Origin of the sequence: Scytonema hankhaensis NUACC26 (assembly GCF_045865695.1) — a bacterium.
Taxonomy (GTDB): domain Bacteria; phylum Cyanobacteriota; class Cyanobacteriia; order Cyanobacteriales; family Nostocaceae; genus Scytonema.
This window is the reverse complement of sequence record NZ_BAACAP010000162.1, coordinates 1-41,451: the sequence shown is the minus strand read 5'-3', so window position 1 is coordinate 41,451 and position 41,451 is coordinate 1. Positions and strand designations below refer to the sequence as shown.

34 protein-coding genes and 1 pseudogene are annotated in these 41,451 nt (G+C 41.5%); 25 read left to right on the top strand and 10 right to left on the bottom strand.

What is annotated here, in order from left to right; all coding sequences use genetic code 11:
• The first annotated feature begins 177 nt into the window (after positions 1 to 177).
• From ACKTT2_RS13110 to ACKTT2_RS13100, 3 genes are all read left to right on the top strand, one after another.
• On the top strand, positions 178 to 1,218 hold the full coding sequence (locus ACKTT2_RS13110; protein WP_407887444.1) for a protein kinase domain-containing protein: 1,041 nt from the start codon (positions 178 to 180) through the stop codon (positions 1,216 to 1,218).
• Between the two features lie 164 nt (positions 1,219 to 1,382).
• Positions 1,383 to 3,485 carry a protein kinase domain-containing protein gene (locus tag ACKTT2_RS13105; RefSeq protein ID WP_407887446.1) on the top strand — a complete coding sequence of 701 codons (2,103 nt, stop codon included), beginning with the start codon at positions 1,383 to 1,385 and terminating at the stop codon, positions 3,483 to 3,485.
• Positions 3,486 to 3,640: 155 nt separating this feature from the next.
• On the top strand, positions 3,641 to 4,684 hold the full coding sequence (locus ACKTT2_RS13100) for a WD40 repeat domain-containing protein (protein ID WP_407887442.1): 1,044 nt from the start codon (positions 3,641 to 3,643) through the stop codon (positions 4,682 to 4,684).
• A 78-nt stretch (positions 4,685 to 4,762) separates the two neighbouring features.
• Here ACKTT2_RS13100 and ACKTT2_RS13095 read toward each other — a convergent pair.
• Positions 4,763 to 4,927: pseudogene (locus ACKTT2_RS13095) on the bottom strand (peptidase); the annotation flags it as partial.
• An 83-nt stretch (positions 4,928 to 5,010) separates the two neighbouring features.
• On the opposite strand from ACKTT2_RS13095, the gene ACKTT2_RS13090 reads away from it, so the two are divergent.
• From ACKTT2_RS13090 to ACKTT2_RS13080, 3 genes are all read left to right on the top strand, one after another.
• Positions 5,011 to 7,083, top strand: a complete 2,073-nt coding sequence (locus ACKTT2_RS13090) for a protein kinase domain-containing protein (protein WP_407887440.1) — start codon at positions 5,011 to 5,013, stop codon at positions 7,081 to 7,083.
• Positions 7,084 to 7,283: 200 nt separating this feature from the next.
• On the top strand, positions 7,284 to 7,520 hold the full coding sequence (locus ACKTT2_RS13085; RefSeq protein WP_407887438.1) for a hypothetical protein: 237 nt from the start codon (positions 7,284 to 7,286) through the stop codon (positions 7,518 to 7,520).
• A 16-nt stretch (positions 7,521 to 7,536) separates the two neighbouring features.
• Positions 7,537 to 7,788: a type II toxin-antitoxin system VapC family toxin gene (locus ACKTT2_RS13080; protein ID WP_407887436.1), complete on the top strand. Its 252-nt coding sequence runs from the start codon at positions 7,537 to 7,539 to the stop codon at positions 7,786 to 7,788.
• A gap of 281 nt (positions 7,789 to 8,069) precedes the next feature.
• Here ACKTT2_RS13080 and ACKTT2_RS13075 read toward each other — a convergent pair whose 3' ends face one another.
• A complete protein-coding gene (locus tag ACKTT2_RS13075; RefSeq protein ID WP_407887434.1) occupies positions 8,070 to 11,234 on the bottom strand; it encodes a two-partner secretion domain-containing protein in 3,165 nt (1,054 codons plus the stop codon).
• 107 nt (positions 11,235 to 11,341) lie between these two features.
• Complete coding sequence (locus ACKTT2_RS13070; RefSeq protein ID WP_407887432.1) at positions 11,342 to 11,479, bottom strand: hypothetical protein; 138 nt, start codon at positions 11,477 to 11,479, stop codon at positions 11,342 to 11,344.
• Positions 11,480 to 11,621: 142 nt separating this feature from the next.
• Here ACKTT2_RS13070 and ACKTT2_RS13065 point away from each other — a divergent pair, with 142 nt between their 5' ends.
• The 4 genes from ACKTT2_RS13065 to ACKTT2_RS13050 all read left to right on the top strand — a co-directional run bounded on the left by ACKTT2_RS13065 (position 11,622) and on the right by ACKTT2_RS13050 (position 18,758).
• Entirely contained in the window at positions 11,622 to 12,626 is a 1,005-nt protein-coding gene (locus tag ACKTT2_RS13065) for a tetratricopeptide repeat protein (protein WP_407887430.1), read from the top strand.
• Between the two features lie 118 nt (positions 12,627 to 12,744).
• Positions 12,745 to 13,335, top strand: coding sequence for a GNAT family N-acetyltransferase (locus ACKTT2_RS13060; RefSeq protein ID WP_407887428.1), 591 nt, complete (start codon positions 12,745 to 12,747; stop codon positions 13,333 to 13,335).
• 380 nt (positions 13,336 to 13,715) lie between these two features.
• A complete protein-coding gene (locus tag ACKTT2_RS13055; RefSeq protein ID WP_407887425.1) occupies positions 13,716 to 17,594 on the top strand; it encodes an ATP-binding protein in 3,879 nt (1,292 codons plus the stop codon).
• 264 nt (positions 17,595 to 17,858) lie between these two features.
• A complete protein-coding gene (locus ACKTT2_RS13050) occupies positions 17,859 to 18,758 on the top strand; it encodes an alpha/beta fold hydrolase (protein WP_407887423.1) in 900 nt (299 codons plus the stop codon).
• 83 nt (positions 18,759 to 18,841) lie between these two features.
• Here the strand turns inward: ACKTT2_RS13050 and ACKTT2_RS13045 are convergent, their stop codons facing one another.
• Positions 18,842 to 19,054: a hypothetical protein gene (locus ACKTT2_RS13045; protein WP_407887420.1), complete on the bottom strand. Its 213-nt coding sequence runs from the start codon at positions 19,052 to 19,054 to the stop codon at positions 18,842 to 18,844.
• A 202-nt stretch (positions 19,055 to 19,256) separates the two neighbouring features.
• Here ACKTT2_RS13045 and uvrA point away from each other — a divergent pair, with 202 nt between their 5' ends.
• Positions 19,257 to 22,157 carry an excinuclease ABC subunit UvrA gene (gene uvrA / locus ACKTT2_RS13040; RefSeq protein WP_407887418.1) on the top strand — a complete coding sequence of 967 codons (2,901 nt, stop codon included), beginning with the start codon at positions 19,257 to 19,259 and terminating at the stop codon, positions 22,155 to 22,157.
• A gap of 110 nt (positions 22,158 to 22,267) precedes the next feature.
• Here the strand turns inward: uvrA and ACKTT2_RS13035 are convergent, their stop codons facing one another.
• Positions 22,268 to 24,460, bottom strand: coding sequence for an ATP-binding protein (locus ACKTT2_RS13035; RefSeq protein WP_407887416.1), 2,193 nt, complete (start codon positions 24,458 to 24,460; stop codon positions 22,268 to 22,270).
• A gap of 148 nt (positions 24,461 to 24,608) precedes the next feature.
• Between ACKTT2_RS13035 and ACKTT2_RS13030 the strand changes: the two genes are divergently transcribed.
• The 4 genes from ACKTT2_RS13030 to ACKTT2_RS13015 all read left to right on the top strand — a co-directional run bounded on the left by ACKTT2_RS13030 (position 24,609) and on the right by ACKTT2_RS13015 (position 28,239).
• Entirely contained in the window at positions 24,609 to 24,863 is a 255-nt protein-coding gene (locus ACKTT2_RS13030; protein ID WP_407887414.1) for a MoaD/ThiS family protein, read from the top strand.
• Positions 24,864 to 24,944: 81 nt separating this feature from the next.
• Positions 24,945 to 25,997 (top strand): hypothetical protein, encoded by a 1,053-nt coding sequence (locus tag ACKTT2_RS13025; RefSeq protein ID WP_407887412.1) that lies wholly within the window; start codon positions 24,945 to 24,947, stop codon positions 25,995 to 25,997.
• Between the two features lie 140 nt (positions 25,998 to 26,137).
• On the top strand, positions 26,138 to 26,293 hold the full coding sequence (locus ACKTT2_RS13020) for a hypothetical protein (protein WP_407887410.1): 156 nt from the start codon (positions 26,138 to 26,140) through the stop codon (positions 26,291 to 26,293).
• Between the two features lie 230 nt (positions 26,294 to 26,523).
• Complete coding sequence (locus ACKTT2_RS13015; RefSeq protein ID WP_407887408.1) at positions 26,524 to 28,239, top strand: ATP-binding protein; 1,716 nt, start codon at positions 26,524 to 26,526, stop codon at positions 28,237 to 28,239.
• A gap of 98 nt (positions 28,240 to 28,337) precedes the next feature.
• Here the strand turns inward: ACKTT2_RS13015 and ACKTT2_RS13010 are convergent, their stop codons facing one another.
• Positions 28,338 to 28,589 (bottom strand): hypothetical protein, encoded by a 252-nt coding sequence (locus ACKTT2_RS13010; RefSeq protein WP_407887406.1) that lies wholly within the window; start codon positions 28,587 to 28,589, stop codon positions 28,338 to 28,340.
• A 293-nt stretch (positions 28,590 to 28,882) separates the two neighbouring features.
• Positions 28,883 to 29,677, bottom strand: coding sequence for an ergothioneine biosynthesis protein EgtC (egtC, locus tag ACKTT2_RS13005; RefSeq protein ID WP_407887404.1), 795 nt, complete (start codon positions 29,675 to 29,677; stop codon positions 28,883 to 28,885).
• Between the two features lie 228 nt (positions 29,678 to 29,905).
• Here egtC and ACKTT2_RS13000 point away from each other — a divergent pair, with 228 nt between their 5' ends.
• On the top strand, positions 29,906 to 30,166 hold the full coding sequence (locus ACKTT2_RS13000) for a hypothetical protein (RefSeq protein WP_407887402.1): 261 nt from the start codon (positions 29,906 to 29,908) through the stop codon (positions 30,164 to 30,166).
• Between the two features lie 11 nt (positions 30,167 to 30,177).
• Positions 30,178 to 30,582: a type II toxin-antitoxin system VapC family toxin gene (locus tag ACKTT2_RS12995; RefSeq protein WP_407887400.1), complete on the top strand. Its 405-nt coding sequence runs from the start codon at positions 30,178 to 30,180 to the stop codon at positions 30,580 to 30,582.
• Positions 30,583 to 30,782: 200 nt separating this feature from the next.
• On the opposite strand, the gene ACKTT2_RS12990 is transcribed toward ACKTT2_RS12995, so the two are convergent.
• Positions 30,783 to 31,103, bottom strand: coding sequence for a hypothetical protein (locus ACKTT2_RS12990; RefSeq protein WP_407887398.1), 321 nt, complete (start codon positions 31,101 to 31,103; stop codon positions 30,783 to 30,785).
• A gap of 237 nt (positions 31,104 to 31,340) precedes the next feature.
• On the opposite strand from ACKTT2_RS12990, the gene ACKTT2_RS12985 reads away from it, so the two are divergent.
• Positions 31,341 to 31,592 (top strand): UPF0175 family protein, encoded by a 252-nt coding sequence (locus ACKTT2_RS12985; RefSeq protein WP_407887396.1) that lies wholly within the window; start codon positions 31,341 to 31,343, stop codon positions 31,590 to 31,592.
• A 35-nt stretch (positions 31,593 to 31,627) separates the two neighbouring features.
• Here ACKTT2_RS12985 and ACKTT2_RS12980 read toward each other — a convergent pair whose 3' ends face one another.
• Positions 31,628 to 32,311 (bottom strand): Uma2 family endonuclease, encoded by a 684-nt coding sequence (locus ACKTT2_RS12980; RefSeq protein ID WP_407887394.1) that lies wholly within the window; start codon positions 32,309 to 32,311, stop codon positions 31,628 to 31,630.
• A 414-nt stretch (positions 32,312 to 32,725) separates the two neighbouring features.
• Here ACKTT2_RS12980 and ACKTT2_RS12975 point away from each other — a divergent pair, with 414 nt between their 5' ends.
• The 7 genes from ACKTT2_RS12975 to ACKTT2_RS12945 all read left to right on the top strand — a co-directional run bounded on the left by ACKTT2_RS12975 (position 32,726) and on the right by ACKTT2_RS12945 (position 38,584).
• Positions 32,726 to 32,992, top strand: coding sequence for an AbrB/MazE/SpoVT family DNA-binding domain-containing protein (locus ACKTT2_RS12975; protein ID WP_407887392.1), 267 nt, complete (start codon positions 32,726 to 32,728; stop codon positions 32,990 to 32,992).
• On the top strand, positions 32,989 to 33,381 hold the full coding sequence (locus ACKTT2_RS12970) for a type II toxin-antitoxin system VapC family toxin (protein ID WP_407887390.1): 393 nt from the start codon (positions 32,989 to 32,991) through the stop codon (positions 33,379 to 33,381). The genes ACKTT2_RS12975 and ACKTT2_RS12970 overlap by 4 nt, the downstream gene beginning before the upstream one ends.
• Before the next feature lie 236 nt (positions 33,382 to 33,617).
• The gene (locus tag ACKTT2_RS12965; RefSeq protein ID WP_407887388.1) at positions 33,618 to 34,520 is read left to right on the top strand and encodes a sigma-70 RNA polymerase sigma factor region 4 domain-containing protein; all 903 of its coding nucleotides are present in this window, start codon (positions 33,618 to 33,620) and stop codon (positions 34,518 to 34,520) included.
• Positions 34,521 to 34,596: 76 nt separating this feature from the next.
• Positions 34,597 to 35,259 (top strand): hypothetical protein, encoded by a 663-nt coding sequence (locus tag ACKTT2_RS12960; protein WP_407887386.1) that lies wholly within the window; start codon positions 34,597 to 34,599, stop codon positions 35,257 to 35,259.
• A 247-nt stretch (positions 35,260 to 35,506) separates the two neighbouring features.
• Positions 35,507 to 35,821 carry a CU044_2847 family protein gene (locus ACKTT2_RS12955; protein ID WP_407887384.1) on the top strand — a complete coding sequence of 105 codons (315 nt, stop codon included), beginning with the start codon at positions 35,507 to 35,509 and terminating at the stop codon, positions 35,819 to 35,821.
• A 7-nt stretch (positions 35,822 to 35,828) separates the two neighbouring features.
• Positions 35,829 to 37,994 (top strand): trypsin-like peptidase domain-containing protein, encoded by a 2,166-nt coding sequence (locus tag ACKTT2_RS12950; protein ID WP_407887382.1) that lies wholly within the window; start codon positions 35,829 to 35,831, stop codon positions 37,992 to 37,994.
• The gene (locus ACKTT2_RS12945; RefSeq protein WP_407887380.1) at positions 37,991 to 38,584 is read left to right on the top strand and encodes a hypothetical protein; all 594 of its coding nucleotides are present in this window, start codon (positions 37,991 to 37,993) and stop codon (positions 38,582 to 38,584) included. The genes ACKTT2_RS12950 and ACKTT2_RS12945 overlap by 4 nt, the downstream gene beginning before the upstream one ends.
• On the opposite strand, the gene ACKTT2_RS12940 is transcribed toward ACKTT2_RS12945, so the two are convergent.
• Positions 38,577 to 41,451, bottom strand: a 2,875-nt coding sequence (locus tag ACKTT2_RS12940) for a WD40 repeat domain-containing protein (protein ID WP_407887377.1), incomplete at its 5' end; no start/stop codon positions are given. The two genes, ACKTT2_RS12945 and ACKTT2_RS12940, sit on opposite strands and share 8 nt — an antisense overlap.

Sequence of the window (41,451 nt, the reverse complement as noted above, 5' to 3'; positions counted from 1 at the left end):
CGCTGGCTCACCGTGCGGGGGTTTCCCCCCAACCCCAGAGGGGACCCCAAAGCCCCCCGTTGAGGCGACTGCGGGGCATCTTGCCCGCCTAGAACGGGCGAGACGCCCGTACCACAAGACCATGAACTGCTACATATCATATAATGGTTGTTTTATCTTAACTAGGCTTTTTGTCCGATGAACGGCTCTTCATCAGAAGTACTTAAGTCCCATGCTGAGATTTTACAGCGGACTCAGCTCGGTCAATTGTGCGGTTCTAAACAGCTCTTTCGCGATCGCTATACAATACTCAGGATTCTGGGGAGAGGTGGTTTTGGAGTCACGTTTTTAGCCAGGAATGCAGTGTTACCTGGAAAACCGCTTTGCGTAATAAAACAACTTTGTCCGAAAGTAGACAATATCAACAGCTGGAAACGTGCTTGCCAACGCTTTGAAAAAGAAGCAAAAACATTGGCTCAATTAGGAAGTCACTCTCAAGTCCCTATGCTTTTAGACTACTTTGAAGTCAATGGAGAGTTTTACTTAATTCAAGAATACGTTAAGGGTTTTAACTTAGCACAGGAAGTTCAACGGACTGGTTTATACAGTGAAGAAGCAGTGAAAAAACTTTTGCGAGAATTGCTGCCAGTATTACAGTACGTACACAAAAATTATGTCATTCATAGAGACATTAAACCTCATAACTTACTACGATGCGAAGATGATGGACGGTTAGTGCTCATTGATTTTGGTGCTGTTAAAGAAGAGTTGGTGTTAAAAAATGAAACATCAATGGACGCACCAGTTAATACAAATTTTATTGGTACGATGGGATTTGCTCCTCCAGAACAGCTTTCCTTGCGTCCAGTTTATGCCAGTGATATTTATGCACTAGGTGTAACTTGTCTGTACCTGTTGACTGAAAAACTCCCTTTGGAATTTGAGTATGATGTCAAAACAGGTGAGATCTGTTGGCAAAAAGAGGTCACCATCAGTGCTAATTTTGCACAAATCCTAGATCGAATGCTCAAACTTTCTTTAGAAGAGCGTTTTAGATCGGTCGATGATGTCATTTGGGCTTTGGAAATGGAAAACCATTTGCCTACCTTGAGTGACTGTTTGACAACTCAAAGATTGGGAGTCAGCGATCGCACTGTCAGTGAAGAACCAGAATACTTGACGCCTACACAAAGAACTGCAAGAGCGATTCGCGATTGGCAAACAAGGAAAAAACAGTGACCAGTGACCAGTTACCAGTGACCAGTTACCACTAACAACTAACCACTAACCACTAACCACTAACATTTATTAGAGATCTCGTATAAGATAGAGGATAATTAATCCTTATAAAAAACTCAGGGATAATTTAGCATAATTTATTACGCAATCGCGTCCTTTTGGTGATGATCTGCTGTCTCAATCCTGATTGCCCAAATCCCCTGAACAAAAGTGGAAGGACGTTTTGTCAAACGTGCAATACCCCACTGGTTCATTTGTTACGAAATCGCTTCCATGTTACAGGTGTACTGTCTGATGAAGGAGGATTTGGTAGAACATATTTAGCAGAAGATATAGATAAGTTAGACGAACTGTGTGTTATCAAGCAACTTGCTCCCAAAGTCCAAGGAAATTGGGCATTAAAGAAGGCGATGGAGTTGTTTCAAAAAGAGGCTGAAAGATTGCAGGAACTAGGAGAACATTCCCAAATTCCTACTTTGTTAGCTTACTTTGAACAAGATAACTATTTATATTTGGTTCAGCAATTTATAGACGGGCAAAACCTGTTAAAAGAGTTACAACAAGGGAGAGCATATAACTCTCAAGAAATTAAAGAAATTTTGTTAGATTTACTACCCGTTCTAAAATATATACACGAGCGAGGAGTGATTCATCGAGATATAAAACCTCAAAATATTATCCGTCGTCGAACTTCTCAAACAAGAGCAGGAAAAGTGTTTCATCACACTTCTCCTAAAGTTAAAAAAGGTGAAAATCTAGTTTTAATTGACTTTGGTTCAGCAAAGCAGTTCACAGCAAAAGTACAAATGAAAATGGGTACTTCTATTGGTTCGCAAGGTTATTCTCCTATCGAACAAATTAGAGATGGTGATGCTTATCCGGCTAGCGATCTGTTTAGTTTGGGTGCAACTTGCTTTCATTTACTAACTGGAATTTCTCCTTTTAAGTTATGGACTGAATATGGGTATGCTTGGGTAAAAAATTGGCGAGAATATGTCAAAACCCCAATGAGTCAGGATTTGGAGAGGGTTTTAGATAAGCTGTTACAAAAAGATATTCAGCAGCGCTATCAATCGGCTGATGAAGCGCTCGTAGATTTAACATTACAGCAGCAAATACCACCACCACTCCCAACAGCAGGTGTTCCCACTCCTTCTGCGATTGTGCCTCCTACTCAAGCACCATCGCTACCTAAAACCTACATTTTTATCAGAAATTCTATCCTTGCAGGCATTGCTGTATTAATGTTAGGTTCGGGACAGTTTTGGTACAAGCAATTTCGCCGTCTTGAAATCAAAATATCTTCTAGTATCAGTCAACCCGATCGCACCATAGAGAAGCGAGATGTTGCTCTTCATACGCGATCGCTTTCTCCACTCGGTCGTTTTTCTTTAGTCTCAACTGTCAGAGGATATTCTAACCCCATTTTAGCTGTTGCTATTAGCCCAGATGGAAAAACGATTGCCAGTAACAGCGATGGTGAAATTAAACTATTAAGTTTAATAACAGGACAGGAAATTTCTTCCTTGAACGGTCACGCTAGCACGGTAAACTCCATCAGTATTAGTTCGGATGGACAAACTCTTGCTAGTGGAAGTGAGGACAAAACTGTTAAAATTTGGAACCTGGCAACAGGTCAGGAAGTCCGTACATTTATAGGGCATTCTAACTCAGTTCATGCCCTTGCCTTCAGTCATGATGCCCAAATTCTTGCTGATGGGAGTGACGATGGCACTATCAAACTGTGGAGTATAGTAACGGGAGAAGAAATCAGCACGCTAGCAGGACACACTAACTCGGTTCGGTCTGTCATTTTTAGTCCCGATGGTAGAACTCTGATTAGCGGCAGTTATGACAAAACGATTAAGTTATGGAATATAGTAACGGGAGAGCAAATTCGTACTTTAGAAGGGCATTTGGGTAAGGTGACTTCCATTGCGATTAGCCCAAATGGCAAAATTCTTGCCAGTGGAAGTTCTGACAAAACAATTAAAGTATGGAATCCAGATACGGGAGAGCAAATTCGTACTTTATCTGGTCATTCCGATACAGTGACCTCTATTGCGATCGCCCCAAATGGCAAACTCCTTGCCAGTAGCAGTTTGGATAGAACTATCAAACTGTGGAATTTAGATACGGGACAGCAAATTCGCGTTCTGCTAGGTCACTCCGATAGTGTCCGTTCCATTGCCTTTAGTTCAGATGGAAAAACTCTTGTCAGTGGAAGTGACGATCGCACTATTAAGATTTGGCGAGTTTCTCGTTAATTTTTTGACTACGTAACTCTTACTCATGTGGATCTGTGTTAAGTAATCCGGAATTCTACTGGCTCAATCGGTAACTACATTTATTCCCAAACAAAGTAAGATGCCTCTGAGTTTACATCAGAGCAATGTAAAAGCAGCGTAACGTGGAATTTGCAATGTCTGTAACAACAACTGACACAAAAATTAAAGTTATGACGGGCGCAGCGATCGCGCTGTTGGGATTTGCAGGAATGTGGTTTTGGCCATCACCTCCTGTAGCTACCAGTGCGTCATACCAACCAAGTCAAGCTCAAACAAAACCCTTATTAAAGTTTACTGAAGCTTTCACTCTTAAAGGTCACTCTAATTCAATTTTGGCTGTTGCTATTAGCCCTGACGGACGCATTCTTGCCAGCGTTAGTGCCGACAAAACCATCAAGTTATGGAATTTAAAGACAGGAGTTGAGATTGGCATTCTCAAAGGTCATTCCGATTGGGTTAATTCTGTCGCCTTTAGTCCCGATAGCAGAGTGCTAGTTAGTGGAAGCACTGATAAAACCGTTAAACTTTGGAGCGTCATTACTCAAAAAGAGATACGTACTCTCAGGGGACATTTAGCTGCAGTACAGTCTGTTGCTATCAGCCCAGATGGTTTAACCATTGCTAGTGGAAGCTGGGATCAGAGTATCAACTTGTGGAACTTGTCTACTGGTGCAAAAGTTCGTACTCTTAAAGGGAGCGGTGATGTTGTTAACTCTGTTACTTTTAGCCCTGATAGTAAACTTTTAGCTAGTGGTAATTATTTTAACAATACCATAAGTTTATGGGATACGTCAACCGGAAAAGAAATTTATACTCTTTCGGGACATTCCGATGCTGTTTACTCCCTTGCATTCAGTGCCGATAATCAAAAACTTGTTAGTGGTAGTTGGGATCAAACCATCAAGATTTGGGATCTCAATACGAGAAGAGAAATGCATACTCTTACAGGACACACTAATAGAGTTTGGTCTGTAGCTATAAGCCCTGATGGCAAGACTCTTGCTAGCAGTAGCTGGGACAAAACAATCAAAGTTTGGGATTTAACTACCGGACAACTTGTGAATACACTAACAGGGCATACAGATAGAGTTTGGTCTGTTGCTTTTAGTCCAGATGGTAAGACTCTTGCAAGTGGAAGTTTTGATAGAACGGTGAAGATATGGCGGGTGGTGCAGTGAAAAGGAATTGGCGATTGGCGATTGGGAGAAGTAGCAAATTTCCTAGTCCCCAGTCCCCAATCCCCAGTTAAAACACCTTTGGGAATTTAACAAGACGATGTAAGGTGAAAATTGTTCAAATATACTGTCAGCACGGATGCTCACGAGCTGGTCTTTTTTACCCTGAAACTTCGATACGTTATAGGAACTGCCGCTTTTTTTCTGGATTGGGCTATTTTGGGTTAATTCATCCGAGCGATCGAGACAGATGAAGATGTTAACATGAAAATGTAGAAAAACAATGTAGAAACGTAATATAGCGCCAAACCATTTACTTATGGATTTCCATGCTCTGCTGCCTGAATCCTGACTGTTTGAGTCCCCTAAATCCTGACGATCGCGTCATTTGCTCTAGCTGCGGTACACCATTGATACCGTTGTTAAGGAATCGTTATCGCGTTGTCAAAGTCTTGTCCGATGAAGGCGGATTTGGCAGAACATATCTTGCTGAGGACATAGATAAGTTAAAAGAATTGTGCGTAGTCAAGCAGTTGGCACCAAAAATCCAAGGAACAAGTGCGCTTAAAAAAGCAGTTCAGCTATTTCAAGAAGAAGCACAGCGATTGCAACAACTTGGAGAACACAATCAAATTCCCCATCTTTTGGCTTATTTTGAGGAGAATAATTATCTATTTTTAGTACAGCAATATATCGATGGTCAGAATTTATTAAAAGAATTACAACAAGTGGGAACTTATAGTGAAAGTAACATTCACGAACTTTTACTAGATTTATTACCCGTGCTCCAGTTTATCCACAAACAGGGAGTCATCCACCGAGATATTAAACCGCAAAATATTATTCGCCGATATGGTGATGGGCGATTGGTATTGATTGATTTTGGAGCATCAAAACAGCTATCAGTCACAGTACAAACTAAAATTGGGACAACTATTGGCTCCCATGGTTACACGCCAATCGAACAAATGGATGCTGGAAAAGCTTACCCATCAAGCGATTTATTTAGTTTAGGTGCAACTTGCTTCCATTTACTAACAGGGGTTTCTCCATCTAAACTTTGGCTGCAACATGGTTTTAGTTGGGTGAATGATTGGCAGCGATATTTGAAAAAACCAGGTGGCAGAGAACCAACACTAAGTTCCAAGTTAAGCAGGATTCTCGATAAACTTTTGAAAGTAGAATTTCAAGAGCGATACCAGGAAGCAGAGGAAGTCCTCAAAGATTTGTCAAAACTTTCACCGCCACCATCTTTAACCCTACTGACTCTTAACTCGTCACAATCTCAATTGCTTCCTTTACCGCAATCGACTCTCAAGCTAAGATATCCAATTTTTACAGGTGCTAGTATTGTTGTCTTGGGATTGGTAGGAATTGGTTTCTATCTCTTTTACCCACCTACAGTTACTCAGTCTTCTGGAGTTAGTGAGTCTCCTAAAGTGACGGAATCTTCTACTATAAGTCAGCCAAGCGATAAAACTGTTCAAAGTTCTAACCTCCCAGAGACACTGAGAGGTCACTCCAGTGATGTTAACTCTGTTGCCTTTTCTCCAGATGGACAATCTCTTGCAAGTGCAAGCGACGATCGCACAATTAATATCTGGAACTTAGCAACCAGACAGAAAACCCTTACCCTCAAAGGTCACTCCCAATGGGTTTGGACTGTAGTCTTCAGCCCAGATGGTAAAACTCTTGCCAGTGGTAGTGCAGACAGTACTATCAAATTATGGAATTTAGAAACAGGACAAGAAATAGCTACTCTTAAGGGAAGTTCTGGAGGAGTTTCTTCAGTTGCTTTTAGCCCAGATGGCACAACTCTTGCCAGTGGAGGTTTAGATAAAACTATAAAATTGTGGGATTTGACAACGAGAAAAGAAATTCGCACCTTTAAAGGTCATCCAAGAGCAATTGCTTCTGTTAGCTTCAGTCCCGATGGAATGACTCTTGCCAGTGGGAGTTGGGATAAGACAATTAAACTATGGGATGTATTAACAGGTAAAGAAATTCGGACTCTAAAGGGACATACTGATTATGTTCTTTCAGTTACTTTTAGTCCAGATGGTGGTACTCTTGCTAGTGGTAGTAAAGATAAAACAATTAAACTTTGGAACGTAGCAACGGGAGAACTGACGCATACATTAATCAAACATTCTGATAGAGTCAATTCAGTTGCGTTTTTGCCAAATGCAGGTTACGGCAAAAGCTTGAACGGAGCGGTTCTTGTAAGTGGTAGTAATGATAATACGATTAAACTTTGGAATTCTGTAACTGGAGAAGAAATTAAAACTTTAAAGAAAGATTCTGGTTATATTTATTCTGTTACTATTAACCCAGATGGACAAACTATTGCTAGTGGTGGTAGTGCTGACAATATTATTAAAATTTGGCAACTGCCATTGTGACAGAGTTGTCTTGAAGTGTATCTTAATGGCAGATACAGGGATGTAGAATGAGCAAGTCTAATGCAAAAGTTGTATACAAAGGCTAAATGGATTAAAATATAGGACTCTTATTTGATTCTTGAAATACACGTAGGGTGGGCATTGCCCACCAAAAGCTTTATGTGGTGGGTAATACTACAATTATACTATGGAGAAAAGTCATGAAAATCAAAGGTATTAAGCGAGGAAAAACGATAGAAATTTTAGAAGATATTGATATTCCTGATGGTGCTCAAGTTGTTATTGAAATTGAGAATTCTCATTCCAATTTTAAAGAACAACACCAAAAGCTTAAGGAGTTATTTGCTATTCCTGTTGAAGATAGAGAAGAATGGATTAAGATAGGAGAAGAACTACAAAAAGACCGCCAAGCTGATTTTGAAAAACAACAAACGTGACAAATACTAAAAACTTGTGTATTTATTAGATAGCAACATTTGCATTGCCGTCATCAACCAGAATCCTATAGTATTGATAGAATTTAATCTCAAATCGAATCAGTGCTGCATTTCAACTATTGTAATGGCTGAACTTTATAAAGGTGTATATTTTTCTCAACGAATTGAGCGAAATTTACAGACCCTAAAGCTATTTATTAATTCGGTAGAAGTTATTGATTTTGACAAAATGCAGCTGAAGAATTTGGCAAAATTCAACTGGAATTAAAACGAATAGGTAGACCAACTGGTGTATTTGATGCAGCTATAGCTGCTGTTGCTCTTTCTCGTGGGGATGTATTAGTCACTGATAATATTCGACATTTTATCAACATTACAGCGTTGCAATTAGAGAATTGGCTAGGAACTTCCAAATCAAAAAATATTCAACTTTCTCTTGTGGTGCGGGATTGGTGCCCGCCACTGGTATAAAACGGGCGGGGACGCCCATCCCACAACATTGGGTAATTTTATATTGGGTAATTTATTTCTTTGAAGTCCTCTAGGACTCTAATTACGCAGACAATTTTCTGGAGTAGATAAAGAACTGTGAGGTTTGGCAAATGTGCTAGTAGGTGCAGAAGCCGTCAACCATATCTCACCTGATTTGTCGATCGCCCAACCTACCGCTTCTACTGTCTCATTCGTGAGTTCTGTATTCTGAGTTCGATCGCTCGCAAGTGGAATTTTCTCCCCATCTCCCTTGCTCTCTTGCTCGTCGCGAGTCACCCAGGGAATTGTTGCCAGTCGGTTACTGCGGAGCGGATCGCTGGGTAGAGGTGGTAAGCCTCCGCGTCCAGTGATGATAAATGAATTACCAGCGTTCGCGGGACAACCTTGTGCGATTAATCGCGTGCGATCGACGAGGTTAGTTGGTAATTCCACAAGTGTAGAACTGGGATCGATATCTAGCGTGTTAATTTGTACGTTACCACTCAGATCGGAACTAGCTCCAGTGGCAGTGATGTCACTAAATGAGGTAGGAAACAGACGAGGCTGAATGCCGTAGATTCCTGTAGCATTAATGGTCACATTTCCACCTTCAGCATTGAGAGAGTTAGCGCTGATATCGCTATTTTCTCCAGGCAAAGCAATGAGAAACGGGCTAGTAATAATAATATTGCCACCAATAACATTGTTACCTCGGGCATTCGTGGTGATGTTGCTGCCACGACGCAAGATTAAAATTTGAGAGCGGATGTCGATGGTTGCTTGTGGTTTATTAAGGTCATTGTTGATACTTTGAGTGTTAGCGTTGAGAGTCGCTTTGTTGTCTAAAAGGATAGAGCGAACGTTAGCGTTGATGTTACCCGCTCTTCCACTTCCTTGACTTGTGGCACTGATTAAAGCACCTTCGTTGATAGATAAGCGTTTCGTTGTAACATTGATACTGCCGCCAGAACCTGTAGAGTTGACATTGGTGTTAGCAAGTATACCACTAGCAGGGTCTTCGCCCCTCATAGTTGGTCTACCAAATCGTGCTATTCTCTCAGGAAAAGTCGGATCGCTACCACTAATGGTAATGCTGTCTGTTGCATTTACTGAAATTTCACCCGCATTGCCGCGATCGCCACTCGTTGTAAGAATTTGTCCGCCACATTGGACTTCCAAAGTGCTGACGTTAATGTTGATATTTCCGCCATCTCCTTGCCCATTCGTGTTAGCACCGATAATAGCCCCATTTTTCACACTTAATGAATTCGCTGTAATCTTGATTTCTCCCCCTTTGCCAGTAGAGCCCGCTCCTACGCTGCTGAAAGCATTACTATAGCGTCCATATGCACCGATACCATCAAAGGAGACTGCACCAGTAGCATTAATCGTCACGTTTCCTGCATCTTTTTCTCCAAAACTACTAGCATACAGTGATGCACCATTCGTGACACTTAACGAGTCAGTATTGATGATAATCTCTCCACCATTCCCACGCGATAACCGAAAGGCTGCACTACCTATACCACTAGAATTTCCATTGCTCGCGACTCCATCCAATAAGATTTTGTTTGCATTAATTGTTATGCTGCCAGCATTTCCCAACGTGTGGGTATGAGCTACGATCTCAACACCATCTGATAAAGACAGTTGTGGTGTATTGACGGTAATTTTGCCACCATTGCCAACACCACCAGCAAAGGTTTGGCTTCCTACGCCAGTGCCTATCCCACTCATTGAGATGTTATCAGTGGCGGTCATTTCGATATTACCAGCATTCCCCCGCCCGGTAGTATGAGCAACTATGGTAGCACCATTTGATAAAGACACTTTTGGTGCGTTTATGGTAATTGCGCCACCATTACCAACAGCGCTAGGAAACACTTGACTACCTACACCAGTGCCAACCCCCTTGATTGAGATGTCCTCAGTGGCAGTCATTTGAATACTACCAGCATTTCCTCGTCCCTCAGTGTGAGCCACCACCGTAGCACCATTTGATAAAACTACTTTTTGTGCATTGATGGTAATTTTGCCCCCGTTACCTGTTCCAAGCAAGTTTGCGGAAATAGCGCTTTCTCCAGTACTGTTCGCGTCATCTAGAGAAACTATATTGTCGGTATTAATTGCGATATTGCCAGCATTACCCTCTGCAAAACTGTTTGTAGAAAGTACGGCACCATTACTTAAAAATAGCGATCGCCCTTTAATGTTGATATTGCCACCATTACCAATTCCTTTTACCTCATTGGCAATTATTCCGTTATTGACTGAAACAATACCACGAGCGTTCAATGCGAGCACGCCAGATTGAGTACCTAAGAATTGGAAACCAGCATCGACACCAGCCCTAATATTGCTACCACGAACATCAATATTGTTAGCGTTAATAGCGATACTTCCTTTGCCATCACCATTGACTGCGATATTAGCACCATCACTCAGGCGGATGTTCTGAAAATTGGTAATGCCTTGATAATCTAATACCCAACCGGGATTCGTAGAGATAAGACTCACTAGAGCATTTCCTGTTACACTGCCCAATTCTATCCGTCCCCCCACCGCCTTCAAAGTTGCGCCTTCTAAGCTAATATCGCCACCCACCAATGCTAAAGTTTGATTCGGTTGCACCTGCAATTGAGATTTTGTATCAACAATCGAGTTTTGTCTGTCCGCGATTAAACCACCATCTCCCTGCACTTGAATTCTTCCAGGATTTACCCCATACTGCAAACCAATAGGAACGCTAATCGTCAACAACGGTGTGGTTTGAGGGTTAGTAGCGCTAAACTCAAAGCGATCGCCAAATTTGATACTATTTGCAGTACTACTGACAAATGAACCGCCAATCTCCAAACGGGCATTAGAACCAAATAAAATCCCGTTAGGGTTGAGCAAGAATAAGTTAGCAGTTCCATTGGCTCTCAAGATACCATCAATGTTAGATATTGAGCTTCCCGTTACTCGTGTTAGGATGTTTTGAATATTTGTTGCATTATTGAAAAAAGCAGTCCCCCCAGTGGGAACAGAAAATTCAGAGAAAGAATGGAATAAATTTGTGCCACTTGTCGTCCCACCCTCAATAATTCTGGTATTTTCCTCCAATCTTACATTGGAATTATTTGGAAGAGTCCCATCTGGAGCGATCTGAGCAAGCGAGCAATTTGCACCAGATACTATAACACTGACTGTAGCAATTCCTAATCTTTGTAGCCAGTACTTACACATAGGTATTCTAGACATACGTTCTCCTAAGTTAGATCGTATCTGGAGCTAAGTGAGAATGCTCTTTAAGCAACATTTGGAACTGTAGGAGAGGTGTAATAATTCTTTACTTTCTTGAGAGTACACTATAAACGGCTTTCAAGATCGGCAATTAACTCGAAAATTAACCTACTACCATCGTCAGTTTCTGGCATTTTTAGCAAAATATCCCACAATTGAAGTAGTGCTTTTAGGCTGTTAATCTTTTTTAGCGCATTAATCATTCTTCATAGTCATCTTCACAGGTTATTCATTTTTTCCACGTATTCTTAAAATTAAAGCAGTATGAATTCACACTAATAAAAATTAAATACTAGTGTTTTCACTGATTTTCTATCTTTAAAATGACAGAGAGCAAATAGAATTATGGTAAATTCCCTGACGTGTGACCTAAACCAAGAACTCTACCACAGATATCTCGAGCTGATTAAGGCACTGCTGAACTGTTCTAACGACGAAAAAACAGATATTTTAAAACTCAACCAACATTTGATAGATGCTAACCTAGTACAAATTTTACTCGATTTGATACAAACGACACAACAAAGTGCATCTATCCTGTCTGTGGAACTTGAGACGGAAGGTTCCGCTCACCTCATGAAATTAGTTCGCGAGTTAATAGGTATATATGCTGAGTCTCCCTTACAAAGTGTATCAGCAGAATTTGCTATAGGAAATATTTACTTGGAAACAAAACAGTTTTGTAAAGCAAGAGAGTCCTACGAGCAAGCTTTGGAAATTTTTAGGAAACAGGGCGATCGCATGGGAGAAGCGAATGCACTTGCACTGATAGGAGACACTTTTTATCACCAAGATAATTTCGCTGAAGCACTGAAGTTTTACACACTTGCTCGCACCATACTGGTAGAAACAGAAGCAAAACGTAGCGAAGCAATGCTGCTACAGCAAATGATATCCTCTTGTTATTTCATAAGTCAATACTCTCGCTCTGTAGAACTAGCCGAGCGATGTTTAATCATTGCAAGAGAATTGTGCTTGCGTTCTATGGAAGCTCAAACTCTCTACGATCTAGCAAATTATTATGAAGCTATAGGCTGCATAACAGAAGCGGGAGATTGCCACTGGAAATGTTGGGAAATTGCTCAAGAAATAGGTGCTGGTAAATTAGAAGTTCAAAGTTTAAAAGGTTTAGGAGACTTTTATCTGAACGAGAATTTGATTGAGGAAGCAATGGATATTTATGCAGAATGCTTGGACATGGCAGTTCAAATGGGTTACGTCCAAGTAGAAGCAAGCTGCTTGCAATCCTTATCCAAAGCTTACCTTTGCTTAGGAGATACAGAAACAGCAAAAGAGTACGATCGACAAAGCCTAAAAACTAAGCAAGCTCTTGGTATATCCTTAGTCTAATGAATTAAAAGATGTTTTCAGGAAGGAAAAATTCGCGTTCATCAGCGGTTAGTTCTTTCTTAGAGTACTTCACGAAATTGGAAATTGCTATAGCTGTATTTTTGGACTTGAGATATTCATGAAAGTCTTCTTAGAAACAGAAAGATTAATTCTGCGTTACTTTACGACAGAAGATACTGAAAATATTTTAAAACTTGATAGCGATCCTAATGTTATGCGTTTTATTAACGGAGGTAAGCCAACAGAATATAATACTATTAAAGAACAAGTGTTACCAAGATTTTTAGGATACTATCAAAAATACGAGTTCTTTGGATTTTGGGCTACTATGGAAAAATCAAGCAACGAATTTATTGGTTGGTTTCACTTTTATCCTGCTATTGAAAATCCATTTGCCGTTGAATTACAAATAGCAAACAGCAATGAAATTGCTTTAGGTTATCGATTGTGTCAATCCACTTGGGGAAAAGGATATGCAACTGAAGCATCCAAAGCACTGATAAATAAGGGTTTTACAGAATGGGAGGTTCCAAGAGTTGTGGCATGGGCATTGATAGTCAATAAAGCATCAACTCGGGTTATGGAAAAAGTAGGATTGAAGTGGGAAAAAGACTTTGTTTTCACAGAAAGTCAGCTACCAAACTTGCAACCATCGGAGCGAAAAATAGCCTTTTATGGTTTAAATAAAAATGATTTTCAATTAATGTAGCAATGTTAAATCATTTATAAACAATTTTAAGTTATGTATGGTGGCGAAGAGAATTCGCTACTATACAAATCCTTGTCCGCCGACGCGGACTGATGTAGCCGCGATTTCTAGTCACCAAGACTCAACAAACATCTTCTAAGCTCTTTCTTAAGATAGATAGACAATCCAGAATGACTAGTCAAAATGAAATAGGTAAATTTCCTGATGCTTGTCAGTAGAAATACATCTTAAGATAGGGATATTAAGTATAGACTAACTTGAGATTAAGAAACTTGTTAGAGAACTTTGGCAAGCGGAGAACCTATTTCAAGAAAAGTTTGCGAATGAATTAGGGGGAAAACATTGTAAACAAAATATTCCTCAGAGAGTAAGCCAAAATCATGAATGCAGGGCAACTAGGGACAATTGCTGAAGAGGTTTTCGTAGATGGTGGCGAGATGGGCTCGTTAATGCGATCGCATCAATGGTCGCAAACGGCTCTCGGTTCTGTCGAGCATTGGTCGCAGAGTTTGAAGATTGCCGCCAACATTTGCCTTAACTCTCAATTTCCGATGGTGATTTGGTGGGGGGATGAGTTAACCCTACTCTATAATGATGCATGGCGACCTATTCTGGGAAACAAGCACCCACAAGCATTAGGGAAACCCGGACAAGAAGTTTGGTCAGAGATTTGGGACATTGTTGGGACGCAACTTCGTAGCGTTCTAAAAACTGGTAAAGCCACTTGGTCTGATGACCAGTTGTTATTGGTGAATCGGTACGGCTATACCGAAGAAGCATATTTCACCTATTCTTACAGCCCTATCTTTTTGGAAACCGGAGAAGTCGGGGGAGCCTTTACCGCTGTTGCTGAAACAACAAAGCGAGTGGTAGGAGAACGTCGATTAGCTACGTTGCGGAATTTAGCAGAACAGACCGGACAGTCTAAAACTGTTGAGCAAGCCTATAAAATGGCGATGCAAACTCTCTCAGAAAATTCAGCCGACATACCCCTTGCCTTAATTTACGAGCTAGATTCTGAAGGAACAAAAGCAGTTTTACAAGAACAAACACCCTTAATTCATCCACTCATTGCACCTGTTGAGTTAGATCTAAGAATACATGACAATCCGTTAACGCGATCGCTCGCTTCAGTTGTTCAAAGCGGTCAACCTTCATTAATAGAGAATATAGTGCAACAATGGGGAGAATTTCCAGTAGGAGCGTCACAAATTCCCCTTCAGCAAGCAATGGTTTTGCCGATTCGTGCTTCAACCCAAGACTCAATGGTAGGGATGCTAGTGATTGGCATAAATCTCTATCAAGCATTGGATGAAGGCCACTACAATTTCTTAGAAATGACGACAGGACATATTGCTAATGCCATTGCCAGTACTCGCGCCTACGAAGAAGAACGCAAACGGGCAGAAGCTTTAGCAGAACTCGATCGCGCCAAAACTACTTTTTTCAGTAACGTCTCTCATGAATTCCGCACTCCTCTAACGCTAATGTTAAGCCCATTAGAAGAGATATTAGCAACAGACAGTGCAATTCCTTATAAGCAAAGGCAACAACTTGAACTCGTCCATCGTAACTCATTACGTTTGCTAAAATTGGTTAATACCTTGCTTGATTTCTCACGTATTGAAGCCGGACGGGTACAAGCGGTTTATGAACCAACCGATTTAGCACAATTGACAGCCGAGTTGGCGAGTGTGTTTCGTTGCGCCATTGAGCAAGCAGGATTACAGTGGATCGTCGCGTGCGAACCTCTATCTGAACCTGTGTATGTGGATCGACAGATGTGGGAAAAGATTATCCTCAACCTACTCTCCAATGCTTTTAAGTTCACCTTCTCAGGTACAATCTCTCTCACGCTCCGTAAAGTACAAAACCAAATTGAATTAACCGTGTGCGATACAGGGATTGGCATTCCAAAAACCGAATTACCTCGCTTGTTTGAACGATTTTACCGAATTGAAGGAGCAAGAGGAAGAACTCAGGAAGGTTCTGGAATCGGCTTAGCATTGGTACAAGAGTTGACCCGATTACATGGAGGGCAGGTACAGGTTGAAAGCATTGAAGGAGAAGGCACAACTTTCACTGTAACGATCCCCTGTGGAACGGCTCATTTGCCATCCGATCGAATTCAGGCAACACAAACTCTCGATTCAACCGCGTTAGGTGCTGCTCCTTATGTGGAAGAAGCTTTGCGCTGGCTTCCCGATGAGGATTTGAAATTGCCAGTGAATTTTCAATGGGATGCATCAGGTACAATCTCTGACCCTCAAGAGGGTAACTGGACAACTAACAATCCACAATCTAAAACTCAAAACTCAAAATCCAAAATTCTTCTTGTAGATGACAACACCGATATGCGAAGCTATGTGAGGCGGTTGTTGTTGAGCCAGGGATATGAGGTGGAGACAGCCTCAGACGGCATAGCAGCGTTGGCTACAATTGGGAAAGAAATCCCCGATCTTGTCTTAACGGATGTTATGATGCCCCACTTAGATGGTTTCGGGCTATTACGGGAATTGCGAGCGACACCAATAACCAGAGAAGTTCCAATTGTTTTGCTTTCTGCTCGTGCTGGAGAAGAAGCTTGCGTCGAGGGATTGGGCGCAGGAGCAGATGATTATTTGATCAAGCCCTTTTCTACTCGTGAATTGCTAGCACGAGTGGAAGCCAGTTTGAAACTCTCTCAACTACGACGCGAAGCACAGCAGAGGGAGCAAAGACTCCGGATAGAAGCAGAAGCAGCAAAGCAAAATGTTGAAACCATTCTATCTAGTATCCGCGATAGCTTTTTAGTACTAGATTGCAACTGGTGTTATACCTATGTTAATACCCAATTATGCACGATGACTGGGATACCGCGCTCAACATTATTAGGTCGCAATATATGGGATCTATTTTCAGATGTTGTCGATACTAAAGTCTACGTGCAATTCCATCAAGCTATGGCGGAGCAAACGCCCGTCCAGTTTGAGTACTTTTATCCAACTTGGAACCGTTGGTTTGAGTACCGTGTTTATCCTTCTCCGAATGCGCTAACTGTTTTTGTTGCCGAAATCAGCGATCGCAAACAATCAGAAGCCGAGCGAGAACTGTCGCTACAACGGGAACAAGCAGCACGGAGCGAAGCGGAACGAGCAAACCGGATAAAAGATGAATTTTTGGCAATCTTGTCCCACGAATTGCGATCGCCCCTCAATCCCATTTTAGGGTGGTCTAAGCTGCTTCAGACAGGCAAATTAGATCTGCACGCAAGCCGTCATGCCCTAGAAACCATTGAACGCAATGCCAAACTACAAACTCAACTGATTGACGATTTGCTGGATGTGTCTCGAATGTTACGCGGCAAAATGGCACTGAATATTTCCCCTGTTAACTTAGTCACTATTATTGAATCCGCGATAGAAACAGTGCGATTGGCTACAGAAGCAAAACACATTCAAATTCAAACTGTTTTGACCCTTGATAACGTTGAAATAGCAGGGGATTTGACTCGACTCCAACAAATTGTCTGGAATTTACTATCAAATGCTGTTAAGTTCACGCCAGAGGGAGGAAGTATCGAAGTTAGCTTAAATCAAATCGGTACTACTACCCAAATTCAGGTGAAGGATACTGGAAAAGGCATTAGCCCCGATTTTCTACCCTATGTCTTTGACTACTTTCGACAAGAAGATGGTACAACAACTCGCAAGTTTGGCGGACTGGGTTTAGGGTTGGCGATCGTGCGTCATTTGACAGAATTGCATGGAGGTACAGTTCATGCAGAGAGCCTTGGGGAAGGTCTAGGAGCTACGTTCACAGTTATGTTACCTCTAATGACTGTTGCAACAGAGTCAAACCAGGAAATTACCAACGCTCCTCAAACTGCTGATTTCAGCAATCTACATATTATAGCAGTGGATGACAATGAAGATATGCGAAATTTGGTGCAAGTGATTCTCGAACAACAGGGGGCGCAAGTGAGTGCGGCTGCTTCTGCTGCTGAAGTGCTACTGCTGTTCGATCGCCAACCACCTGACATCCTTATTAGTGATATCGGAATGCCAAAAACTGATGGCTATATGCTTATGCAACAAATCCGCAGCCGTTCTCCCGAACGAGGTGGATTGGTTCCCGCAATTGCCCTTACCGCCTATGCAGGAGAATATGACCAGCAACAAGCTCTTAAATCGGGATTTTACAAGCATATTCCTAAACCTGTAGAACCAGAAGTATTGGTTAGCGCGATCGCGTCACTGATTGCAGGAATAAAGGTTTAGCAGAAAGTAGAGATAGTATTTTAGCTTGGTTAAAAGAAGTTTAAAGTGGTTCCCATATCAGTAAGTTACGTAGGTAGGGGCGAAAAAGCAGATACTCCCTTCCTGCCAGAAGATTACCTAGTAGGTAGGGCTATGCCCACCCTTCGTTATTGTGTGGCATAGCCCTACCTACTATAAAGATCGGTAATTTTAGAGCCCAAAGGGAGTAGAAGAAGGAGGTTAAAAAATATTAAGATAGAGAAAAATACTTTATGAATCTTAATAATGGCAGTTACTTCCCAACAAACACCACAAAGCACCTTTGAAAAACACTTTTGGACGTGGCAGGGTCATAAAATCCAGTATACCGTCATGGGAACGGGAAAACCCCTCGTACTCATTCATGGCTTTGGCGCATCTATTGGACATTGGCGAAAAAACATTCCAGTTTTAGCAGCCGCAGGTTACCGAGTCTTTGCCCTCGACTTGTTAGGGTTTGGCGGTTCTGATAAACCACTGTTAAAATACACTACAGAAGTTTGGGTAGAACTCCTCAAAGATTTTTGGACAGCACACATCCAAGAACCAGCCGTATTCATAGGCAATTCCATTGGCGCACTCATCGGTTTGATAACTGTGACCAAACATCCAGAAATAGCAGCAGGCGGCGTTTTAATTAACAGTGCGGGTGGTTTAAGTCATCGTCCCCACGAACTGAATCCACCGCTACGTATTGCAATGGCTGCTTTCAACAGATTTGTGAGTTCCCCAATTACAGGAGCGTTTGTTTTCAATCGCGTTCGTCAGAAAGCGCAAATTCGCCGCACGTTATATCAAGTTTACCGCAATCGAGAAGCTGTCACGGATGAACTGGTAGACTTACTTTACACGCCCTCCTGCGACCCCGGAGCACAACAAGTTTTTGCCGCGATCCTTGCAGCACCTCCCGGTCCCTCTCCAGCAGAATTATTACCCCATGTTGAGTGTCCCTTATTAGTTATTTGGGGTGCTGAAGATCCTTGGACGCCAATTACGGGAGCAAAACTTTACGAACAAGCACGGAACAATGGTAAAGATATCAAGATTGTTCCCATTCCCGGTGCGGGTCATTGTCCCCATGATGAAGTGCCTGATGTCGTCAATCAACAAATTATAGCTTGGCTTTCATCAATCAGTGACCAGTGACCAGTAACAACCTGACCACTCCTCTCGTTCCCAGGCTCCGCCTGAGAATGCCGATCCCGAGGCTCCGCCTCCTGAGTCAGGCATTACAATTGCGATTCGTTTCCTGTTAACTGGCTAAGGCATTTAAGTATGCGAAGAACGTTGTACAACTCGTTTCCTCGATTACGTACATCAAAAATATCTGATGTGGCATAGTATGGCGGATTCCCCTTAACCAGTTTAATAAACATAAAACTGCCACCAGAAGTAATCATGCCAAAAACTTCATTTTGTGCCAGTGGAGCAGTTTGAACCATAATTCAACCAGGAATAAAGTTAACTTTTGCCAAACCCACCTAGTACTACTGAGGATACCCTCTTAACATTAACTGGTCACTGGTCACTGGTCACTGGTCACTGGTCACTGTCAATGCAGTACTACTGTTCTATCATATTAACGGAGACAATGATAATATTAAGAACTGTTTCGCACCAGCCTGTTTCTCTCACCCCGTTCATATGTTAGACACCCAGCGATCGCTGTCCTTAAATGGGCAACTTCCTCACACAAACCCAAACAGCCAAAACACAATCCGCATTCGGGGTGCTAGACAGCATAACCTGAAAAATATCGATTTGGAACTGCCTCGCGATCGCTTGATTGTGTTTACTGGCGTTTCCGGTTCTGGCAAATCGTCCTTGGCATTTGACACCATTTTTGCAGAAGGACAGCGCCGCTACGTAGAATCCCTGAGCGCCTACGCACGGCAATTCTTGGGACAGGTGGATAAACCTGATGTGGAAGCAATTGAGGGATTAAGCCCAGCTATTTCCATCGACCAAAAGTCAACATCTCATAACCCCCGTTCTACTGTAGGGACGGTGACGGAAATTTACGACTATTTGCGACTTCTGTTTGGACGTGCGGGCGAACCTCACTGTCCCATATGCGATCGCTGTATCGCTCCCCAAACCATAGATGAGATGTGCGATCGCATCATGGAACTACCAGATCGCACTCGCTTTCAAATTCTTGCACCTGTTGTTCGAGGCAAAAAGGGAACGCACAAAAAGCTACTATCAAGTTTAGCATCCCAAGGTTTCGTCCGCGTTCGCGTAGATGGAGAAGTCCGAGAACTCTCTGATGCCATTGAGTTAGATAAAAATGTCATTCATACCATAGAAGTTGTTATTGACCGACTAGTTAAAAAACCTGGCTTGCAAGAGCGATTGTTTGATTCGCTGTCTACCTGTTTGCGTCAATCTGAAGGAATTGCAGTTATTCTCATTAGTCCTTCGTCATCTGTCAGTGATGATGAAAGTCAACAAAGGACAAATGACCAAGAATTAGTATTTTCAGAAAACTTTGCTTGTCCGGAACACGGGGCGGTGATGGAAGAACTATCCCCTCGCTTGTTTTCGTTTAACTCTCCTTATGGTGCGTGTCCTAATTGTCACGGGATTGGCAGTTTGAGAAGATTTTCATCTGAGTTAGTTGTTCCCGATCCTGAAGCGCCAGTGTATTCTGCTATTGCTCCTTGGTCGGAAAAAGAAAATACTTATTATTTAGAGTTGTTATATAAGGTAGGGCAAGAACACGGTTTTGAGTTGCAAACATCTTGGAATGCCTTAACTGAGGAACAAAGAGAGATAGTTCTCCACGGGGAGGAAAAAGATACCCAGAAGCAAAAGAAACAATGGGAGGGATTTAAAGGAGTTTTGCCAATTTTACAGAGGCAATATGAGGGAGGTTCGGAGTTAATTAAGCAAAAGTTAGAACAGTATTTAGTCAATCGACCGTGTTCTGTGTGTGAAGGAAAACGTTTGAAACCAGAGGCGTTAGCGGTACGGTTGGGACAGTACCGAATTATAGATTTAACAAGCGTTTCTATTCGGGAGTCTCGGAAAAAGATTGACCAGTTACAATTGACTCAGCGTCAGGCGCAAATTGCCGATCTAGTTTTGAGAGAAATTAAAGCGAGATTGCAATTTTTGCTGGATGTAGGTTTAGATTACCTCACTCTTGACCGTCCGGCAATGACGCTATCAGGTGGCGAAGCACAGCGAATTCGTTTGGCAACTCAAATTGGTTCTGGGTTGACTGGGGTTTTATACGTTTTAGATGAACCTAGTATTGGTTTGCATCAACGAGATAATGGACGATTGTTGCGAACTTTGATTAGGTTAAGAGATTTGGGTAATACCCTAATTGTAGTAGAGCACGATGAAGAAACCATTCGTGCGGCTGACCATGTTGTTGATATTGGTCCTGCTGCTGGAGTGAATGGAGGTAGAATCGTTGCTCAAGGCGATTTAGAGGCATTGTTAAACTCGGAAGAATCTCTGACAGGGGCTTATTTATCAGGACGCAGAGCGATCGCAACTCCCGCAACCCGTAGGGAAGGAAACGGGCGAAGTTTAGTTATTAAAAATGCCCATCGCAACAATTTAAGAAACATTAATGTAGAAATACCATTAGGAAAACTTGTTTCTGTAACTGGTGTTTCTGGTTCTGGAAAATCTACCCTGATTAACGAACTACTCTACCCAGCCCTGCAACATCAACTGACGCGCAAAGTGCCTTTCCCTAAAGAGATAGATGGTATTCAGGGGTTAGATACCATTGACAAAGCCATAGTTATCGACCAATCCCCAATTGGAAGAACGCCCCGTTCTAATCCTGCAACATACACGGGGGTTTTTGATGTTATTCGAGACGTTTTTTCAGAAACAATTGAAGCAAAAACCAGAGGATATAAACCAGGACAATTTTCCTTCAACGTTAAAGGAGGGCGTTGCGAAGCTTGTAGCGGACAAGGTGTAAACGTTATTGAAATGAACTTTTTACCCGATGTTTACGTACAATGTGAAGTTTGCAAAGGTGCAAGGTATAATCGCGAAACACTACAAGTGAAGTATAAAGAGAAATCGATTTCTGATGTTCTGAATATGACAGTAGAGGAAGCTTTAGAATTTTTCCAAAATATTCCTAAAGCCATGAATAAATTACAAACTTTAGTAGATGTTGGATTGGGATATATCCAATTAGGACAACCAGCAACAACCTTATCTGGAGGTGAAGCTCAGAGGGTAAAATTAGCAACAGAACTATCACGTCGCGCTACAGGTAAAACACTTTATTTGATAGATGAACCAACTACAGGTTTATCTTTTTATGATGTTCATAAGTTGTTAGATGTCCTGCAACGTTTAGTAGATAAAGGTAATTCAATTTTGGTAATTGAACACAATTTAGATGTGATAAGATGTGCGGATTGGCTGATAGATTTAGGACCCGAAGGCGGGGACAAAGGAGGAGAAGTGATTGCAGTGGGAACACCTGAAGAAGTGGCGGAAAATCCGAGCTCGTATACTGGGCAGTATTTGAAGCAAGTATTAACAGTGACCAATCATCAGTGACCAGTGACCAGTGACCAATGTCCAGTGACCAGACCCGTAGGGTGGGCAATGCCCACCATAGAAACGTTTAGTTGGCAATGGCAACTTCAATAATACTAAATTCAAGTAATCTAATGTACATAGCCCTTGATAGGGAGTTGAATAATAAACTCAGTTCCTTTGCCAATGGTGGAGAAGCACTCTAGTAGTCCACCATGTTTTTCAATAATTTGATAGCTGATTGCCATACCCAAACCTGTTCCTTTACCCACGGGTTTAGTAGTGAAAAAGGGATCGAAGATACGGTTTTTTACCTGTTGGGTCATTCCCAAACCATTGTCTATAATTGCAATAGAGATCCACTGTGAATCTTTGATTTCCGTACGAATGGTAATCTGACTGGGATTTTCTTTAATAGCTTCAGATGTGCGACTAACATTAACTTCATCAAGTGCATCCATCGCATTGACTAAAATATTCATGAAAACTTGATTTAATTGCCCTGGATAGCATTCTATTTGTGGTAAGGAACTATACTCTCTCTTTACTTGAATTGCTGGACAATTTGGTTTGTCTTTTAAACGGTGTTGCAAAATCAACAATGTACTTTCAATTCCCTCGTGGATGTCTACTGATTTGAACTCTGCTTCATCCATACGGGAAAAATTACGTAGCGATCGCACAATGCTCCTAATCCTATCTGTTCCCATTTTCATAGAAGCCAAAATTTTCTGCAAATCCTTAACAAGAAACTCTAAATCGATTTCCTCTGCTAGCGCTTGAATTTCTGAGTCACTACTAGGATGGCGTTGCTGGTAAATTTGCAGTATCCGCAACAAATCTTGAGTGTATTCGTGGAGATGGCTAACATTGCCGTGAATAAAATTGACTGGGTTGTTGATTTCATGGGCGATACCTGCAACAAGTTGACCCAAACTAGACATTTTTTCACTTTGAATCACTTGGGCTTGAGTACGCTGCAACTCATTCAAAGCGGTTTTGAGTTCAGCAGTTCGTTCCTCCACTCTATCTTCTAGTTCTGTATTAGTTTTTTCTAAAGCTACAAACAATGAACGCAATCGATCTGCCATGTAATTAAAGGATTTGGCAAGAGTATTCAATTCTTGGATAGAGCTGATTTCTACTGTTTGATGTAAGTTACCCGATGCCATTTCCTGACTAGCTTTATTAAGTCGTAAGATAGGATTCGTAATCCAATAAGAGGTAATAATATTTATGAGTGTTGCTACTACTAATGCTGCCAGACAAAGCAAAATAGTCATGTGAGTATTAGCTTTGACTTGTGCCATGAAAACCCGTTCTGGGACGCTAACCACCACTAGCCAATCTAACCCATATTGGTCGTGCCAGGGAATAACACGCACGTAATGGTGTTCCTCGTCTAAATTCAATACCAGTGTTTTGGATTGAGTAACGGACTCGAACCCGTTGAAGGTTTGCTGAATCTGTTTAGCGACTTTTTTCACCATTGGATCTGGGCTGTCTGTCACCTTCAACCGCAAAATTTGGTTTTGAACTACATTAAAGGGTTGCTGAGAGCTAGAATTTGCAATCAGCGTCCCATTGCGCTCAACAATAAAAACTTGTCCAGATCGGCTGATATCCAATTGCCGTAAAAACTGACTCAGTTTCAACAGGTGGATATCTATACCCACTACACCCAACAATCGTTTTTGCCTATCGTATATCGGCTGACTTGCTGAAGCAACAATATATGGATAATTAGGATAATTGATGGTAAAAATTCTTGACCAACCGGGCTTCCTGGTTGTTACGGGTTGGGTATACCAAGTTTCATTGAAGTTGTTCCAATCAAAAGCACCTACGACGTGAGTACGATTACCTTCAGCATCGGTGGCATAACTAATGACATTATTCGGTAAATTAGCATTTGGCCAATCATCAATGACTAGAGTTTTGCCGTCATATGTTCCGGCTCCTCCTCCTGCACCCGTCGTCAGTCCAAAACCGATGTAGCTCAAGTCATAGACTTGGACTTGTTTCCAGAAATACTTGCTAACGGTTTGGCGATCGCGTACATCCAATAATCCCATCTTAATTGCACAGGCATTCATCTCATTGACTTGATGGGGAATTGACAGATAAGAATTCAAATGTCGATCTACTATATTAACAGTTCGCTCCATCAACTGCTCTGCTAGGTCATTTACCACTTTCTGTCCATTCTTAAAAGAAAGATAACCCACTAAGCTCACTGCTCCAAAGATTTGTAAGACAAACGGAACAATGAGAACAAACTGTAATGGGAACGCTTTAACTGTGAGGGATTGACGCTTCTTCATTAAGTAGGTTAGAAATAGATATGCAGAACTTTTACGTACAAGCCTAGTATTCCCATAAAACATTTATAAAAATATTGATTTCCTCAAGTTTTTATCTACCTTGATAGATTTGGCATGGCATACTACAAGAATCCATATTCATCATCTTATGTCTACAATTACAATTACTGTCAAACTCTTTGCTGCTTACCAAGAAGCATACGGTGTACCAGAATTGTTGCTAGAATTCCCAGAGAGTACACCCGTTGCTGCAGTTCGCGATCGCCTAATTGCCGAACATCCCAAACTTTCTCAATTACGCGATATCACCCGGTTTGGGGTTAACCTCCAATTTGTAGAACCAGAGACTATCTTGAACAATGGTGATGAAGTGGTTTTAATTCCTCCCGTAAGTGGCGGGTGAATCAGTAAACAGTGACCAGTGACCAGTGACCAGTGACCAGTGACCAATGACCAGTGACCAGTGACCAGTGACCAGTGACCAGTGACGAATAACAATAATGAATTTTGGCAGAAAAATAACTTTAGGCTTGAGCCGTGGGCTAATAACTATGATTCGCCTATAGACGTAGAGGAACTGGCGTTATCTGAAAGCGAGGTAGATCCAACTGTAGAAACAGCAGACTGGACAAAGTTTTCCAGAGTGCATTCGCGAAGCGGCTGCTTTACAGCATCGCAACCTACGTTACCCGAACGACTTATATTTATAGATGGTCGGCGTCGTATTGATGCGACTCTTATAGGTGGTAGTGGGAATACCATTGCCTATGGTGCTTTTGGAACTATTGCAGTCGGTGCTGTCCTTGTAGATAGAACAACCAGTACAGCTACCTGTTCCCAATTTCATATCCGCCGTATAATTGGATTTGGGGGAAACCAACAAGCACCAGAAACCATAATTCCCTGTCCGTTGGGAAGTAAAGCACAGTTAATCTACGAACCAGTCGATCCCTATGTGGAAAACAATCCCAACGTTCCCAAAAATCTGGTTCAGAATACCATGCTCAAGACAGAAGCACTTCTCGCAGCTCAACAGTTTTCTCTCAACCCAGATACCTTAATCATTCGTGACGGGCGATTACCTTATAACTCCTTGAATTTCACTGTGGGCTATGTCAAAACAATGCATAAAAATTATCTGAGTGAAAAATATGCAGCCCTGTTGTGGGAATTAAAACCAGGAGAACGTACTCCCATTTTTTTAATTAAGGAACAAAACCGACCCCACTGGAGTTGGTATCTAAAATCCGGTCAAGCTCAAACCTCTTCAGATCGTTTTGGCTACCACAACTTACACGGTGTCGTTAGACTGGAATTGTCTAGCGAGATTCCTCTGACAACCGCCCAAACAATTGCCGACCAAACCGCCTATCTCATACCTGAATATGCTTCCCATCCTTATAAAGACCCCCGCGCCCCACAAAACCTCACTCCTGTTGGCGCACTCGAACGAGAATTAGGGCGACGTATGGGTGATGCTATTCTTATCAAAAGGCGCGTACAAAACTTTTTAGCTTCTGTAGGGGTATTGCCATGACAACTCCTGTCGGTTATATCCTCGGTACTCAAGAAGCAACCCCCTTAGAGTTTTGGGTTGCGGTGTCACCCGGTCAATAGCAGCTAGAACAGCAATACTAAGGCTATCATCTTAATAGATTAAGTGAGAGTCCAAACTTTATGGAAAACAGCACTTTAGTAACATCACAAACCACTAATTTAAAGGTCAATATTGTACTGGAAACTAGAGAAGATGGTAGCACACTCGCATCTATTTTGGAACTTCCACAGTATCGTGTCGAAGCCGCGAATCGCGACGCCCCTACTAACCACTAACCACTAACCAATATGCGCTTAATCCATACCTCTGATTGGCATTTAGGAAAACGACTCAAAGGTGATGACCGCACGCCGGAAATTGCGGCTGCACTTAATGAATTGCTCAAGCGCAAGCAATAGCGCGACAAGTAGACGCTGTTTTAGTAGCAGGTGATATTTATTATGGGTGATGCTATTCCGATCGAAAGGCGCGTACAAAACTTTTTAGCGTCTGTAGGGGTATTGCCATGACAACTCCTGTCGGTTATATCCTTGGTACTCAAGAAGCAACTCCCTTGGAATTTTGGGTTGCGGTGTCACCCGGTCAAGTTTTGCGCCTTGATGATGTGGTGGAAGTACAAACTCATCGTCCTGATGGTAGTGGGATTGTGAAATTTTATGGTGTGGTTGATTATGTCCGCACCTTACATGAAGGAACTCAGTTTGATACAGATACTTTCTTGGCAAAAAGTGGTAGTTTGCCTGTGAATGTTTCTTATGCTGCTCATATTCAGGTGACGCGCATTGAACCAGAAGAATATTTACCGCCACAACCGGGCGATACAGTTAATCTTGCTGTTGATGAAGAATTAAAACGAGCTTTGCATTTTGATGCCATGGAAAAACGCATCCCTGCAGGAACTATGCGTAACAACAATCCAGCTTATTTTAATTATGAATTTATTGATGGGACTAAAGGCGCACATATTAATATTTCTGGTGTATCTGGGGTAGCGACAAAAACATCTTATGCTTTATTTTTACTCCACGGAATTTTTCACTCTGCTGCTTTAGGTTACCATCGTGCTAATACTAAAGCCTTGATTTTTAACGTCAAAGGTGAGGATTTGTTTTTTATAGATAAGCAGAATGCTAAGTTGAAAGAACACGATTTAGCACAATATAATATCTTGGGAATACCTGCAGAACCATTTAAAGATGTGCGTTTTTGTGCTGCACCAAGGAAAGGCAGTCATGATGTAGACCCGCATTTAGAACAACGGGCTGATAATATTTCAGTGTATTTGTGGAGTTTGAGGGAATTGTGTCGCGATCGCCTCTTCAGCTTCCTCTTTGCTGGAGAAGATTTAGAAAGGGGAAATTTAGGTTTTTTAGTTTCCATTGTAGAGGAAAAATTAGCCCGTATCGCTGAGGATAATGATAAAACAGATAAAAAAAATAACCGGAAGTCAGGAGTGCATCTGGATGTAGAACTTTATGGCTCGCCGGAGAAGAAAAAAGTTACAACTTTTAGAGAATTAATTGAATTTTTAGAAGATAAGTTAGTTGAAAATGAAGATAACAGTTGGTTGGGGCGAAATACTAACGCCACTGCTGAAGCTTTGATACGTCGCTTGTGGGGAATACGCGATGAAATAGGGCATTTGATTCGCGGAGATTTGCCTCCCGAACAAATAACTAAATATCAACTCGACCCTCTATCTCCTTCGCATCAAATAACAATTGTAGATATTAATAAGATAGGGGGGAAAGCGCAAAAGTTTGTTGTGGGAATACTCTTACAAAGACTGTTTGCTGAAAAGGAAAAGCGGGGACAATACCCGGTTGTTTTTATAGTTCTTGATGAATTGAATAAATATGCTCCTCGTGAAGGGCGGAGTCCGATTAAAAATTTGCTGGTGGAAATTGCAGAACGGGGTCGTTCTTTGGGAATAATCCTGATAGGCGCACAACAAACAGCTTCAGAGGTTGAGCGTCGTGTTGTAGGACAAGCTGCAATTCGCGTCGTTGGTAGACTCGATTCAGCAGAAGCCGAAAGTGCAGAATATAACTTTCTCTCAGGAGGATGTCGCAAGCGATCGCTCCTCCTAAAATCAGGTACTATGTTTGTTCACCAGCCTGAAGTCCCATCGCCGATTCTGATTAATTTTCCCTTTCCTCCTTATGCAACTCGCGACGGTGAAGTTGCGATCGATGATGAGGATGATGATATTGAATTTTAGTAGGTTGGGTTGAGGAACGAAACCCAACATTTCATCGAATTATTGAGTGTAGATTACTATCGAGGTATCAATATAAATCTTGGTAGAATCTGGTAAATTTAACGGTCCCATGAATCTCTTTCAACCTGGAGATCGTAGTTAATTTCTTCAGCTGTTCTAAAAGGATGGTTGCTCCGAACCTGTTCAATCCATTCCAGAATGTTCTGACGACTCAGTTTGGGCTTCTCTGGAAGAATAATAATGACTTCAACAGTTTGTCCTACTGAATCAGAAACAGTTTCTGATGGCAAATTGATTTCTATTTTATTACCGGGTAAAACTTTGGTTTCAATACGTAAAGCCGATTGCATTGAGTCTTTTCCTTATTTGGTTATTTTTCGAGGATTTAGTACATTCTTCTCCAAGAGTAAGCGATACGGCAGTATAGCCGTTAAGCTTCGCTTATCGCGCTTACTTTTTCTTGGTTTGCGGTTCTTGCCTATAAATAAAAACCACATACTAACTATCCTAGTACGTGGCTTTCCAGCAATATATTTAAATTCCAAAAAAGAATACTACTTCAAAAGGTCTTGTAAAGTGACAATTATCGTTTGTTTTAAGAATTCCCCTGAAATAAATTATCCTAGAGACATGAACGTAGCACTCAACAGGCGGTCAATCGGCTAGTGGTTGGCTGCAATGACTCTGCAGGAACAAATAGCGTATTGTGGTCAGCAAAAGCCGTCCAATTTTGGTCAGATAAGGGTTCAGAGGCAACAATAACTTGGCTTGGGTAGTTCGTATCATTGCAAGACCAATAAAGAGTAGGGGCTTCCATGCGGTATGCATAGCGAATTGCCGCAAGCGATTCACCATCACTGACAATGACATTGGCACTAAAGCTGGTGTCGTGTTCTTTAGCCAGGTCTGTCAATTTTTGCAGTGTGGCACGTAAGGCAGACAACAGGGTGCTGTCTGGAGACGACTGCCACATTTCCACCAGCAGGGCGAAGATATGTTCTGAGTCAGTCATACCCTTAATTAGGCGATATGTGGAATCAGAAAGACTGTCACGTATCGGTCTATAGAGCGTCTGTTGAAAGTTTGCGATCTCGCCATTATGCACAAACAACAGCTTGCCACTGCGGAAGGGCTGACAGTTGCTAATGTCGAGCGGTTCCCCCATTCCAGCTAGTCGGACATAGCCCACAGCACAAGAAGATTGTACGTAGTGGCTCAACTCTTTCAGGTTTGAATCGTTCCACATCGGGATAGTGTTCCGGTAAACAAATGGTTGACCTGTTTCATCGTACCAACCTACACCTACCCCGTCTGCACAAACGACTCCTGAGTTTAATTCGCGAGGGTTGTAACTTTGGTTGTAGAGCGAATGCTCTTGCTTATAGAGTAACTCATCTAATCGGATGGTATTACCAAGGTAGCCAACTAATCTACACATCAGAAAAACAGCTCAATATAGCTAGATGTACTTCGTTAACTTAAGGTTTGTACATAAAATTTTAGCATACGAAATTTTATGTGCTATCTGACACAGGGGGGATTTGCTGCTAAACTACTGGAGCGATGCTGCAAAGCAGCCGCTTCGCGATCGCTTGACTGGCAAATGAACAGACTGTAGGTAAAATAAAAAGTTGAGAACATAGTCAATTAACATAGTGAGGTGCTAATGACTTACCCGGAACTGCGCCAAAAAATCGAACAACAATTAGCCCAATTGCCACCCGATCAACTCTCTTTAGTCAGTGACTTCCTAGATTCCCTTAGTGGTAAAAGTGCTATGAGTCAACGCCCTCTTCGTCGGCTGACTCCAATTAAACGAGGAACTAAAGCGGGGGGTCTGCTAAAATTTGCTGGAACCTGGCAAGGTAATGATTTAGAAGACTGTCTTCGCTTAGTTAAAGAAACCCGTTCTCAAGCCCAGTTTTGATTTCTGTCTTTATGTATCTCTTAGATACCAATCATTGCAGTTACATTATTGATAACATCCCTAACGTCATTGCTGCTGTACAATCTCGTTCTGCTAATGACATAGGTATTAGCATCATCACTTATGGTGAACTGCTCTACATGACTGAAAAATCAGAACGTCAAGCCGAAAACCGTGCCGCAGTTCAAGCATTTTTGATGGAGGTAGACTTGTATTTTATTGATGAAGAAACAGCTATTTTTTACAGTCAACTCAAAGCAGCAGTTTTTAAAAAGTTTGGTCCTAAAGATAAAAGCAAACGTCGAAGTATAAATGTAGGGAATTTGGGATTTGATGACCATGACCTTTGGATTGCAGCAACAGCAATTCAACACAATCTCATACTGGTTTCGGTTCTTTCGTACATAGCGTGCTAAATTTTCATAAAAATTTAGAATTATGCTTTATTTGCAAGACTTCCAGACACTTCTAGTTTCAATTTTAGAAAAGAATGCTGTTATGAAGGTAATAATGGCTGTAATACGATCCAGACAAGGATTTTAAGCTAATTTTCCTATAAAAATAGCACGCTAAGTACGCAAGAGCCGCTGTCCCTTACTACTAAACGTACCCTGCATCATATTGTGCCAGTGGCTCCTGTCTCATTAATACCGAACATATGATGAATAACATTCGGATGCTTCTGACGCGCTTTCAGGCTTGCCACTTCTTGATCTTCATCGATGAAATAATCACCGCTATCTGGCTCAATAGCAATATACCAACCATAGTATCGCTCGATGAGTTCTGGCAGTAATCTGTCAAAAATAGCTCGGCAACGACGACTAAATGCTTCTCCTTCAGTTCTACGCCTAGCAAGTTCTTCCGGTGGTATAACAATTTCTGGAAATATTCTACCCCGACGACGTGCTGATTTTTGTGGTATTGCTTCAGTCATGTTACGATCCCCACTTGTTACTGAAATTATCATAACCCAAATCTGAGTGGTACTTAAAGAAAAGCAAAGTAGCTACTAAGTGTTATTACGAGTAACATTGAAAAAGTTGTGAACTTGGCTCAAGAAATAAAGCCTAGCATTAACATCCAAAATCAAACAAGCGCGATCGTTATCCTGCTGGGACTATGTAAGCCATAATCAAGAAAGAATTAGGAATCAAGAACTGAAAGGCAAACCATGCATATTTTATCCCTTCACTATCCCGATGACTTACTCATTACCTCCGGTAAATCACCTCAAGCATTAGAAGCAGAACTCACATTTTTGCTCGCAGTCAAATTATTTGAGCTACGCCGACTATCGCTTGGTAAAGCTGCCACCTTTTGCAGTATGAACAAACCTCAGTTCATGTACGAACTAGGGCGTTTGCATATCCCGGTTATCAACCTAGATGATGACCAAATCGCCGAGGAATTGCGTGATGATTAACTCTGTCATTGTTGCCGATAATATGGTATCTATTACTAAATAGATAATTGTTCAACAAAACTTTGATGTTCCAGTGTAGATAATCCCTGCTGCAAAACGGCTAAGACTTTAGCTAAGTCTCCTGATAATAAGGCAGATTTTGCTAACCATAACCCTGGAAAAACTTGAGAGCAAACTATATCGTCTGGATTTGGTTCCAGTTGCACATATTCGCCTTGTTGTAACCGAAACCAATCAAATTGGCGGTCATAAACTCGCCAGACTAAATATTCTTGGACTTGATTGCGACGGTATACTTTCAATTTTTCAGACAAATCATAGGAAGCAGTAGAAGCAGCAATTTCTACAATTAATTCTGGCGCACCTTCGACATAATCATCTTCAGTAATCCGCGACTGTCCACCTTGTTCTATTCTCAATAACGCATCTGGTTGTGGTTCGTTATCAGCATCGAGACGTACAGTTGTGTTATCCAGTGTTTCTACTCCTGGGGTAGCGGCTTCGTAAGCGACTAACCAACCCATAATGTTTGCATGGGGTTTGCCGTGTTTTTTCGCTCGTACAGGGGAAGCCACGTAAACAACTCCTTCAATCAATTCTGCTTTCTTTAGATTAGGCACAGCATGATATCGCCGCTCAAATTCATGACGAGTCAGCTTGTCGCCATTTTCTAAAGGTGGAATTGTCAAAAGATTATAATTTGCACCAGCAGATTTCATAACTTTCGAGTGGTACTGCTAAATAGAGCAGGCGATCGGGTTCATTAACTTCCAGCATAATTTATCAAGCTTTACTTGTAAGTAGATCGTCACAATTAAAGTTAACTAGTTAGGAGCGTCATTTGTCATTGGTCATTAGTCATTTGTAAGGGTTTTAGCCGTGTTTACAAACCTTTACATAGTTGGATTTTTTTCCGCCCACCTACTTAGCGCTGACGCTATTAAGTAACAAGCAAAAGATTTTTGGCAGTAAACATACTTACTATAGATTTTTATTTTCTAGCCCTGACTTGCTTATTATTACCTTGCCAATATGCTGTAATGCTTACTCTATATGGTTTTGATTCTCATGTTAATTATTGGCAACAGAGGATATAGCTCTTACAATAGTTATGTGGCCTATTCGTTATCTCTATGGCTGACTTTCCTACCCATGCTGAGGTTCGACTGGGTGAGCAAGGGCAATTGGTGATTCCTGCGGCTCTGCGAAAATCCCTTGGCTTTGAACTAGGTGATACGTTGATTGCTCGGCTTGAAGATGGACGGCTTGTACTGGAAAAACAGGAGAATGTTCAACGCCGACTCAAGGCACGTTTTTCCCATGTGATAAAAAACACTAGCCTTGCGGATGAATTGATTGCACAACGAAGGGAAGAAGCGAATGGGGAAATGGGTGAATGACGGTTGTATTGGATGCCTCGGCATTGCTTGCCTATTTGCAAGATGAGCCAGGAAGTGAGGCAGTTGAAGAGGTTTTGGCTGAATCGGTGATGTCGAGTGTAAATTGGGCAGAAGTCGTGCAAAAATCTGTGGCTGCTGGTGTTGTAGTCAATGGGATGCGGGAAGACTTGGAGGCGTTGGGCTTGACAATCGCTCCCTTTTCTTTGCAGGAGGCTGAGATGGCGGGGCGGCTCTGGTTGCAAACAAAGGTAGGCTGGGCTGTCTTTGGGCGATCGCGCTTGTTTGAGTGTGGCAATGCAGTTGAATGTTCCAGTTCTGACGTGCGATCGCCTGTGGCAAACGCTAGGGTTGAAGTTGGATGTGCGAGTAATTCGTTGATAAGGATTTAAAGAGGTAGGGGAGAAAGCATGATGCATTAAAAAGCTCCGTCAAGACATTTTATAGATTTATATCAATTTTGCTTTGCGTACTGTACTTTATGTATTTATGGTTACAACAAATTGCCAAATATCCGGGGTTGAGCAGGAGATTTCAATGGGTGATGATGTTTTAGATTATCAACTGCGCGACTCTAGTCAGCGAAGCACAACAACATCCGCCAAATAGTACTCAACGACGGACGGCGTTGAATAGGTTAATTAAAAAAATTCAGGAATCAGGGAAATTAAATAGTTTTGTGAAATGGCAGAATCGTCCTGATTTTGAAGATATTTATCACGAAGCACAGGCAAAAACCTTTACGGAAATTTGCAACAAGATTCATAAATATTATCCAGAGCATAAAGTAATGGCTTGGGTAAATCAAATATTAGAATGGCGATTTCACGATGTTTTAAGACAAATCAGAAATCGACCGCGAACGTTCTCTCTAGATGAATTAAATAGTATTAATAATGATGCAGATAGCCATGCTAGTAAAGAATCTTCTAGAGTTCATAAGGAAATTCATGAAAAAGATCTATCTAAAACTCATCAAAAAACTGAAGATGAATTGTTAAGAGAATTTCTCAAAGATGACCCAGAAGGCATTTTGCAAAATACTTGTGTTGGCTCAGATAAAAATGCCAATTTACAAAAAGTGTTGTTGATGAGATTTCATGAAGAGAAATGGTTAGAGATTTCTCAAAAATTAGGTCATTCCATACCAAGACTTGCTAGACCATTTTCGCACAGTCTTGTCATGTTGAAAATAGTTACCGTATTTTATCCGGAGACAAATAAGAGTTTTTTTATGAAAATGGGAAAAGTAAAAAGAATCAGCAAAGCGCGAAACTGTTCTAGACAAGTAATTTTGACGATCGCTTCTAGCATGTGGAGCCGAAAATTGATGTTTCTATTTCCCAAAAAACTCATCCTGGTAATTTTCTGCGTGATATTTGTGTCCTTCCAGGTCACTCCGGAGGCATTGGCTGAACCACCTTCAATTGATGGTTGCCAGGTATTTCCTGCTAACAATCCTTGGAATCGTGACATCTCAAAGGACTCTATTGATATAAAACTCAAGCAAATATATCGCCAGCATTGGTAAAGACAAATTTCTTCATCCTGACTTTGGCTCTGAACCCGATGAACCTAAGACACTGTATGGCATCCCTTACACAGTTGTGAACACAACCCAACCGAAAGTACCTATTCAGTTTGTAACTGACTATGGAGTTGAAGAAAGTAACCCTGGTCCGTACCCCATTCCGCCAATCCAGGTTGGTGAGGATAGCCAACTCATAATTTTGGAGAAGGATAATTGTAGGTTATATGAGCTATTGAACGCGCAATACATTGAAGAGATAGGCTGGAGTGCTGAAGCAGGCGTCATCTTTGACCTGAAATCGAACGCCCTACGCCCAGACTGTTGGACTTCGGCTGATGGAGCAGGTTTGGCAATACTACCAGGACTAGTGCGTTATGATGAAGTTGCATCAGGTAAAATTCAACACGCTTTGCGATTTAGCGTGAAGCAAACGCAGCGAGCATTTATTCATCCTGCTACGCATTATGCCAGCGACTTTAAAAATCCCAATTTGCCGCCAATGGGTCTGCGTTGGCGATTGAAGGCTAATTTTGATACATCTAAATACACGGGTCACGCACGAGTCATATTAAATGCGCTTAAGAAATATGGTTTGATTGTTGCCGAGAATGGGACTAGTTGGAACATTATGGGCACCCCTGACCGAAGATGGAATGATAATGAATTGAATCAATTAAAGCGAGTTCCTGGTAGTGCATTTGAAGTGGTTGCCAGCGGAGCGATACGTGAGAAATGTTAGATTAAACCGAACTTATCCGGATTTTTTAATCGAAGAAGGAAACAGGCAACAGTTTCTTGTTCCTGTTACCCGTTACCTTTTAAACCTATTATTCTCCACGTGATTTTCCCGTATTTATTACGGAAAACATCAGCTTTGCCTCAACAATACTTCCCGGATTTTCTCAGGGGATTAATAAAAAATTATTAGCGAAGATGGTAGTTATCTAAATTACTAAATTACTAAATTATTTACAATAAAACCCCGTATGGATATCCCAACCAAAATTATTCCAGTAGAGCTTTCAGATGGTACACTTGTGAAATTAGAAGCAAGATCTATTGGCGAGCAAAGAGTTGCTTTTCAGGCTAGACCGTTTCAGGAAGTCACCAATGCGATCAAGTCTATAGCTAGCGAACTGGCTATAACTCTCAAACAAATTAATCAAACAGTACAACCTGATAAAGTCAGTGTGAAATTGGGTTTGGAAGTGGCGGCTGAGTCGGGTCAATTGACAGCTTTAATTGTTAAAGGTGCAGGTAAAGCCAATCTCGAAATCACAATGGAATGGAGTAAACAGTAATATTAATATGCTAAGTTGGTCACACATAGTCAAGCAAGATATCTACAAGTTGCTTCAAGAATGTACTGTACGCTTGAGTACCGACAGTGGGATTGGTACAGGCTTCTTCATTGCTCCCGGTGGCTGGATTTTAACTTGTTACCATGTTGTCGATCAAAGCGATCGTGTCGAGGTTCTTTGGTTAAACGGGGAAGAAAAGCAAGAACTGACAGCAACAGTCAGATTGAGTCTGCCAATACCAGTTGATATTGCTCTTTTGCAGCTTCAAGGCAAAGCACCTGTTCATAAATGCGTCTTTCTCGATCGTACTCTTCCACAGATAGGAGATACGTTGTACACCTTTGGTTTTCCACAAGGCTATGGTTCAGAAAATTACTCTGGTGGTGATTCTGCAACGACCAATTACGAAGGAAAGAGCTTTCAAGATGGTGTACTCATTCTCAAGCTAAAAGAAGGTCAGATTCAAGAAGGGTACAGTGGTTCACCCCTACTCAATATGCAAACGGGTAAAGTTTGTGGCATTGTCAGTATTTCTAGAGATACAGGCTCCGATTTGGGCGGTCGCGCAACACCAATTCCCCTTTTATTTCAGCCTAAAGTAATTACCACATCTCCAGATGAGCAACAACTTATTTTGTCTCAATTACAGGCAAATGAGAAGTTTCATCAAAAGATTGACCAAAAATGGACTCACATCGTTAGCCCTCCTTTTTGGTCTCGAAAATCTGTTGTTGTATCCTTCCTGTCCATCATCTCGCTTTTAGCCATTGGCTTACCCACTTGGCGATGGCTCAATCCTTGGGAAATGCCTATAGGTTCTTATAATGTTGCCATAACGGATTTTACAAAAATTAATCAAAAGGGACAGTTGGAAAGGTCTAAGCAAAGCGAGATTTTAAGTCAATGGGTAGGAAACATATTAGAAAAAGAAAAAAATCAAGCTGAGAGTTTTGACACAGCAAATTGGAACATCTCAAGCCCGAATAAATATTATATTCCCGCCAATTCTATCGCAGAATTTCATAAAAATGTTCCATTATTTGCTAAAAATACCAATGCTGACCTGCTCATCTATGGTTACTTAAATGAAACCGAGCGGTTAAGCGATAAAAGATTAGTCATGGGTTTTTATATTTCTCCATTTGATAGACCTTCTCTGCATTCTGGTTTGACTCATGCATTCGATTTATTCAATATGAAAGGTCTGCATAAGATTGGTAAGCCCCTAATAATTAATTGGAATAATAAGGGTGATATTGAAGATATTTTGTCTTCCAAAATCAAGCCACTATTTTGGTTAATTGCTGGCTTAAACTACAGCACAAACAAGCAAAATCAAACACGAGCTTTAACAATTTTTAAACAGACAGAAAAAAACCTTGACCGAGGCTGGTCAAATGGGGAAGGTAAAGAAGTTTTCTATTTCTGTATGGGGCAAGTGGCTTTATTTTATGCAAACTCGCCCAAATCATCTAATATCAACCTGGATGTAGCCAAGCAATATGCTCAACAAGCGGAGAATGCATTTGAAAAAGCACTTAAAAGTAATAATGAATATATCAGACCACGCATTGGTCTGGGAAGCGTTCATCTTACCCGTGCAGAATGGTACTACAATGAAATCGATGAAATAGATAACAATTTTAAGAATGGCGATGTAAAAAAAATCTCTCAACTTCACAAGAAAAGAGATGCAGAGTTAAATGCTGCAATAGCCTCCTATGAAGAAGCAGTTAAACAATTGCCCCAGTCCCAACCTGATACTTGGTCAGAATATGCAGCACCTCTTGGGTTAGGTTACGCATGGTATTTGAAAGGAAACATTGACTTCGATCTGAATCAGTCCAAAAAAGCAGAAGAATGGCAAAAGCAAGCTGTTGAGATAACTCAGAAACTTATCAAACCATTGACGATGGCTGAAGAATATCGGTTACTGGCGCAAGCGTATTCTAACTTAGGTTTAGCTTATTTGCTAAGGGCAAATATACACCTAGAGCGGGAAGATAAGAAAACATTTTTAATCTTGAGCCAACAAGCTAGTGAAGCTTTTATACTCTGTAAAAAACAAGGAATAAAATCTCCAAATGACTACATTCTTAATGAAAATATAGTTAAAAAATGCGAAGAAAATATTCAGGCGATCGCAAAATATCAAAGGAGATATGGAAGATGAGAAAACAACCTATTATTTATCGCTTCGGTTTCGTGGCATTGGGTTTTGCAACATTTGTTGTAAGTCCAAGTCTTTTAACTGGCTTTAGGTTCAATCCTGCAACAGCAACTATCGATGCAAATAAGGGCGGAAATCTAATAGCACGTAGAAATAGACTACGATTAACAGCAGCAAAACCTGGTGGTGAAATAAATAACGTCAACGGAGAGATTCTAATTCCAGAAAAATTTGCTGTTAACCCTGATGCTTCCGATCCCAATCCACTCATTGCCCGTTTCACTCAAGAAATCATGTTCCAGGTAAAAGCCTGGGACCCTAAAAAAGGTAATAGAGATGGTGATGGTATTGAAAAAATGGAAATTTCTTTTACCAAAGATAATCAGCAGGAACCAATCTACAATCACACTGAAAAATTTTCTCCCTACTGTTTTTTTGAAGGTGCTTCCCCTTGTGGCAGTCTCAAAAAATTCTGGCCTAATGGTCAACTTATCGAAAATGGTCAATATAGTGCTAACATACAAATTTATCTTAAAAATAGTTCTCAACCAGCCCAATGGTTTTTCCGTTTTGAAATCCAGCGTCCTAACTAAAATGACAAATTTCTAATTGTTTGAGTTTGTCGGGGTTGCTGATAAAGTAATCTTTTAGCCACAAGCAGCCCCGTGTTAACAGTTCATCTAAGCTTTCGATTCGCCAGAGTTTTACTGTACCATCAGTTCCTGCTGTCGCAATTAGTTTGCCGTCCGGGCTAAAACTAACACTATTGAGCTTTTGGTTTCCCTCAAATTCCGCAACCTGCTGTCCTGACAAGTTCCACACTCTGGCTGTACCATCAGTTCCTGCTGTAGCAATTAGCTTACCATCGGGGCTAAAACTAACACTTTTAACTCTACCACTTTGCTTACGCAACGAAACAACTTGCTGTCCAGACAGGTTCCACAGTCGGGTTGTACCATCAGCGCCAGCTGTTGCTAGCAACTTACCGTCTGGGCTAAAACTAACATTATAGGTTTTGCCTTGATCTAGTTCATACTTCCTTAACAACTTTCCTGACAAATCCCACAGTTGTGCTGTGCTATCTTCTTCTGCTGTCGCAATCAGTTTGCTATCTGGGCTAAAACTAACGCTATAAACCCAACCTTTATACGGCTGAATTTCAGTCACTTGCTGTCTTTGAAGGTTCCATAACCGGGCTGTTCTATCGTCTCCACCTGTAGCAATCAGTTTGCCATCCGAACTAAAACTAATGCTGGAAACCCATCCTTGATGAGCCTTAAATTCTTTTACTTGCTGCCCAGAAAGTTTCCACAGCCTAAGAAAACCATCAGTTCCTCCTGTAGCAACTAGCTGTCCATCCGGGCTAAAACTAACACTCCAAACTTTGCCTCGATGTGCCTGAAATTCAGTTAACAGTTGCCCAGATAAATCCCACAACTTTACTTTTTCGTCATCGCCGGCTGTCGCAATCAGTTTACCATTGGGACTGAAAGTAACATTGTTGACTTGGCGTTGATGTCCCTGAAATTTTTTAAACTCTTTTCCAGACAAATCCCAAAGCCGGAGTGTACGGTCGTCTCCTGCTGTGGCAATCAACTTACCATCTGGGCTAAAGCTAGCGCTACTAACTTGGTACTGAGACCCTTTGACCATAATAACTTGCTTTCCAGATAAATCCTGCACCATAAGTGGTTGCCCTTGTGCTATGGAGGCTACCAATTTGCCATCAGGGCTGAAGCTAATGCTATTGACCGCGTTTCGGGGTCCTTTAAATTTAGCAACCAGTTGTCCAACAAAATTCCACAACATTATATTGCCGTCATATCCCCCTGCCGCAATCAACTGGTTTTTAGGATTAAAACTAGCACTACGAATTGAACTGTGGTTTTCTTTGAGTTCAACAACCTTTTGAGTGGATAGGTTTCGCAGTCTGACTCTGCCATGTTCCTCAGTTGCGGTAATTAGCTTGCCATCAGAGCTAAAACTAACACTATAGGGATCTCCTTCAAATCTCAGAACCTGCTTTCCAGATGAATCCCATAACCTAATTGTCTTGTCGTCTCCCGTTGAGGCGAGCATTTTACCATTAGGACTAAAACTGACGCTATTGACTGGAAACTGATGTCCCTTCAATTGGGCAACCTGCTGTCCTGAAAAATTCCACAACCGAACTGTACCATCGCCAGATGCCGTAGCAATCTGCGTTTCTTGCTCCTTTGGGGACGCATTAGGGCTAACAAGGACGGGTCTAAAACTAACTCCATTGACATTTGTTTGATGCCCTTTGAGTGTAGTAACAAGTTGCCCAGACATATTCCAAAGCTTAGTTGTGCCGTTATATCCACCAGTAGCAATTAATTTGCCATCAGGACTAAAGCTAACGCTATTGACCTTGTGCCCCACCCGTAGGCTATTTCGTTCGTGAATTCGATTGAGAATGCTCTGGAGAGCAAACACAGGAGATACTGCTGGATATTTTTCTAGGGATTGTTCGCCCTTGACAAGTTTTTGTAACTCCTGCCCTGTTTGCAAAGCAGAAACTAATGCCTCGATTTCATCGCCATTTTCAAATTGTAGCCAGTTACTAATTCCTCTTTGCTCTAGTTTTGTGCCTAAGAGGGCTTTTTGTTGTTTCTGCAAAGCTTCACCTGCCAAAAGCCATGCGATCGCTGCCCCTACTAAAGATACACTCAGGATAACCGACCCAACGCGAATCATCTTTTGAGCTTTAGAAGCTGCCGACTGCAAAATCTGATTAGCTTCCTCTTGTTCCTTTAAAGCCGTTTGGTAAGATTGCTTTTCCAGTTCAAGGCTTGCAGCTAAAAATTGATAATCCTTATCACTCAAGCTTTTTCCAACTGCCCAAGCTTTTGCATCTTGCAATTGTTGCCCGCGTAACAGATGTGAGGTGCCGTGACCGGAAGTTTCCCAAGCAGTAAACATTTCTGCATAGGGACGTAAATTTCCAAGCTGTTGCTCTACCCAAGTTGAGTTAAAAACACACCTGTAAATCTCATTATAAATACTTAAGTTCTGCAATCGCTTGACGACCAAACCCGATAGTTGCAATTGCATTTGTTCTGGACTCCCATCAACAGCAATTTCTCCTGATAGCAATTGTTGATACAGTCCTAGCAAACGACAAGCAAAGTTTTGATTTGCCAGTATGCGATCGCGTATCGTCTGCAAATGCTGCTGCTTATCATGCGCTAACCAATTTTTTATCATATGCTGCCACACAATTAAAGCTACTGACTCCGCTTCAGCAGTGACGTCAATGAATTTCCTATTAGTACAAATCAACTGACACAACCATTGTGTAAGAAACGGTTGCCCTCCCGTCCATTTCAATACCTCTTTCATTACAGCTTGAGGGTTATTTGCAACTCCAGCTAACCCGGATTCTAAAGGTTGAGCTTCATGGAGTTGAAATCCTGTAAGTTCAATTGCACGAGTTTCA

What these genes read in the sequence shown, in the direction of transcription:
- ACKTT2_RS13070 (WP_407887432.1), bottom strand. Translation starts at nt 11,479, where the DNA reads ATGATTAATGCGCTAAAAAAGATTAACAGCCTAAAAGCACTACTTCAA.
- uvrA (WP_407887418.1), top strand. Translation starts at nt 19,257, where the DNA reads ATGTTAGACACCCAGCGATCGCTGTCCTTAAATGGGCAACTTCCTCAC.
- ACKTT2_RS13090 (WP_407887440.1), top strand. Translation starts at nt 5,011, where the DNA reads ATGCTCTGCTGCCTGAATCCTGACTGTTTGAGTCCCCTAAATCCTGAC.
- ACKTT2_RS13010 (WP_407887406.1), bottom strand. Translation starts at nt 28,589, where the DNA reads ATGCAATCGGCTTTACGTATTGAAACCAAAGTTTTACCCGGTAATAAA.
- ACKTT2_RS13000 (WP_407887402.1), top strand. Translation starts at nt 29,906, where the DNA reads ATGACTTACCCGGAACTGCGCCAAAAAATCGAACAACAATTAGCCCAA.
- ACKTT2_RS13045 (WP_407887420.1), bottom strand. Translation starts at nt 19,054, where the DNA reads ATGGTTCAAACTGCTCCACTGGCACAAAATGAAGTTTTTGGCATGATT.
- ACKTT2_RS13030 (WP_407887414.1), top strand. Translation starts at nt 24,609, where the DNA reads ATGTCTACAATTACAATTACTGTCAAACTCTTTGCTGCTTACCAAGAA.
- ACKTT2_RS12985 (WP_407887396.1), top strand. Translation starts at nt 31,341, where the DNA reads ATGCATATTTTATCCCTTCACTATCCCGATGACTTACTCATTACCTCC.
- ACKTT2_RS13050 (WP_407887423.1), top strand. Translation starts at nt 17,859, where the DNA reads ATGGCAGTTACTTCCCAACAAACACCACAAAGCACCTTTGAAAAACAC.
- ACKTT2_RS13075 (WP_407887434.1), bottom strand. Translation starts at nt 11,234, where the DNA reads ATGTCTAGAATACCTATGTGTAAGTACTGGCTACAAAGATTAGGAATT.
- ACKTT2_RS13065 (WP_407887430.1), top strand. Translation starts at nt 11,622, where the DNA reads ATGGTAAATTCCCTGACGTGTGACCTAAACCAAGAACTCTACCACAGA.
- ACKTT2_RS13105 (WP_407887446.1), top strand. Translation starts at nt 1,383, where the DNA reads ATGATCTGCTGTCTCAATCCTGATTGCCCAAATCCCCTGAACAAAAGT.
- ACKTT2_RS12955 (WP_407887384.1), top strand. Translation starts at nt 35,507, where the DNA reads ATGGATATCCCAACCAAAATTATTCCAGTAGAGCTTTCAGATGGTACA.
- ACKTT2_RS13015 (WP_407887408.1), top strand. Translation starts at nt 26,524, where the DNA reads ATGACAACTCCTGTCGGTTATATCCTTGGTACTCAAGAAGCAACTCCC.
- ACKTT2_RS13100 (WP_407887442.1), top strand. Translation starts at nt 3,641, where the DNA reads ATGTCTGTAACAACAACTGACACAAAAATTAAAGTTATGACGGGCGCA.
- ACKTT2_RS12980 (WP_407887394.1), bottom strand. Translation starts at nt 32,311, where the DNA reads ATGAAATCTGCTGGTGCAAATTATAATCTTTTGACAATTCCACCTTTA.
- ACKTT2_RS12950 (WP_407887382.1), top strand. Translation starts at nt 35,829, where the DNA reads ATGCTAAGTTGGTCACACATAGTCAAGCAAGATATCTACAAGTTGCTT.
- ACKTT2_RS13055 (WP_407887425.1), top strand. Translation starts at nt 13,716, where the DNA reads ATGAATGCAGGGCAACTAGGGACAATTGCTGAAGAGGTTTTCGTAGAT.
- ACKTT2_RS13110 (WP_407887444.1), top strand. Translation starts at nt 178, where the DNA reads ATGAACGGCTCTTCATCAGAAGTACTTAAGTCCCATGCTGAGATTTTA.
- ACKTT2_RS12970 (WP_407887390.1), top strand. Translation starts at nt 32,989, where the DNA reads ATGACGGTTGTATTGGATGCCTCGGCATTGCTTGCCTATTTGCAAGAT.
- ACKTT2_RS12975 (WP_407887392.1), top strand. Translation starts at nt 32,726, where the DNA reads ATGGCTGACTTTCCTACCCATGCTGAGGTTCGACTGGGTGAGCAAGGG.
- ACKTT2_RS13020 (WP_407887410.1), top strand. Translation starts at nt 26,138, where the DNA reads ATGGAAAACAGCACTTTAGTAACATCACAAACCACTAATTTAAAGGTC.
- ACKTT2_RS13085 (WP_407887438.1), top strand. Translation starts at nt 7,284, where the DNA reads ATGAAAATCAAAGGTATTAAGCGAGGAAAAACGATAGAAATTTTAGAA.
- egtC (WP_407887404.1), bottom strand. Translation starts at nt 29,677, where the DNA reads ATGTGTAGATTAGTTGGCTACCTTGGTAATACCATCCGATTAGATGAG.
- ACKTT2_RS12945 (WP_407887380.1), top strand. Translation starts at nt 37,991, where the DNA reads ATGAGAAAACAACCTATTATTTATCGCTTCGGTTTCGTGGCATTGGGT.
- ACKTT2_RS13035 (WP_407887416.1), bottom strand. Translation starts at nt 24,460, where the DNA reads ATGAAGAAGCGTCAATCCCTCACAGTTAAAGCGTTCCCATTACAGTTT.
- ACKTT2_RS12995 (WP_407887400.1), top strand. Translation starts at nt 30,178, where the DNA reads ATGTATCTCTTAGATACCAATCATTGCAGTTACATTATTGATAACATC.
- ACKTT2_RS12990 (WP_407887398.1), bottom strand. Translation starts at nt 31,103, where the DNA reads ATGACTGAAGCAATACCACAAAAATCAGCACGTCGTCGGGGTAGAATA.
- ACKTT2_RS13060 (WP_407887428.1), top strand. Translation starts at nt 12,745, where the DNA reads ATGAAAGTCTTCTTAGAAACAGAAAGATTAATTCTGCGTTACTTTACG.